We start from the raw sequence: 57,671 nt of genomic DNA on the forward strand, positions 1-57,671 counted from the left end.
AGCAAACATTTGAATGAATACTTGGAAAGAATATATAGAATCGAAGTTTAGTCCTATTTCCGACTTCCAAATTGAGGATAAAACTCAAAAAGGAGAAATCGGAATTTATAGTTTGACTCATAATTTGACCGAAACAAGATTTGACTTTATCTATCCTGATGAAGATTGGAAAAAAATTGGAGATGTACAATTCTACAACCCAAAAACGAAAGGTTGGTCTGGAGAATTTTGGGAAGCGGAATTTAACGAAACTGAAAAAAAACGACTGAATGAATTTCTGGAACCTGCATTTGAAAATGGATGGTCGAGTAAAGACTTTTATTTTTTCGGAAAACATTACCAATCAAAAGTCTATTGGAATAAAAATTTTGATGGACAAAAGTTCGGATATTATACTGGATTTGGTTGCTTATGGATTATTTTATTTCCAATATTTTGGATTACTACTAAACTAATGGAACTGAATTTAATAATCGGAATGAAAAAGATTATAATAGAACCGATAAATAAAAACGTTTGATAACACCGTATATAAAAAATTGCTGGTGTTAGGCTTAAACAAAGGTCGTTGCACGTTTACTACGTCTGATTTTCCTTCGGAAAATCCTCGCACGCAAACACGCAACTTTCCATATACAAACACGTTGCCAGCAAGCTAAAGAAACAGTATAACACAAAAAATGACTACATTAGAATCAATATCACAGCTGAATAAAGTATTTAAAAGTAAAAATTGGTCTGAAAGAGACATTGACGAATACGTATTTGACAATTTTTGTAAACTTTTAAACAACGTAAAAGAAAGTGAGCGGGAATTGATAATTGAATTAGTAGAAAAATACCAATGGGTTTCTTTTGCAGATTATCCTCAAAAAATACTAGCGACTTTAGAAAGCATTGAAGATGAAAAGATTGAAAAATTAAAAACAATATATTTCTTCCCTGTAATTAAACCAGAAGATGAAGGCGGTTTTAAAAGTGGACAATTTCTCATTTATCAAATAAAAGCATTTAGTAAACATTTAAAAAAATACTCTAATGTTAAATTAAAATATGTTTCAAAATTTGAAACTTTAACTGATTCGGAATTTAAACTTAAAGAAAATGAAGCTATTTTCTTAATTGATGATTATATTGGTTCAGGAGAAACTTTAAATGCTTGTTTGGACGTTTTAAGAAGTAATAAAAACATTACAAATAATAAATTAAATATAATTACAATAGCTGTTCAGAATGAAACTTCAACTAACATTACTGAAGAAGGTATTTCAATTTATTCAGATTATTTTTCACCTAAAGGCTTGAGTGATTTTAATGACTCACCAATTCTTGATGAAAAAATTAAAATTATGCTAGAAATTGAAAAACTAATTCCTGGAGGTAGCCATTTTAGTTTAGGTTATAATGGATGTGAGGGATTAATAACTCTTGCAAGAACACCCGATAATACTTTTCCGATTTTTTGGATGAAACACAGAATTGGTAAAGAGAAATTTGATGCACCTTTTTCAAGAGACGAAACATTTGAATTATGATAAAAAGAGAAGAAATATTAATGCTCAACTTAATTGAGGATTCAGGTAACGTTAAGAGGTTATTAAGAGAAAATTTATCTTATAAAGAAATTTCAGAACTTATATCCAAATTAGTACAAGATGAATTATTAACTTATGTTGATAAGAAAATAATTTTAACTGATAAAGGGGAAAAAAAATTAAACGAAAGTAAACACTTAATCAAAGAAACTAATAAAGAATTATGGATAAAACCCGAAAACAAAAGTAGAGTTAAAAAAATAGAAAGAAATTTTATATATTTACCAAATCAAACAGAGCTTGATTTTTAAAACTTCAAAAAAAATGGTCGGTGGTGTCACCTTTCCAAATAGTGAATATTCTTTCAAGCAAGCGAATTTTGTAAAGACAAAATCAGAGATATTTGCCTTTACAAAATTCTTATTCCGAACGGGGGCTCTGGGTAGTCCCCTGTTCATAAGGACAAAATTATACTTTGAACTATGAACGACCAACAAATTTATACCAAAAAGTTTACCGAAAAAGCATTAGAAAATGGATTCTCTTCTGATTACATAAAAAAATGTTTAAATTATGCTAAACCAATATTAGCTAATAATCTTCCTGTAATATATAACATTGACCATTTTAGTAATCTAGTGGGCTATAATGTTTCTTATTTAAAACGAGCAGTAAAGTTTCAAAAATTTTTCTATCGTAAGTTTGAAATTGATAAACGTAATGGAAAGAAAAGAATATTAAATGAACCGCTTCCTAGTCTTAAAGAAATCCAACTGTGGATTTTAAATGAAATTCTTTATAAAAACAAAGTTAGTAGATATGCAAAAGCATATGTGCCAAACCGAAGTATTAAAGAACATACTATCTATCATACTGATGAAAAATTTGTTTTAACATTAGACATAAAGGAATTTTTTAAAAACATAAAATTTGAGTTTGTGGAAAGTCTTTTCAAGAGTATGGGTTATTCAAGAAAAGTATCGAATCTACTTACAAAACTCTGTTATTTGGAAAAAGAATTACCTCAAGGAGCGTCAACTAGTCCTTATATTTCAAATCTAATTTTAAAAGACTTTGATAATGTAATCTCTAACTATTGTATATCTAATAAAATTAAATATACAAGATATGCAGATGACTTGGCTTTTTCTGGAAATTTAAATACAGATGAAATTGGAATATTAGTTAATAAAGAATTATCAAAAATAGGCCTAGAATTAAATGATGAGAAAACAAAATTAATGAAGCCCAATCAGCCACAATTAATTTCTGGAATTATCGTAAATAAAAAAGCTCAATTACCAAAAAAGATTCGTAATTCTTTAAGAAATGATATGTTTTTTATCAAAAAATTCGGATTAGTTAATCATATGGAACGAACTAATCAAACAAAATCGAATTACTTAAAACATCTTATAGGTAGAATTAATTATGTTTTGCAAATTAACCCTAGAGATAAAGAATTTATCGAATATAGAAAATATTTATACGATTTGAAATAAAGCCGGCTGGCAACACCGTATATAATTTATTGCTGGCTTCTCGCCTACTTACGAAAGTCCTCGCGGACTTTCTTTGTCCGTAATTATTTACTAAATTAGTTGCTTAAAACACGCAACAAACCATATACGTATTCCAAGATCAAATCCTAATAAATTATCTAGCTTTTTTATTATGCTACATGCTGCTGAAGAACAACGTAAGGCGTTCCTCTCTTCACTACTGCAAAAGCTCGTGCTATTAGTTTATTTCTAACATTATTTATAGCAAGCATTTTATCTTTTCCCTCTGCTAACTTTCGCTTATAATATAAACGGAGCTCACTATCGTGCTGTATGGCTGAAACACTAGCCATACTCAACAAACTTTTCATTTTCCTATCACCTAGATAGTGGCACTGTTTTCTGCGATGAATACTAGTACCTGATTGATAATCGAAAGGTGCTGTTCCGCAATAGCTTGAAAAGGCCCTCCAACTTGCAAAGCGCGTAAAGTTACCTGTATGATATATAAGCTGACAAGCGACCACAAAACCGACTCCTTTGAGACTTGTTAAGAGCTCATAATTTTTACTCATTGAAGCATCTTGTAATAGGATCTCATTTATTCTAGACTCGATTCCTTTGACTTGCTTTTCTAAATAATCAATGCTGCGTTTTAGACTTAAACATCCAGCATCCGTGCTAGGACTTGACAAAAGCACTTTAAGCTCTTTTAAAGTGCCTTTTAGGCCTGCATTATTCCTTACCAATTGATCTCTTAATGCTAGTAATCTACCCAGTTCTAAATGAGACATACTCTTAACTGCACTCGGCTCTAACTCCTCTCTATAAAGCCATGCATAACGTGCTATTAAAACAGCATCTATGAGATCCGTCTTCTCTTTCACTATTCCTGATGAGCGTTTTATTTTTAAAGGACTCTCTTCTACATAAACAATAGTTTGACTATGTAGATAAAGCGCCAATTTTAATGAGTAATAACCTGTATTCTCAAAACAGTAAAAAACAGAGCTAGTTTTAGTTACTTTTAAAACCCATTTTATTAGGCTTTTATAACCAACTACATCATTGACAAACACTTTGTGAACTTGGGCGTGGTAACAATAGGCCTCTATTGTCTTTTTTGAGACATCAATTCCAACTACTTCTTCGTAATTTTTCATATTTTTACAATTAGAGTTATTAAATATGTTGCGTTAACTACTTCCTTTATCGGGAGATAATACTCCTGGTATTCCAAATGGTTCTTGGCAACTTTATAGAAAGAGAGGACTCGTACGTGTCATGGATCACTATTCTAAAACACGTTATAGTTCTCCTCTTTTTCTATCTAAAGATATTTATTACAAACTAAAGAAACACGTTACCTACAATTATGAAAATCAACATTCTACTAATAATTATACTCCTTTCCAATATTTGCTATGGACAAGAAAAATGGTTAATTAAAAGCCCTAATAGTTTTGACTATTATATTACGACAGAAATTAAAAATGGAGAAATTATCGGACAAACTAGAAATAATGCTCTGAAGGATATTGTTGGTGGATTCAAATTTACAATGGCAAAAATGGCTACTTCTGTGAAGTATCCTGAAATTGTATATTTTAAAGGACATATAAACGCAAATGTATTTGACGGTAACTTTCAAATGATATTTAGTCAAAAAAAGTTTAAAGGATTAATTAAAAATGATTCTATACTAATTACTTTAATAGAAAAAGACAGTTCAGAAACTAAAATAAGCGGAATTAGAATTAAAGAAATTAAACCGATAAGAGATTATAAAAAAACCTTTAATCAAATATTCACATTAACAGAAAACAATATTTATAATCAATCCTTCTTAAAATCAAAAGATTGGAGGAAGTTTAAAAAAAGAATGTTAAAATTGAGTGGCGATATTAATGACGATTTGGAACTTCAAATTGCTTTTTCTGCTTTTGCTAGAGATTTTCCATTTTCACATTATTATCTTTATAAATCACAACCCGAAAATGATAAAGGAAGTTCTAATCCTAATTTTGCAAATATAAGTGAGATAAATAGTGAAACCTGTGTTTTAAAAGTGAAAAGTTTTTCTGGTTCTAAAGGACAGATGGATAGTTTAATATCTGTTATTGAAAATAAAAAATACCGAAATTTAATTATTGACCTACGTGATAATCCTGGTGGAAATCATTTGTCTGCTTTTCCATTAGCCGAATATATAATTGACAAACCTATTATTGCAGGAGTATTTCCTAATAAAAATTGGTATAAAGAATTTGACAGAATACCAAATAAGGTGGATTATTCAAAATTTACAGAATTTAGCGGAGGAACTATGAATGAATGGTTTGATAAAGCAAATCAAAATTATGGAGCATATTTCAAAGTAATTCCATCTAACAAACATTTTAATGGTAAAGTTTTTATTTTAACAAATAATCGGACAGGAAGCACTTGTGAGCCATTCGTTTACGGATTAAAGTTTCACAACTACGCAACAATAATCGGAGAACATACAGCTGGAGCAATGCTATCATCAAATGAATTTAATTTGGACAATGGTATTACATTGAGAATACCATTAAATGATTACATTACATATTCGGGCGAACGAATAGACAAAAATGGAATTGAACCAAATATAAAAGTAGAATCTGAAAAGGCATTAGAATATACATTGAACAAAATAACTGTAGGTAACAACGTATATAAAAAATAGCGAGAGTCGTTGCTAACACAAAGGTTCGGGCATTTTCAGGAAGTCGCCAAATTTTTAAATTTGACAATTCCCAAAAATAAAATAATTAGTAAAATATAAAATTGACGACTAAAAAAAACATAAGTGAATACCATCAACTACCAATACTTGACGGATTAGAACTACTAAATGCTAAATCTCACACTTTAGATTTTCCATTTCATACACACAACACTTTTAATATAGCTTTAATTTTAGAAAACACTTTTAATATTAGACTTTATGATAAAGATATAATGGTACCAAAAGGAGTTCTGTCAATAGTTCATCCAAATGAAGTACACGCCACACCTTGTGACAAAGATTTAGGAAATTCATTTTTTACATTTTATGTTTCACCAGAAGCTATTAAAGATTTTAATAGTGGGGAGCCTGTATTTTTTGAAGATAAGATTATCTATGACCAATATATTTTTAATGAACTCTACTCGTTGTCTTTGCATTTTAAGAATAATGTAATCGATTTCGAAAATCGACTGATTGCAGTCTTAAAATTACTTGTTACGAATTATACCTCCATTAAACCTATAAAATTCACCACGAGTAAATTATTTCAATCTTTCATCGCTACGACAAACTTTGAATCTTTTTCATTAGATAAAACTGCAAGCCAATTTGGTTTAAATAAGTATAAATTCATAAGACTTTTTAAGCAGGAAATAGGTTTAACACCAAATAATTATGTATTGCTAAAGAAAATTGAAAAAAGTAAAAAAATGCTTAAAAATGGAAAGCCCATATTTGATGTGGCAATTGACTGTGGATTTTATGATACTTCACATTTTTACAAAAACTTCAAACGCTTTACAGGTGTAAATCCACTAGATTTTCAAAATGCGTTATTTATTAGTTAGTGCAATATTTTACAATAATATTTATTAAAGTAGTTCTAACTTTGCTATAAAATTAAAATAATGCTCTTATGAAACAAACTTTAATATTACTATGCATCCTATCTGCTAACATTTCAAATGCTCAAGAAACTATTCCTTTTAAATTAGGAGATGATAATCGAATATATATGAAAGGGATTGTCAATCAATCTGACACATTGGATTTAGTATTTGATTTAGGCGCCAACATAACCGTTATTAATAAAACGAGAATGAAAAAAAACAATGTCAATATAAAATTTGATACACTCGTCTCTAATAGTGGAACCAATGGTTCTAGTGAAGAAGAAAAAAGTTTTAATAATCAAGTTGTTCTTGGGAAACAAAAGTATAAAAATATAGATATTCTTGGGATTTCGTATCCTGAAGATGATTTAATGGATGGAATAATTGGGTGGAATTTTTTTAAAGACAAAATAGTTCAAATCAATTATGAAAGTAAAGAATTGTTGATATATGACAAACTACCTGAACTTTCAAAAGGATATAATAAATGTAAATTGAAGCTTGTAGATGATGATGGTCTACCATATGTAGAAGTCATTGTTTATAAGGGAAAGAAAAAAGTAAAAATTTGGGCTATGCTAGATACTGGATATAATTCGGAGCTACTCGTATATTTCAAAGAAGTTAAAAAAAATGATCTATTAAATAAATTTCAAGTAATAGGAGAGGCTACATCTTATGGAACAGATGGGAGTATATCAAAACAAGATAAAATTTTATTACCAAAATTTAGCATTAGTGGATTTGAGATATACAATATGCCCTCATACCTGAATAAGACGGAATTTGAGACCGATATTCCAGCGATACTAGGTGGGAATTTACTTAAGCGTTTTCATATTGTTTTAGACTTTGAAAAAAAACTTATTTACCTTAAACCTAATATTAACATCAATAGTAGATTTTAGTATATATAAAATACATGTGGCAATACCTTATATAATTAATTTCCTAGTTATAGTCTACTTACGAAAATACTCACGGATTTTCTATTCAGTTTTTATTTGCTAACTTTCGTACTTACCCACACAGCTAATCATGCTCAAGATGTCTCTTTCTGATTTTTCTTTCGATGATTTTAACAATTTGTTCTTCAGGTATGCACTCTGCTATGTTTCTGTTGACCATTTGTTCAGAATATGAAGTTGTTTCAGATTTTGATTTTTCAATAATTTTCACAAAAACATCTTTGTTTAGATTTGTTTCTGGATGAAACACAATGCCATTTACAAATCTATTTTCTTGTGTGGAATTATATATTTCCAATTCCTTCTTGTCATTTTTAATCGCTTCTTCAAGTTCTTCTTTTAGCTCATTTTCAGAGTAGTTGTAGTGTTGGTATTCACCCTTAATTGTTTCATTTAAGCTCAATTGAATCTTCTATCGGCTCAACATCATCTAGAAAATAGACTTTCACCCCCCTTTTTTCAACTGAAATATAACGAGTTTATCTTTGCACTAATATTGGTATAGATATCCCCCTATTTTTTTTGCGGACGTAATTTCAAAGTTATATATTTATTGGGAGTAAAGCGTTCCTGCTTATTTCCGATGGATGAAGTAAAATGGAAATCATAATTTTTGATCTTACGATTTATATACTGACCTACATCATTTCACAAAGTTATATAATAGATTAATTTTGCAGCTCAATCATATTAAGAGATAAGTATAAATTTTAGCTTATTGCATTTAATAAAGAATAATAGTACACTAATACAAATTAAAATGAGCGTTAAATTATCAAGAACGAGTATCATTATTAGAGCGTTGGCGTGGTTTATACCATTTATGTCTTTAGCGCAACAACCTGACCCTGTTTTAAAAGAACTTATAAATAAAGCTTTAGAAAAAAGTCATAGCCTTAATATTAATAATTTAAGTTCAGAACAAGTGCGAAAAGATCAACAATTAGCTAAAGCTGTTTTTATACCTAAAGTTACCTTTAGTGGAAGTTTCACTAGACTGGACGACGATATCACTTTTGATGAAAACACCCAAAATCTACTCATAGGAGCTCAACAACTTCTTATCAAAGAAGCTATTGGTCTTCCTTTTAATAGCCCTTTCCCATCAAATATTCCTTTAACTGAAGTACCTAATTTACAAGACAAAAATATTTTGAGATCTGCTGTCGATTTAGATTGGATTCTTTTTAGTGGTTTTGAAGCTCGTAATGCCATTAAAGCCAGTAAACATAAAGAGGCATCACTCAATTATTTGGGCATTGCTGAAAGAGATAAAATTGCTTTAAAAATTATTGAGACTTATGATAAGCTAGCTTTAGTACATGCCTCAAAAAAAGTGCTTAACACAACCGATAAATACTTGAAAGAGCAAGAAAATTACGTGAAAAAAGCTATTGAAAATGGTTTAGCAACACCTATCAGTCGTAAAAAAATTGAACTTGCACAACAACAGTTAGCGTCCAAAGAACTAGAGTTCAACCAAAATATCACTTTGCTAATTGAAGTATTGCATCAACTTACAGATGAGAGCAGAAAAGATTTAGCGCTACTTAATCCGCAATTGCAATCTTTTTCAAACATAACGGATTCTGTTGAAAAACGTAATGAAATAAAAGCTTTAGAAGAAGCCGAGCAAGCAACAATATATTTATCTAAAATGGAAAAAAGCAGCTTTATTCCAAAGATTGCTTTAAAAGGGCATTACGAATTTATAGAAGACGACCTGTCCTTATTAGACCCAAAATGGTTTATAGGAGTTGGCATTAGATGGAATGTGTTTGATGGATTTGAGTCGAAATTAAAAAGTGAAAAATCAATTCTTGAAAGTCAAAAGTATAGAGCGCAGATAGAAGAGGCCGAAGAAATGATTGCGCTGAGTATAGTTAAAGCACAGTTAGAATATGAATCCTCACTTCAAAACACCAAAATGATTGAAAAGGAAATTGATTTAGCAAGCGCTACCTATACGATGGTTAATAAGCAATATAAAAATAATCTGGCTGCTATAAATGACGTCCTGGACGCACTAACCGATTTAGAAAAAGCCAATTTTAAATTACAGCAATCTTATTTCAATCAACGCAGTGCTCTTACAGCAATGCTTCATGCAAAAGGAGTACTTAAATCTTTTTACAATTAATACCTAAGAAACAATGAATACTATAAAAACTATATTTTTCGGAGCCATAGCAATATTAGCTTTACATTCTTGTGGAAATAAGGAGGAAATCACCTCTTACAGAGGAAAGGTGAAATTTGAAACCATAGCTATAAGCAATAAAGTGCCTGGCAGAATTAGTAAAATGTACATTCAAGAAGGTCAGGTAGTAAAAAAAGGAGACACACTTGCCTTGATTGATATTCCCGAAGTTAGTGCAAAAATGGCACAAGCCGATGGTGCAATTAGAGCAGCGCAAGGCCAATTAGATATGGCTTATAATGGCGCTACAAATGACCAGTTAGGTCAAATAGATGGTAAATTAAATGCAGGTAAGGCTCAATTAAATTTTGCTAACGAATCTTTTAAAAGAATGCAGGCTATGTATCAAGATTCTTTAATAACAAAGCAACAATTTGATGAGGTTAAAATGAATGTAGAAATGGCACAAGCTCAAGTAGAAGCACTTGAAGCAGTGAAAAATGAAGCTAAGAATAGTGCCAGAATAGAGCAAGTTAATCAAGCCAAAGGACAATTAGACCGAGCTATAGGAGCTAAAGATGAAGTACGAAGTGCTGCAAACGAAAAATACGTGATTGCTCCTGCAGATATGACAGTAGAAACCATTAGCCTTAAAGAAGGTGAATTACTCTCACCTGGTTATACCCTCTTCAATGGGTATAAACAAAATAGTGTGTATTTCCGTTTTACGGTACCAGAATCTAAGGTGTATAATTTTAAAGTAGGAGACCCATTACGACTTATAAATCCTTATACTAAAGAAGAACTTGACGCAAAAATTGTAGCTATAAAGCAACTGGCACAGTACGCAGATATTACAAGCACAGCACCTTTATACCAGCTGTCTGAAACTATTTTTGAGCTCAAAGTAGTGCCTGTAAAAGTAGATCCTTCACAGACTTTTTATGCAAATGCCACCATATTAATTAAGGAATAACTGAAAAGCATTAATCAGACTAAAACGAACCAAATGAAAAAGTTTTTAAGATTACTACGAGTAGAATTTAAGCGGATATTCTCTAATTCTGTGCTACTCGCTATCTTTTTTGGAGCGCCTATTCTCTATGGCGTGTTATTTGGTAATGTTTATAAACAAGGAAAGGTGGTGGACTTACCCATAATTATTGTAGATCAGGATAATAGTCCAACAACAGACAAAATTATAGATGCCTTTGACGATAACGAAACATTGTTAGTTAAAGACCTACGGTTCACTACTGGAAACATTATGGCAGAAATGCCTATAGAACAATACGCAGCAGTGATTACTTTTCCTACCAATTTTGAAGCAGACATCTTTCAGAAAAGACATCCCGAAATACGAGTGGATCTGAATATGGCTAACATATTAAATGCTAACACCGCAAGTTTAAATATCCAGTCGGTTTTGATGACCCTAAATGCAGGAATGGAAATAGAAGGACTTAAAAAACAAGGCATGCATCCAGACCAAGCGTTAGCCTCATTTGAGAGTTTTAAAATTAATTTTAATAAGCTCTATAATTCTACAGGAAACTATGTAACGTTTATGCTTCCTGGAATACTTGCTGCTATTATGCAGCAAATAATATTTCTGGCTATGGCATTGGTTTTTGCTAGAGATTTTGAAGATGGCTACTTTAGTATATTAATAAAAGAAAGCAACTGGTCGTTGTATCATATCCTATTAAAATCTACACCGTTTTTACTAATGATTCCTATTATGTGGGCTATCGTTAGCTTTTTTGTACCTTATTTTAAAATCGAAATTGCAGTTTTCAATTTCCCTATGTTCGTTCTCACTACTTTATTAACTTTGGCGTCTATGTGTATAGGTATGTTATTTTCGATTGCGATTCCTAATCAATTAAAAGCCACAGAACTCTTAATGGTTATTTCCACACCTGCTTTTATATTGAGTGGTTTTACGTGGCCAACGCTGGCGATACCAGATTTCATTACAAACATTGCGCAGTATATACCAGTTACCCAATACTTGGTTGGCTTTAGAAAAATAGCATTTTATGGAGGAGACATTGCATCCATTATGCCAGAAATTTATATGCTACTACTTATAATTTTCGTTTCATTTTTAGGGATGGTTTCACTGCTTCAGTTTAAGATATATTCTGTTAGCAAAAAACAAAAAGCTTTGGTGCAAGTAGATTAATAATTAACTATTTCCGAAGAAAATTAAAGCCTATTACTGAAATATTCTTTTATTTTGAATATTAATCGTTCAAATAATCGCTTATAAATAATGAAAAATTAATGTCTAATAAACTCATAAACCTCTTTCTGATATTTTTTTGTATCTCATTTATGCAATCAACTTTTGCACAAGATAAAAAACCAAAAGTAGCACTGGTCTTAAGTGGTGGTGGTGCAAAAGGTGTTGCCCATATTCGTACACTTCAATTATTAGATTCTTTACATATTGTGCCAGATTTAATTGTTGGCAACAGTATGGGAAGTATTGTTGGTGGACTTTATGCTATGGGTTATTCCGGTGATAGTATTGCCAATCTTACAAAAAATGCCAATTGGGAGAAATTATTGGGAGGACGAGTTTCGCTTAATAAAGTTGGTGCAGAAGAAAAAAATGAGTATGATAAATACTTAATTGAATTAGATTTTAAGAAAGGAAATATTAGTACAGGTGCTTACCTTCTTAATGATCAAAAATTGAGAGAATTTATTGCTTTACTTGCAATCCCAGTTTACGGAATTAATCATTTTGATGATTTGCCAATACCCTTTAGAGCAGTTACTACAGATATATTAAATGGTAAAGAAATAATTTTAGACCGAGGTTCTCTTGCTACTGCAATGCGAGCTAGTATGTCTATTCCTGGTGTTTTTTCACCAGTTCGTTATAAAAACACGCTCTTGGTAGATGGCGGATTGCTGAATAATTTCCCTGTTGATGTTGCTGAAAATTGGGGAGCAGACTTTATAATTGGAAGTGATGTAGGCGACAACCCAAAAACTATTGAAAGTTTAAATAGTATAAGTTCTTTACTTTTTCAAGGAAGTATGATGAATAGTAATAAAAAACGACCAGCAAACCGACTGCTTTGTGATATACTTATTGATCATGCGCCATACTTAACATATTCCACTTCCGATTTTTTTAATGCAAGTGAAATATATGAAGAAGGAAAAATAGCTGCCAATCAACAAATTGATGCATTGGTTAATTTATCACTAAGGCTGAAAAAATTTGAACAAAGAAAACATGAACTACCTCCTACACAAACCGAATTCGTATTCAACAGTATTGAATATCAAGATATTAGCAAATCAAACCTAGCGCTTGTAAAAGCAAGAACTTCAATGAAAGCTAATGTAACATATACTACAAAAGAAATTGAAGAAGGTTTAGGTAGAGCTATGGGAACAACAATTTTTAAGGATATTGATTTTGCACCTAATAGAAATAATGGAAATTTTGGACTCATTTTAAAAGGCGTCGAAAAATCAAAGCATCAGGTTAAAGGATCATTGCATTTTGATGGCTATCGAGGAGCTGGACTTATAGTAAATTATACAGGTAGAAATATTCTTGCAGATGCATCACGATTACTTGTGACTTTAGATATTGCCGAACAACCAAAAGCAAGATTACAATATCAGAAAAATTTTGGTGGAGATCGAGATTGGTGGTGGAAAACAGAAGGTTTAGGCCAACTACTTCAGCAAGAATTATTTATTGAAGGAAAAAATGTAGATGAGGCTAGATTCTCTTATTTTGAATTTGACAATCAAATTAATAGAAATATAAGCTCTTTAAAAAGTTATGCTGGTTTAGGTCTAAAATATGAAACCACCAAATTAAAGCCCAAAATAGACCCGAACATTAATAACAATATTTTAAGTTTAGAACAGTATAATTTTACAATTTACGAGTTATATGCTCAGTTTAAATACAGTAGTTTAAACGGTGTGCTATATCCTACTAGTGGCACTCAAATACAAGCAATGCTTTCAAGGTCTATTTATAATAATATTCGAACTTCCTACATAGATCCTAATATTAATAATATTGATGCTTTTGCAAATAATTATACTAAATTAAGTCTGGGCTTGGAAGAAAGAATTTTGTTTACACCAAATTCAACTGGAATTATAAGTTTGAATTCTGGTTTTATGTTTGGAGATAATAGTAAAGATAATGACTATCTTTTTTCTACGCTTGGTTATGGTGCAAAATATTTTTTAGGAGGAAATATTATAGATCCAAGGAATGATAATTATACATTTTCAGGTTTAACTGAAAGTGCATTAGCGGTAAGTCAATTTATAAAAGTTGGTCTTGGTGTACAATTAAAAACTATCCGTAATTTATACCTTATACCTCATTTAGACTTGGCGTCTGTAGGTTATGGAAACTTTAATGATTATCTACCCAAAGCCTTTTCGCCAAAAGATGAATGGAGAAATTACGAAGATCCAAGTTTTTTAGCTTCTGTTGGAACAACGGTTTCATACAAATCTCTACTTGGACCTATTAATTTTGACGTATCGTGGGTTAATAATACTAATGATGTTCGTTTTTTTATAGGAATTGGCTTTCCTTTAAATCGGTCCAATTAATAAAGTAATAAATTATTTTAGAATCAAAAACTAATAAAAAAGACTGCTTTCAATTCGAAAACAGTCTTTTTCATTAAAAGGCGATAGTTATTCCAAGCATTAACTCAATGTCTTTTTCGAGAGAAAGGCGATGAACATTCCTGGAATTGATAAAGCTATTGCAAAGTACACAAGGCTCATTGGCGAATATATTCCGAGTAACAATCCCGCTACTGAAGATGCAATCATTATGGATAAATTAAATACTGAAGACTGAACCGAAGTAGCCACATCTTTTGCAGTTTCTACTTGGCGACTCACGCCAGCCTGTAACAGGGTTACTAATGGTCCAAATGAAAGTCCCCATAAAAAGAAGGCAAAGTGTCCTATCCCTTTTGTTCCACCGTACATTAGAAAAATAACCATAGAGATAATTAGTAGGGCAAACATTAATATGGTTAACAATCTTAAATATTTATCAGTAAATTTTATGGCTAACAATACCGAAATTAAAGATCCTATTCCAAAAAACAATAAGGCACTTTCTACACCTCCTGCCAACTGGATTTCATCAACAAGACTTGTGATATATACATAAACGCCATAATGAGCAACCACGCCAAGTAGTGTAAGCAATAAAATAAGTAAAACTGCTGGTATTTTTAATAGTGCAAGAGGTGAAGAACCTTTAGTCAGTTTTTCTCCTGGTGCAGAAGGCAAAGCAAAGAAACTAACTAAGGCGATAACAAAAATAAAAGCACCTAAACCAATAAATTCTATTCTCCAGCCATAATCATTACCAATGGAAGTCATTATAGGCATTCCGATACTAATTCCCAATGTGGTTCCAGCCATAATTACTGCAATGGCTTTTCCGTGATCCTTTTCATCTACCAATCGCATACCATAAGCGGCAATCATTGGCCACATAACACCAGCACAAATACCACCAATAACCCTTAACGCAATTATTGCAGTATAGTCGTGAACTAGTCCTGCAATGATATTAGAAATAGCAAATCCACCTAGCAAAATCAACAATAAATATTTTCGGTTATATTGCATCGTCATTGATATAAGTGGGATTGCAAAAATAGCAGAAGCAATCGCATAGTAACCTACCAAATTACCAGTTTGCACTTCGCTAATATTCAAATCGGCCATCACTAATGGGAGTACACCCGAAGGCATTAACTCAGATAGTATTCCGACAAAGGTTACGGACGACATTAATATCATTATCAGCCACGGAAAAGCGCTTTTTGCTTGAGCCGTAATTTGTTGTTTAGTCATGTTTTTATTATTTAAATGCATTAAAATTGCCAACCCTCTTAATGTTTTATTTTAATAATTTTAGAGGCATCGGCAAGATTTTTTTAATTTCAATATTACTTATTTTATAAGACAGATTTAGATGAGGTTGCATACTCTTTTGTAAATACACAATTGGTTGTTGTATAAACGGTAAACATGCATTTGTTACAGTGAATACATCTTCCCTCCGTTTGTGATTCATCCTTTAGTTTATTTATTAAATCCGGTTCGCGTAATAAAGCTCTTCCCATTGCTACAAAAGAAAAGCCGCTCTCCATAGCCTTTTTTATATGTTGATAGTCATTAATACCACCGAGTAAAATTAACTGAGCATTTTTCACAATAGGTTGAAATTGTCTGGCTGACTTTAACATGTATAGATCTTCGTATGGATACTCACCCAGCATTTTTTTTCCGAATAGCTTTACGCCTAACTTGAAGATTCCTTTTTGAGTTGCTGCCATACCATCAATATCCGTGTCTCCACGGAAAAGGTACATTTGATTATACACGGATGAACCCATCGTTAATTCAAAAGCATCAACAGTGCCCGTCTCATCAAGAATTTTTACAGTTTCTGTTGACTCATCAAGCCAGATGGAACCTTTAATACCATCATCCATTGATATTTTAACAATAATTGCAACGCGATCTTTAATGCGTTCTTTTACGGCAAGAAGAATTTCCTTTGCAAATCGGGTTCGGTTTTCAATAGATCCTCCATACTCATCTTTTCGCTTGTTAATCCATGGACTAAAAAATGCAGAGACAATATATAAATGACCAAAGTGCAGTTCTATAGCATCAAATCCAGCATCGGCGGCCACCTCAGCGGAATCAGCAAATTGCTGAATAAGTTTCGAAATTTCTTCTTTCTTAATTTCTCGACAAAATTGAAAACTTGTCGGATTCAGAAAACGAGAAGGTGCTATAGGTCGCACACCTGTGATATTCTTGTGTGCAACTGGGCCTGCATGACCAAGCTGTGCAGAAACTAATCCCCCAGCATCATGCATGGCCTGAGTAAATTTCTTAAGACCTAGAAGGTTTTCACGAATCATTAATATTTCTCCAGGGGCCGCAAAACCTTCAGGAGATATGGCGCAATACGCTAAAGTGGTCATGCCGGTTCCTCCTTCGATAAAACCACGATGAAAATCAATGAGAGCTTGTGTTACTTTTCCTTCAGGGCTTCTACCTTCACTTGTTGCTGCCTTTATGATCCGATTTGGTAATGTTATAGGTCCAAGTTTTACAGGTGAGAAAACATCTGGAACTTCTTTTGATTGTGATAAATTATTCATATAAAATTTTTAAGTTAATTTCTGAGCATAAATACAGCTTTAGAAACAATACATTTTAAAGACTCAACGCAACATCAAAAGCCTCTTCTTTTTTTCGGAATAAGAACTCACCATTACGTACAGACGCCAACACATCTACTCTTTTTCTAATAGCTTCATAAACGGTAGATTCATTTAAAACGATAAAGTTTGCTGCTTTACCAACGTCTAAACCGTAACTACCTTGAATGTTTAAACATTGTGCTCCATTATAAGTTATTAAATCGAAATTTGTCTTTACATCTTCCGAAGACATTATTTGAGCTAAATGAATTCCGTTATCTAAAATATTCATCATATTACCATTACCCATTGGATACCAAGGGTCGTTAATGGAATCTTGTGCAAAAGCCACGTTAATTCCGTACTCGATAAACTCTTTTACTCTGGTCAATCCACGACGCTTAGGATAGGTATCTTGACGACCTTGTAAATAGGCGTTTTCCGTAGGACAAGCAATAAAGTTCATCTTAGTCTTTTGGAATATGTCGAGCATTCTAAACGCATAGGAGTCATCTGCCGAACCAAACGAACAGGTATGACTTGCTGTAGTTCTACTGCCATAATCTTCCATATAAACAAGTCCATTTAATAACTCTACAAAGCGTGAATGTGGATCATCAGTTTCGTCACAATGCACGTCTATCATCTTGTCATATTTTAGCGCCAGTTTAACGATATCATGAACAGATTTTTCTCCAAATTCTCTTGCAGGTTCGTAATGTGGAATGCCTCCTACAACATCTGCTCCCATTTTAAGTGCCTCTTCAACTAACTCAAGACCTCCTTTATACATGTACATGCCCTCTTGTGGGAAAGCCACAATTTGAATATCAACTTTATCCTTTAAATCTTCTTTCATTTCCAGCATCGCTTTTAATGCTGTAAAGTTTGGGTCGGTAACATCTATATGTGTTCTAATGTGCTGTACACCTTGCGAAACCTCATCTTGAATTCCCTTCATAGCCAATCTTTTTACACTTTCTACTGTTAGTGTTTTTTTGAATTGTGGCCATAACTCAATAGCTTCGAACAAGGTACCGGATCCTGCACCTTCCTGTCCAAGTTCAGACAACGTATATACGTAGTCTAAATGTAAGTGTGGATCTACATAAGGCGGCAAAACGAGTTTTCCGTTAAGATCTATTTCTTCATCACATTTTGGTAAATTTGTTCCAATATGCGTGATTTTTCCATTTTCTACAATCATTTCTGTTGCAGCTTCGTTGCGATAAATTTTCGCATTAAAAAACTTTTTTTTCATTGTTCGTTTATTTTATGTTACTATTTTACTTGTTTAAGTTTCTAAACCTTAATTAATTCTAAAAAAATAAAGTGTCTAAATGTTTTCATTTAAGTTTAAAGATACTTTTAAAGCTTGTGTTTTGAAATGACATAGGTCAGTTGAACATTAATTTATGAAAAAAAATGTTCTTAAAAAGCATAAAAAAATGGATAATTGATTTTTAAATCAATTATCCATTTTTTTTAAAATTAGTGAAAATTCGAAGTTTATTTCAAATACGAATTTAACATCCAAAGGGTTTTTTCCGTTTCTGTAATGTAGTCACTCATTAAACTTACTGTACCTTCATCATTTGTATCGGCAGCAATAGTAAGAATATGACGCTCTTTTTCAACTAAAGTTCTAAAATTATTAACTACAACCTCTACGCCTTTTGTACCGTCTGATACATTTTTTTCTTCTTTAATTTGTGTTGTTGCAAGATAATCTGTATAAGTGTGTAAAGGCTCGCCTTCTAATGTAAGAATACGCTCTGCAATTTCATCAATTTTTTCAAAAGCATCTTTATAAAGCTCTTCAAACTTATCGTGTAATTCAAAAAACTTTCTACCTTTAATGTTCCAATGTAAACCTCTTAAGTTTTGATAAAAGATTTCATAATCTGCCAATAAGATGTTTAATTCAACAACTAATGCTTCAGCTTTTTCACTATCTAATCCTACTAAGTTTTTCATGTTATGTGTGTTTTTTAATTATTACTTCAAAGATATGATAATTGTCAAGTATTGGCAATGACCTTGGTCAGTTGCAGGTTGATTTTTGTCCCTGATTTGGATAAAAAAATCTTATTTATTGCTTCATAACTACAGTTCTATGTGGAAATGGTATTTCAATTCCCTCATTATCGAAACGTTTTTTTACTGTTTCAAAAACATCTCTTTTTATAGCAATAGATTTTGAATAGTTTTCAGCCCAAGCCCAAGCTCTTAAAACAACAGCAGAGTCACCTAAGTCTATAACCGCAGTTCTAATCATTGGTGCTCCATCTTGTTTTTGCTCTTCAGTTCGATTGTCTAAAATAAATGGATGCTTCTCACATTCTTCTCTTAGAATCTGTTTTGCAAGGTCAACATCACTATCATATGAAATACCGACGACTATATACTCACAGCATTTTTGTTCATCTAAATCAAAATTTTCTATATTGGCTTTATTAATTACCGCATTAGGTATGATAACTCTTCTGTTCTGCCATGTACGTATTATAGTATGTCTCAAGGTAATATCTGTAACGCTGCCTGTTACAGAACCTCCAATAGAAACTATATCACCAACTCTAAACGGTTTAAAAGCTATAAGAAATAAGCCACCAATTACGTTAGACAAAGCTTCTTGAGAAGCAAGACCTACAATAAGTGCTGCAACACCTGCGCCGCCTAAAGCGGTCTGTGCAACACCTTTGAGCGAAGGAAAGGCTAAAAGACACATCATAATACCAATAAAGTAAATGGAAACTAGAACTAAGTATCGTAAAAATTTAAAACTAGTTGGGTCTTGTTGTGTTGCTATCTTTTTTTTTATATCATTTTGAAACCACATATTTGCCGTAGTAGCAGCAATAATGGTGAGTGATAACACGACACCCAGATACAATGCTAATTTAAAATTATCTACCAAGACGCTCTGTTTGCTCTCGTCAACAACTAAATAGATTAATGCTAATAAACCTAGTACAAGCCATAATGTATTAAGAATGCGTTTTAATAAACTTAATGGCTTTGATACTTCTCCAGGAAAACGTGCCTGTTGCTCTTTTTTGAGCCAACGATGTAGTTTTTTTGTCAAAAATCGTAATGTAAAGATTATTAAAATGACAATGACACCAAAGATGATATCAAATTTGTGAGCGTTTAAAAATTCTATCATAGCCTTTGGTTTTTTTAATTTTATAATAAACGTTAGTTATTTATCTTAACAAAAACACGCTTTAATTCCTGCAATAATATTTGCAACAGGAAAAGCAGGTAAAATCAATCCGATTAACCTAATAATAATAATAATAATAATGCTGACACGTGCTTCTCCAATTATTTTTTGCACTCTTGCACACCTCCGAGACATTTAGCAATCCTTCATTAATCCATGATTTTAATCAATGTCATAAAAATGGCGATAATAATCTCACTAACCTTTCCCATAAATGAATATATTTTGGTCTGCTTAACCAAGATTCGACATCAATTAGTTCAGATACTTTTAAGTCGTCGTTAAATGCCTTGGTAAGCTGTGCTGCAATATTTTTACTATACACTATGGCATTGACTTCAAAATTGAGGTCAAAACTTCTGTAGTCCATATTTGCGGAACCCACAATAGCTACATCATCATCAATTACCATTGTTTTTGCGTGAACAAATCCTTTGTTATACTTATAAATCTTCGCTCCAACTTGAAGTAATTCTGTATAATAAGCGCTTGCAGCTGCGTTTACTATTTTAGAATCTGAAATGCCTGGAATTAATATCTTAACATCCAATCCGCCTTTAATGGCAATAATTAAAGCGTCCATTAAACTTTCATCTGGAATAAAATACGGACTTGTAATATATATGCTTTCTTTGGCTGAATTAATAGCTTCTAAAAGTGAATAGAAAATAACTGGCTGCTTACTGTCTGGTCCTGAAGCTGCAATTTGTACCACTTCATTTATAATATGCTCTTGTTCTGTTTTGTCAATAAAATAAGATTCAGAATAGGCAAAAGGTGTAGCACTACAAAAATTCCAATCTCCCATAAATAGGTATTGTAAATAAGCTGTGGCCTGACCTTTGATCATTAAATGCGTGTCTCGCCAATACAAATGATTTTCTTTATGTAAATCGTTACGGTATTTATCGCTCATATTAATACCACCTACAAAACCAACTTTACCGTCAATAACTATAATTTTTCTATGATTTCTGTAATTAAGTCGGTTAGCAAATGCATACCATCTTATTTTATAGAAAGGTGCCGTTTGGATTCCTGCATCTTCTAATTTATTAATGAAAGATTTTCCTAGATCATGACTTCCAAAATCGTCATACATAAAACGGACTTCAACACCTTCTTTTGATTTTTTAATAAGAATATCAGCCACTTGATTTCCTGTAATATCATCTTCATAAATATAATATTCAATATGAATGTGTGATGTTGCATTTTCAAGTTCTTTTAGTAATACGGCAAATTTTTCGTCTCCATTTATTAGCAGTTTTACCTCATTATTTGCTGTTAAAGGACTATAACCAGCACGACGAATAAACTCTATTAAAGTTTTACTTTTTTGCGGAATTAATCCGGAATTGCTTACAGCTTCAGAATACAAATTCACTTTGGTTGTAATGCGTTCTCGAAGTTGTTCATCTTCAACTATCTTTTTAGAATATAGTTTTCGTTTTCGATAATTTACTCCAAAGGAAAAATAAAAAATCATACCAACAATAGGTAGAAAAACAATGAAAAGAATATATGCCAAAGCTTTGGTGCTACTGCGTGTATCGTGCAACACTCTAGAGATAACTAAAATGATAATGAGGACGTAAAATGCTTCAGCTATTAAAACCCAATTCATGCAATGCTTTTATGGTCGTATTAAATTACTAGATTCACTTCCTTTTAAATGTTGGATAAGGAATGTATTCATCATCACCTTCTATTTTATCAAATGATTGTGATACCCATTTTTGTTTCGCTTCGGCTATTAATTCTTTATCTGAAGACACAAAATTCCAATCAATAAATCGTTCTTCGGGAAAAGGTTCGCCTCCAAAAATATAAATGGTACTGTTTTCTTGAATTGTAAATTCACATAGTGAGCTGTCTTTTGCTACTAATAGTTGTTTAGGTTCGTATACATTTCCTTCACTTTCGATGGCGCCTTTAAGAATATATAAACCAGCTTCACCATAAAGGGCATCACCAATATTTACCACCTGTTTTGATGTGCTTTTAATTTCCAGCATAAATAGCTTACTAAAAACTGGGACTGCTGATTTTTTACCAAAGGCTTCTCCTGCTATTAACTTAAATTGTAAATCGCCTTCTGTCCAACTTGGAATTTGGTTTTCTTCAATATGAAAAAATTGCGGTTCCATTTGCTCTAAATGTTTTGGCAAAGCCACCCAAATTTGCAAACCATGCATAAATAATGGCGAGTCTCGCAAATGCTCTGGTGTACGTTCAGAATGTACAATTCCTTTTCCTGCTGTCATCCAATTGACTGCTCCCGGCTTTATTTCTACTTCGTTACCAAGCGTATCGCGATGCATAATGCTGCCTTCAAATAAAAACGTAAGGGTTGAAAGTCCTATATGTGGATGCGGCATTACATCAAAATTTTCTCGCTCGCTTAACTTAACAGGACCCATGTGGTCTATGTAAATAAAAGGACCTACCATTCGTTTTTGACGAAATGGTAATAATCGTCCTACCATAAACTTCCCAATATTGGCAGCTCTCTCTTCAATAATTAGTTTGATGTTTGACATGATAACGATTAAGTTAATTATAGATTATGTAATTTTTTAACCAATTCTCGAGAAACAGATGTTGAATACGCACTATAAGAATTTACTAACAATCCTTTTATATCGTCTTTTTTTGAAGAAATTGCGTATAGAATACTTTCATTATCTACATCAGACATTTCTTGAAAACGGAATACGTCATCAACATCAAATTCATCTACTTGTAGCTCTATATCGTGATTTTTACACTCAATCGTATCATTATCATTGTTAGTGCTAAAGTTATGCGTGTAGCCTTTTTTTGTTAAGTCATTGATGGCTACTGATAAGCTTGTGTATTTTCCCATTGTGTTATAGTTTTATATGTGTTATTCAGTTTTTATTTTAATTAGCTATTTTAATTCTTAAATATGATACTTTCATTTTTTGATAAGGTATAAGAGTTTCCTTAACCTCTAAGTTCGTAATTTTCATTTTTATACCAAATACCAGAGGCTGCTTTTTCTTCAACTAAGCCTATCTACTTGCCATCATTTAAATAGGCTTTAACAGTTCCTTCCGTATTATTAAAGGTAATATTTAATACATCGTCAATATCATTTTTTGCTTGTAAATTAGCGATATCATCAGACGTTCAAAAATTATTTCTCCATCTTTTCTTAGGGTTATATCGTTACCTTTTCCTCTAAATTCATGTTGGTTGATTTTGTACCAAATTCCAGCAGCTGTTTTCTCTTCAACTAAATCTATCTGTTCGCCACCATCTAAATAAGCTTTAACAGTTCCTTTTGTATTATTAAATACCAAGTCTAATTTTTTGCCATCTTTGTTAGTGGATGTGATTTTAGTAATAGCATCTGAAACATTCTAAACTGTTTCTGTGTTTGTCTTTTCTGCATCTTCTTTTTTTGTGGATTCTTTACAAAAACCTAAAATCAATACAGTTAATAATTAAAGTTTTTTTATCGTTTTATTTTTTATTATATATTAAATTATCAATCGAAAATTTACCAGCACCTGCAATTAGAATAACCAAATAAATTGAAGCATAAAGCAATGGTAATTCCTGTTTTGCAAATGGATCAGGTACATGAATTATTAATACTGCAACTAACATTGTAATTAGCAAAGGAATTGCCGCAAAACGTGTAGCTAAACCTAAAATTAAGAGTGCGGCACAGACCACTTCTGCAAATACAGCAAGCGCTAAAGATGTTGTTGCGCCAAATCCTATTGGATCTGGAAATTGAATTGGGTCGCTTCCAAACAATGGTGCGATTTTACCTATGCCATGTGTTAACATTAAAGCACCACCCGCCATACGAAGTATTAGTAACGAAAGGTTGATGTTTTTAGCATAAAAACCAGGGTTTAGCATTTTTTTTATCATAAGTTTATTATTATTTATTAGTCCTTGTAGAACTATTTTATGCTGTTAATTTTTCATGTAAAAACTAATTCTAATTAGCCATTCTAAAGCGTTAAAAAAATAAATTTTTTTAACTCTTTCTTCTATAATTTCGCTTGTTGTTTTACATACTATTTTTTCTGTACTAAATCATTGTGATGCTGACTTTTCGGTTTTCCAAATCCTTGGCAAATGCCAGTTGAATTTTACGGATAATAATCGAAATACAACTATAGTAGCCAGACAAATAATTTCGACAGGCATTATGGGTACATTCAACTTTAGTAAAAGGAAAAAAACGGCACCTCCTAAAATGCATGTGGTTGCATATATTTCCTTCTGAAAAATAAGCGGAATGTTACTTAAAGAAATATCTCTAATTACACCTCCAAAACAAGCAGTAATTGTTCCAAGAGCAATGCAACTTATAGGATGCATATCTAGCGAAATTCCGGTTTGAATTCCAACTACGGTAAAAAAACCCAGCCCTATAGAATCGAAAAACAACAACACATTATGGAAGTTTTTAATAGCCGATTTAAATAGTAATCCTACGATGGTACTCATTAGAACTACGAATCCTGCGCTAAATTCCAACAACCATTTAACAGGAACTTCTCCAATTAAAACATCGCGTAAAGTTCCGCCACCCAAAGCCGTAATAAAAGCAATAATAAATGTACCAAAAACATCTAACTTTTTTTCCATTGCGGCAAATGTACCTGCAATGCCAAATGCTGCTGTTCCTATTATCTCAATGGTTTTAAGGGATTCCATAATTGGGTTGTTTTATATAATTATGTAGTACAATATACATAAATGTGAATACTTCAAAACCAATAAAACAAATTTAATTAATGTTGTAGTGTTGTATTCAATGTTTGTATTTTACATATAAAAATGCCATCATCTATAATTTCATAAGACAATGGCATTTTCAATGCGAATGATATTGGTGTTTTGATAATTAGTTAGTGTTCAAAAACAACTTATATTTCCATTTAACCCTTCTTTAATTGGCATTAATATCAACCAAAATTTTAACTTCCGAAGGGTCATTTACTAAAGCTTCAAACCCTTTATCTACAATATCATCTAAAGGAATAACACTTGTCACTAATTTTTCTACTGGTAATCTTCCACTACTGATTAAGGCAATAACTTCTGGAAAAATATTACGATATGCTGCTGTACCAATTATAGTAAGCTCTCTTAGAGTTTGGTTTAAAGCATCGTGATTTATTTTTTCTCCAAATAGCGCTACTAAAACAGCTGTTCCACCGTTTCTTAAACTATCAATACCAGTATCAAATGACGCTTGAGCGCCTGCTGCATCAATAAAAATGTCTACACCATAACCCGTCATTTCTTTTATTTTCTTCGGAATATCCTTAGATCTGGCATCAAACGTATGTGTAGCACCGATTTCTTTCGCTTTTTTCAATCTATCTTCAGATAAATCTGAAACAAAAATATTTGAAGCTCCACTTGCTAATGCCACTTGGATGGTGAGCATACCAATTGGACCTGCTCCTGCAATTAAAACTGTATCACCTAATTTCATACCACTACGTTTTATGGCATAGGCAGCAACTGCTGCAGGTTCTACGATGGCTCCTTGTTCAAACGTCATGTTATCTGGCATTTTATGTACCATATAATCTTCAACCACCACATATTTTGCAAAACCACCGTTTGCTGTAAGTCCTACAAACCCTAAAGGTTCCGATAGGTTGTACTCACCTGTAACGATGAATGGACTTTCGGGATTTCTAAAAATCGGCTCTACAGTAACGCGATCACCTTTTTTAATATGCGATACGTTTTTGCCTACCTCTTCTACTATACCAGAAAATTCGTGACCTAACGTTGTGGTTCCTTGATGTCCGTTTAACGAAAAAGGTTCATCTACAGGAATCAATTGTGGTCCGTGGGTATATTCGTGCAGATCGGATCCGCAGATTCCTGTAAATTTTACTGCAATTTTCACCTGATTCTCTTTAGGTGTTGGTATATCTGTATCTTCTACTCTAATATCTTTCGCTGCGTGCCAGCGTGCTGCTTTCATTGTTTCCATAATTCACTTTCATTTAATTAATAGTTAATACTTCGCTCTTTTCAGAATTGAAATAACACGTTTAAAATATTAATCTGTTTAATTTTTAAACACAGTCTCTCCGTCTTTTGTCAACTCCAAATGTTCTCCTTTCCCTCTTAATTCATAGGTCTCATTTTTATACCAAATGCCAGATGCTGCGCGTTGGGCTTCTAAATCAATTTGTTCGCCACCATTTAAATACACTTTTACAGTGCCTTCGGTATTATTAAACGTCATGTTTAATGTTTGGCCAACTTTGTCTTTTACAGAACTCATAACAATATCATCTGTGTGTTCAAATACAACGTTTCCATCTTTTTTCAACTCTAGATTGTTACCTTTTCCTCGTAATTCGTAAGTCTCATTTTTATACCAAATTCCCGAAGCTACTTTTTCAGCCTTCAAATCAATTTGCTCACCATCATTTAAATATACTTTGGCTGTACCTTCGGTATTATTAAATGTTACATCTAGGGTTTTACCATCCTTATTCTTTAACGAACTGGTAACAATATCATCGGTATGATAAAAAACAACTTCTCCATTCTTTTTCAATTCCAGATTATTGCCTTTACCACGCAATTCGAAATTTTCATTTTTGTACCAAATTCCAGAAGCTGCCTTTTGTGCTTCTAGCGTAATGGTTTCTCCATTAAAATTAAGTGTCGTGGTATTTTCGGTATTATTAAATACAAGCTCTAATGTTTTTCCATCCTTATCGGTAGAAACCGTTTTTACGATGTCGTCGTTATTTTGCATCGCTTCTTCTGTGGTAGTAATTGCTTCATCTTGCTTTGAATTCTCTTTACAAGCAGTAAAAATAAGTGCTGTAAGAAGTGTGATTGTTAAAATTATTTTCTTCATAATTATTGTCTTTTTTAATTGTTTTTAGTAAACTTAAATAACGGCAAAAAGCCTACCACGATTAGGTAAATGCCATATATTATCTAATTTTTTTTATTTTCTTCTAAAACTCTAAAACTCTAAAATTCTCTCCATTTTAAGACGGAACTTGCAAATCTTCCACATCCCAACCTGACAATTTTGCACCTGCTTGGTAACTACTTTCCAAGAAATCCAAGATTTGTTTTTTAGGATTTTCACTTTCAATAATATCTTTATAAAGTAATAATGCCATTGGGCTGCCATTAGAGTCTTGCCATTTTGCTGCTTTAGGCTGTAATGGCTCTTTATCAATGCCATTTGGTGAAGGATAGGTATACGAATAGAAAGCTGGCTCCTTAATGGTATCATCACCAAACCAAAAACCAAAACTTATAACTTCGTGTGAATAGGCCTCTTTTTCTACTTGCGAAACATCTCCCATATCTGGACCTCTTTCGCCTGAAAAACGTGTGACCACTAAATCAAAATGATGCCAGTAAATGTGTACAGGACAGGTTTTGCTGTAAGATCTTCCGCTAAATTCTTGAAACACCATATCTATATGTAATAAAATTTTCCAAGCGTTGTGAACGGCATCCTTATCATATGTATGATGTTCTATACATGTATCAAAAGGAATGTCATCTGAAAGATCAAAAGGCTTTTTCAGGATATCAAATTCAATTTGAAGGTCGTTCAATATACTTTCTAATTTTTTATAAAAATCAGCTACAGATAATCCGTCTTCTAACTTAAAGAAACGCTCATCTCCTTTACTTGTAGAAACATTTAAGGTATGTTTTATAAAGTCGAATAAAATCTCAAATGAGAAGTCGTTGTGCGGAATGGCTCGCGTAGTCACACCTTTTGTCGTGGTATAAAGCGTAATGTGCCACCAGTGATTTTTCTTCGGATTTAAAGTAAGTCGCAATTTTCCAACAATTTGAAAATAGCGATGCAAGGTTTCTTTGGTATCTATCCATTCGTTTAATGGAAATTCTGGAAATAATTTAGTATTGCTCATAGTGGTATGTTTTATTACAAGGTAATATTAGCTTAAAGCTTATCATATCCTTTAAATTTTGGACTCACGATACGTTTCCATTCTGGATGCTTTTTAATGTACGCAAAAACATATGGACAAAACGGAAGCACTTCAACGTTGTGCTTATCTAGAAAATGTAAGGTCTTTTCCACAACAGCTTTTGCAGCTCCTTGGCCTGCTATATCGGGTTCCGTTTCTGTATGCACCAAAGCTATTTGGCTGCCAAATTCTTTATAATTAATAAATGCATAGTGCCCATCAATTTCAATTTCGAAGCGTTCTTTATCCTCGCTTTTTTCTAGTGGAATGTCCTTGTAGTCTATTTTCATAACGTATGGTTCTTATTTGTTTCTGTTTTTAAATGCTTTCCATGCTCCTGTAGACCATAATGCCCAAACAATAAGAACCGGTTGAAAAAACAATCTTACAAGTCTGGCTGTATCGGAATCCAATCCAAAAGCATCTACTTCATTCATATATTGCGAAATATTACCAGGAAATATTAATACAAAGAAAGTAGCTGCAGCCCAACCTACCAACGCTTTATATTTGTATAAAACTACTAACGATAGGCCCAGAATAATTTCTACAATCCCTGAAAGCACTACGACTGAATCTGTCGCCAATGGCACCCAATATGGTACTTGCGCCACAAACTCTGCTCTATTAAAAGTTAAGTGGCTGATGCCCGCAAATAAAAGAGCTGCTCCAAGTAAAATCCTGAATATGGTTTGCAACCAACTGGTTTGTGTAGCAAAAGCCCATTTTAAATTTTCGGGTAAACTCATTATATCTTAAATTAAAAATTGGGAATGCATTCATTGGGAATGCAATCCCAATTATGGTTTATAAATTACTGCTTAATAAATTGTAAATCAATTGCCATGTTAATGGTATCGCTCACAACAATGCTACCTGCTTCGGTAACCGCGTTCCAAGTAAGTCCAAAATCTTTACGACTAATTTTCCCAGAAATCTCAAACCCTGCTTTGGTTTGATCGTAAGGATCTACTGCCACACCATTAAAATCCATATCTAATTTTACTTCTTTAGTAACGCCTGCAATTGTAAGGTCTCCAACAACTTTATCGCCATCATAAGATTTCGATTTGAAAGTTAATTCTGGATGTTTAGCTGCGTTGAAAAAATCTTCCGATTTGAGATGTTTATCTCGATCGTCATTTTTAGTGTTAATTGAATCTGTTTTTGCAGTAAAGCTGAAATTAGCATTTTTAAAATCCTCATTCTCCGTTTCTACAGTCGCATTAAAATCTTCAAATGCTCCTTTTACTGTTGAAATCATCATGTGTTTTACTTTGAATCCGACTTCAGAATGTGATTCATCTACTTTCCATTTTGTTTTATTTTTCATGATATTTATAGTTTGTGTCTAAACGACAATTAGAATTATTTCTTATTTATGATTTGAATTGCATTGGCACTTCCATTAAAAGCACGCGCGCATCTTCGGTTGCCTTAAGTGTAAAGCCATCTGTATTCCAAATACCCATGCCATCTCTTTTTGAAAGTTTTTCACCATCAATTTCTATATCACCTTCTAGAATAAATGCATAGACGCCATTTCCTTCTTTTTTTATTTTGTAATCATCAGAATTTCCTTTGGTAAACTCCCCGATATGAAACCAAGCATCTTGGTGTGCCCAAACACCTTGATCGTCTTTATTTGGAGAAAGTACTTGATAGAATTCGTTCTCTTTTGCGATATCCTTTAATGAAATTTGGTCGTAACGTGGTTCTACATTTTGTTTGTTCGGAATGATCCAAATTTGTAAAAATTTTACAGGTTGATCAGGGTTGTTGTTAAATTCAGAATGTACCACACCTGTCCCAGCGCTCATAACTTGAATATCGCCTTCTCTGATAATGGTTTTATTTCCCATATTATCTTCGTGCTTCAAATCGCCTTCCAACGGAATGGAAACAATCTCCATATCTCTGTGTGGATGTGAGCCAAAACCTCTACTTTCCGAAACGGTATCGTCATTTAATACTCTCAATACCCCAAAGTTCATGCGCTCTGGATTGTGGTAATTGGCGAAACTAAACGTGTGTTTTGAATGTAACCAACCGTGATTGGCATCGCCTCTTGTGTCTGATCTGTGAATTATTGTGTTCATAGTTTTTATTTCTTTATTGGGTAGATGGTTATACCCGACAGTTTGTTTTAATGAAACGTTACTCGATTTAAGTGGTTGATTATGTTTAGCTCCAAGAATTTGAGGAGAGATGGCACCAACAACACCAGTTAAAAAAGCGTTTCTAATAAATTTTTTAAGATCCATGTCCTTTATTATAAAGGCTAATACAAAGGTATAACATGGTAACAATCTGTGAAATATGAAAAAATGAGAGAATATTATGAAAATCCGATATAAGGACTCCTATTAAGCTCGAATCTCACTTTTCTTGAATTTTGAAGGCGATATGTTTGTATGTTTTTTGAAGAATGCACTAAAGTTGGCAGGTTCATTAAAACCCAACTCATAAGCGATTTCTTTATTGGTCTCATCAGTAAAATAGAGAAGACGCTTGGCTTCAGTTGTAATTCTTGCTTGAATATACTCTTTCGCAGTTTTACCAATTTTCGATTTAACGATTCTAGTAAGATGGTCTGGTGTTATGTGAAGTTGTTTAGCGTAATATGTGGTGGAATGTTCTTTCCTATAATTAACATCTACGGCTTTTTTAAAGTTTTTTATAATATTATTTCTAGAGGCATCATTATCAGTATTTGCCGGGTTTACAGCGCAAATATTATTACATTCAATAAGCAAGAGTTTTAGAAATGCTCCAATTGACAAGAATTTCATTGCTGCATTGCCATGGTACAACTCGTAAATCTTATTAGCAAAATTTACAATCGTATCAAATTGTTCTGGCTCTGGCATCAATGGCGGACTTTGTCCATAATTTTGAAATAGGTTCAAACCGTCAATAAAGGATAATGGAATAGAATTTTTAATTAAAAATTGATTGGAAAATGTCATCGCAAATCCTATAGATTTTTCATTTTCAATTACTTGATGAACTTGACCTGGTGCCACAAAGTAAATTTGGTTATTTGATAACTCATAAGAGTTGAAGTCAATTTTATGTTGTCCTTTTGCTTTATTGACAATTAAAACCGTATAATAGTTATGTTTGTGTGGCTCGTCAACTCTTCCATTTCGTTTTGTGTATATATCTTCCATTTTAGATATACCAAAACTTATAGAGTCTATTTCATTATTTACATTTTGATATGTTTTAACTATATCCATTGATTTTTAAATTCTAACATTAGATTATAACTTTTCTTCTATTCGCTTATCTGGAATTAGCCACATAATGGCTACAATAACATAAAGTGCGATTCCGAACCAAGTATTTAAAAATGAGCAACCAATTCCAAGTATATAACAACCAATTGATATTTTTCCTTTTCTGTCTGAACCAATCACTTTTCTTAATGGGAATTCATTATCGTGGGAGTTTATAATTATTGATTGCAAAATAAAATAAGCAATTGCACAAAATAATAATACAACTCCATAAGCAATTACAGGTAATCTTGCATCATAATTCTCGCCAATCCAAGCTGTAGTAAATGGAATTAAAGATAACCAAAAAAGCAAATGTAAATTCGCCCAAAGTATTTTTCCGTTTACTTTTTGTGTAATCTGAAATAAGTGATGATGGTTGTTCCAATAAATTCCTACATATATAAAACTGAAAATATAACTTAAAAATATAGGTGTTTTAGCAAGTAGAGAATATATATCTGTTTCAGTTGGTGCTGTTAATTCTAAAACCATTATGGTTATAATTATGGCTAAAACTCCATCGCTAAATGCTTCTAATCTACTTGTCTTCATTTGTCTATTTGGGTGTTTGTTTTAATTACCTACAACGAGTTTGTATATCTTAAGTTAGCCTTTTGTAAAAATAGTTAACTTTAAGATATAATCAGAAAGAACAAAAGAGAGGAGTAAGGTCATTTATTGCCTCTTATAATGTTGCATATTTTTCCATTTTATTTAAGTTTTAATAGTCCAAATAGATCCATTTTTGGTTGTCAATTTCTCCAAAACTCCTTTATCTGAAAGTTCATTTAAAACCGCTTCACTTTCTGTTCTCGGTGTTCCTGAAAGTTCCGCATATTCTTTTGCTGTTAGTGAAGGGTATATTGAAAAAAGTGATTCCCAATTTTTACTGTATTCGCTTTTAATTGCATTGGGATTCAACTTTAGAATTGCCATTTCATAAAAAGCATAAGGTCTTGTTCCATATACTGTTTCTTTATTGCCAGCTTCGTCAATGAAGAATATTGTTGGAAAACCTCGAACACCGAGTTCTTTTCCTAATTTTAAATCTTCTTCAAACAAGGTTTTTGCTTTGCCTTCAAAATCGGTTTTTAATTGTTCTACATTTAGTCCAACAGTTTTAGCTGCAACTTTTAAATGTTCCCATCTTTCAATATTTTTCTTTTTTAGAAAAACCATTTCCCTAATTTCTCGCATAAACAAATGGGCTTTTTCTTCATCTTGTAATTGTGCCGCTTTAAATGCTATGGATGGCGGATAAGATGAATCTAATGGGTCTTCTAGCCATAAATCGCCATCAATAGGCATATCGTAATGCACACTTACTTCGTCCCAATGTGAAGCGACGTCAGATGGTTTTCCAATACCACCACTATTGTAATTCCAATCTGGTAATAAACCTCCCATTCTATAGTCGATTTCAACGGTATTGCCATATTCAAGTTTCAGTTTACGCAGTTGTGGTTCAATTCCCCAACAAGACGAACAAATTGGATCTGTATAATAAATTAGTTTTACGGATTTCTCTGTAGCTTGCTGATTGGATTTAGATGAATAATTCGTGTTCTCATCTGTTGTTTCGCACATTCCAGTTTCTATATCGCATAAAAGTGGATTGTTAATTGATTTATCCTCATTCATAATTCTTTTCTTTTTAATGATTTTAATACTATCGAAAAACGTAAGAAAAACTTACTTTTTCACTTCTTCGGAAGTTGCAAATTCTTCCATTTTAGTAATCAAATCGTTTTCAACTGTATAGATTTGAACCCAATCTTGTTTTAGTTCTCTTCCAGATCGTTTTACTTTTTGATGCTCTCTTCCTAAAACCACAACCATATTACCTTCAACGATATATTGAAGCGGTTCAAAGTTGATGATTTCGGTTCGTTCCATTATATTTTCATAAAAACTCGAACACCGTCCTTCTTTTCAAACCGTCCTTTTGGGATTATTTGTGTACCATGATAAATCCAAACGGTATCGTCTGAAACTGTTGCCACAAATTTATCTGCATCGCCACTACTAAAGGCAGCGAACATATTTTCTACTACTTCTTTTGCTGGATTTTTCATTTTCTATTGATTTTTTATTGTTTTGCAAATTGTAAGTGAACCACTATGATTACGTCTTTTCCAACACCAGTAGCGGCTGGGTCGTAATTAATATTATAATCAAATCTATTAATAGTCGTTTCGGCTTTCATTCCTAATTTTTCACCTTGTTCGCTCTTGGCTGTTCCACCATAGTGCACATCAAAAACCACCTCTTTTGTGACATCTTTTATAGTTAATTGACCGTGTAATTGATAGTGGTCAGATTTATCTGTAGAAGATATTTTCGTGCTTTTAAACGTCATTTCAGGATATCTTTCAACTTCAAAAAAATCAGCACTTCTTAAATGGTTATCTCTATCTTCTACATTGGTATTAATACTTTCAATCTTAACCGTAAAATCGAAATTTGCATCGTTAAGCGCATCACCATCTGTTGTCAAGTTCCCTGTGTATTCTAAAAATTTCCCATTCACTATACTAATTCCAGAATGTGATATATTGAAGTTTAAGGACGAGTGGAACGGATCTACTTTCCATTGTGTTTGTGCAAATGAGCTTACCGTAAGGAATACCAATGCAACTAATGATATAATATTTTTCATTGTCTTTATTTTTTAAAGGTTAATAATTATAATAGTTTATGCTATAAATTGCTATTACTTCGCAATCGTATCTACCCATTTCTCAAAAGCATTCATAAAGCTCTTTAAGAAGTCTTTGGTAGAGTCATTCTTCAACTTACCATTATCGTCAAAAAGTTCTGCCGCTCCGCCAAGATAAGCTTCTGGCTGTGCCATTGTTGGTACATTTATAAAAGTTAGCGATTGTCTTAAATGGTGATTGGCACCAAAACCGCTAATAGCTCCAATAGAAACACTAACAATAGCTGCGGGTTTTCCATCCCACGAATTTTTTCCATAAGGACGAGAACCAACATCAATAGCGTTTTTTAAAACTGCTGGTACAGAACGGTTGTATTCTGGTGTAAAGAATAGTAGTCCATCTGCGTCTTTAATATTCTTGCGTAACTTTTCCCATTCTTTTGGTGGATTATCTTCAAGGTCTTCATTAAACATTGGAAGCCCAGAGATATCCAATAATTCCATATCAAATGATTCTGGTGCCATTGCCATCATAGCTTTTGCTGTTTTTAAATTGAAGGATTCTTTACGAAGACTTCCTACGATTACTGCGATTTTGTATTTTTTCATACTATTTTGTATTTAAGTTATTAAAAATTAAAATGAATTTCCAATTAATCAATTTTAGATAAAAGAATGATTGGTCAGTACCTGGTTGTAAATTTTACACAGTACACTTGTAATCTGTAAGCGGTAATGGGTCTTAAACAATACATTTTTGCCACAACCCAAGTAGCTTGCCGTTGGTAGTGTTTTCAGTTTGCCCAGAAAACTACCAAGAAAAAGGGCTGGTACTCACCCCAATCATTCCGCCTTTCGGCTTAATCTTTTAACTCTGTAAGCCAATTTAATTCCTGAATTTTACTATCTATCTCTCTAAAAGCTCTTCCTGTTTGATCCATTTCAGTTTGTAACTTCTTAATATCAATGGTTGTTTTAAGATTGGCATCACCACTATTATTTATTTGAGCAGCGTACCTAATATTTCTTAATTTTTCAGAAAGCATTTTTAATGAATCTCTTTTAGCAAGTGCCTCCATTAGCGAACCTTCTCCTTTAATATTATTTTCATTATTGGTCTTATTGATTCTAATAACCAAGCTTTCTAAATCTTGAATTGCGGTTCTCAATTGCGCCAATAGCTTTGCTGGATCTTCTTGTGGTTTTTTGTCATCTGATACAATAAGAACAGGCCTTATTCTATTTTGAATATGTTCAATTTTCTTCATCAAATCTGATCGTAACAAAAGTGCCTCTGCAAGTTTCATTTTTTTAATTTTTTCTGACATACTGTAGCTTTAAAAAATTAACTAATTATTACCTTGGACATTTAGAAATTGGATTATTATCTGGTTTCGGTGCCCATTTATTATAAGGTGTCAAATCAAAGTTATTTACCTCATCCATAGTTAAACCTAATGCTTTTGCAACACCTTGACCATATTCTGGATCGGCTTTAAAGCAGTTTCTTATATGGCGAACTTGAATGAATTTTTCTGCGCCACCTACTTGCGCTGCTGTATTATTAAATAACAAATCTGCTTTTCCGTCGGCTTTAATAATGCGGAACAAATCGCCTGGTTGCGTGTAATAATCTTCATCATCATCCCTAAAATTGTGCGCATAAGCGTCACCATTTAATTCTAAAGGGGGATCTTTAAATTCTGGCTGCTCTTGCCATTCACCATAACTGTTAGGCTCATAATGCAATGTGCCGCCATGATTTCCATCTACACGCATAGTTCCATCTCTATGGTTAGAATGATACGGACAGGTTGGTTTATTAACCGGAATTTGATAATGATTTACACCTAATCGATAACGTTGTGCATCTCCATAAGAAAATAGTCGCCCTTGCAACATTTTATCTGGTGAAAAACCAATTCCAGGAACCACATTCAATGGATTGAAAGCAGCTTGCTCTACGTCTTGAAAATAGTTTTCTGGGTTTCTATTTAATTCAAATTCTCCAACAGGTATTAAAGGAAAATCTTTTTTAGACCAAACTTTAGTTAAATCGAAGGGATGAAAACGATATGTTTTTGCTTCTTCTTCTGTCATAACTTGTACAAACATTTTCCATTTCGGAAAATCCTTTTTATCAATAGCATCAAAAAGATCTCTTTGTGATGATTCCCGATCCATTCCTACCACTTTCTTCGCCTCTTCATCAGATAGGTTTTCTATTCCTTGCTGACTTACAAAATGAAACTTCACCCAATGTCTTGCGTTGTCTTTGTTTAAAAAACTATAGGTATGGCTACCAAAACCGTGCATATGTCTGTAGCCTTTTGGAATGCCACGATCACTCATAGTTATGGTAACTTGGTGTAAAGATTCTGGAAGTAAAGTCCAAAAATCCCAGTTATTATTAGCACTTCTTAAATTAGTTTTTGGATCACGTTTTACAGCACGATTTAAGTCTGGAAACTTCATTGGATCACGAAAGAAAAACACAGGTGTATTATTTCCTACTAAATCCCAGATACCTTCATCGGTATAAAACTTAAGTGCAAAACCTCTAATATCTCTTTCGGCATCTGCAGCGCCTCTTTCTCCTGCAACTGTAGAAAATCTGCTGAACATTTCTGTTTTTTTACCAACTTCGCTAAAAATTTTCGCTTTGGTATATTTTGAAATATCGTGAGTTAACGTAAATGTTCCAAACGCTCCAGAACCTTTAGCGTGCATTCGCCTTTCTGGAATGACTTCGCGATCAAAGTTTGCCATTTTTTCAAGAAACCAAGCATCTTGCATTAGCATTGGCCCTCTTGGTCCTGCAGTTTGTACATTTTGGTTGTCTCCAACTGGTGCTCCAGTTTGTCTTGTGAGTTTTGGTTTATTATCTTCCATTTTTAGTTTATTTTTTAGTGATTTATCTTAATATTTAAATTTACAAAAAAAACAATCTTCTGCAAGTGTTTCTTTTATACACGATGCCTCAATACAAGTACCGGAACATGTGATTGGTATCCTAAATCTTTGACCAATGGTTTAGACACTAATCTACTGAAAAAATTGCTTTTTTGATTTATAAAAGCAACCATATCGCTTTCATGTCTTTCTATAAAAGCGTTAATTCCTTCAAGAACCGTCATACCATTTAATTCATGGAAACTATGGTCAACATCTTTAAAAAGCGTTACTAACAATTTTTTGTTATCCTGTTGTTCCTTTGTTAGCTTATCCGATTCTTTGATATGAATCACCTGTATATCTGTGCCATGCGTACCGGCAATATTAATCAGGTATTTGAGCTCTCTTCGTTTAAAAGGTGTTTTATAATCCGTAGGAAAAACTATTTTTCTTGGTGTTTTAAAAACGACATCTTCAGGTATCGCCAAAACAGGGCAAGCTTTACTATTTTCCATCACATTAATGGTATTCATACCAAAAGCAACTGGTCTTGAACTGGTCATACCTTTTGCTCCCATAATGATGATATCTATATCGTGTTTTGCTACAACATCATCTACAGCTTCAAGCAAGGCATTGTTTGCAAAAATTGTATTATATGTATGTATTGGATCGTTACTTTGCAGATTAAGTACTTCTATTAAACTTTTAAATTGTTCTTCCGTTTTAGGCTCTTGATTGTCAAAAGTTCGCCGACCAAAATCCGTGTAATTGTGGCTATCTATAGAGTAACCATCTGCATAATAGGTGTTCAAAAAGTAAAACGTGCATTTACGGTCTGCATAGAGGTCTAAAGCATAGCGTGCTGCATTAAGAGCTTCTTTTGAAAAATCAGTAAGTATTAAGATTCTTTTGTCCATAATGATAGCTTTTCACAATTGTTAAAATTAGTCAACTACCATGACTATTGAAATGACCTCGGTCAGTCACTATCTGAAAATTAAAGCAAAAGTTGAAAACTCTAAAAACAGCAAATGCAATCATCGATCCTTGGCACAAACAACAACTGTTTATTAACACTATTTCTCTTTGTGCGGAATAACCCTAAATGGAATATTAATTTGAAGGCCTAATCTTTTGACTATCGACTTTGCTTATGATATTTTCTTTCAATTTAGCGAATTAAAAAAGTCCCATTGTTACGGTGGTGTGCCTTCTCCATTTGAAACAACTGCATCAATTTGTACCAAAGCGTTCATAGGCAAAGCTGAAACACCAATTATTGTTCTTGCAGGAAGATCGCTTTTGAAAAATGTGGTAAATACTTCATTCAAAACATCGATATCCTTGATGTTTTTAAGTTGTATGTTTACTTTAACCACATCATCCATAACGTGATCTATACTTTCCACGATAGCCTTAATGTTTTTTAAGCTTTGATTTACCTGTTCTTTTATTCCACCAGCAATCATTTTATCGGTTTTTGGTTCTAGTGGTAACTGGCCTGAAATATGGTTGTAGTGCGAAAAAGCTACAGTTTGGGTAGAGAACGTGTTTTTAGGTGCGTCCTGCGTATTGTTTGCGCGGATGACAATCCCATGTCTGTCTGCAACGGCTTGTGGTGGTGTGCCATCTCCGTGAGAGATCACGGCATCAATTTGAATTAAGGCGTCCATAGGCAAACCTGAAGCTATGACCACGGTACGTGCAGGTACATAAGCCGCTGTTCTGGCAATTGCAGAGTCTGGAAAAAATGAGGAATACACTTCATTTACAGCGTCTATATCCGAGGGGTTTTTAAGAAAAATTGTTGTTTTAACAATATCGTCAAAAGGAACGTCTATGCTTTGTAAAATTGCCTTGATATTTTTTAGGCACTGTTCAGCTTGCTTCTTCACACCACCAATTACAATTTTATCCGATTTTGGATCGATAGGTAACTGCGCCGAAATATTGTTGTAATGGGAAAATGCTACCGTTTGAGCAGATACTTTACTAATTGGCGCATTTTGAGTATTCTTCACAACTTTCTTAAGCGCTGTTGGTTGTTGCGGATGCGTACCAACACCGTTTGAAATTACAGCATCCATTTGTATCAATGCGCCGTCCATCGGTAAAGCATCGACCGCCATGATTGTTCGTGTAGGAAAATAGTTTTGAAAGACCGACGTATAAACTTCATCTAAGGCATCAATATCTGATATGTTTTTAATGTATATCGTAATTTTAATGACATCGTTCATACTTTGATCGATACCTTCTACAATTGCTCTCAAGTTATTTAAGCATTGCTTAGCTTGTTCCGCTATGGTATTTCCTGCAATTTCACCTGTTCTTGGATTGATAGGTAATTGAGCTGAAATATTATTGTAATGCGAAAAGGCTACAGATTGTGTTGCAAAAGAACTTTTTGGCGCATTTTCAGTGTTTCTTGAAACTTTAATGATATCATTACCCATATCGATATTTATTTTTAGATTTTATTATTAAAATAATTTACTAATTGCATAGGTTTATTTAAGAGACTCCTATAATAAATCATGAATCAAAGTTAACATGCTTATTCAACTCTTGCTATGATCCAGATCAGTTTGAATAAGGAATGACCATAAGGCGTATATTCTTTAAAGACCTACTATTTTGAATATTAATTTAGCTCATAGTTAAGTCTTTAAAAACAGCGAATAAAATATCTCGATATTAGCGAAGTATTGGTTGACCGTTGAGAACATAGGTTTTAATTTATATAATAGTGTCTATCTAATAAATTAAAATCAGCTACGAGGCACTAACTTTGCGTCTGTCTTTTTTCTCTAATCAAATAAATAACAATTAAAATCAAAACACCACTAACGCATACCAAATTGTAAATTTTTCTCCATCAATAATACCCCAAATTACAGCAACAATTGGTAATAAACAACTTGCTGTACTTGCAAAAACAGCTAATGTTTTTTGAATTAATTTATAATACAATAGCATTGCAATCGCTGTTCCGAATAGGGTTAAAAACGATAAATACCCTAATGGTTTCAGAACGTCTGGTGTTAATTCAAAATTTTGAACAAAACCAGTAAAATATAATACCACAAGTGCAGGAACTGCCCAAATGGTATAAACAGCAGCAGTTAATTCAACAGCTTTAACTTTTGATGTTCGCTCTGCAACAACCACAGCATTATCACCATAAGACGCTCCTGCTAAAACAATTAGCGATGCATACCCAAACTGTGACCCTTCCGTATTTGCATCTGAAAAATAAATTAAGCTTGCAGCACCTAAAAACCCTATTACAGCACCAATGACTTGTGAAAATTGACTCTTAATTCCGAAAAGAAAAAATCCAAATACCAACACAAAAACGGGCATTAAAGAATCTAAAAGTCCCGCCAAAGAACTACTTATCTCTGTTTGCGCAATGGGAAACAAAAACATGGGTGAAAAATTCCCAGAAAAACCTACGACAGTTACCCCAGAATAAGGTTTTTTTTAGACATTTTTTTAATTGCTGGAATACCAATAATAGCTAGTAACAATCCAGAACCAACTATACAAATAGCTCCTATTTCATAAGGTGTAAAGGCAACCAATGATTTTTTGATTAACATAAACGAGCTTCCCCAAGTTAATGTTATGACTATTAATAAAACCCAGCGGTTATTGAACAATGTTCCCATGTTATTAAACATCAAAGAAGTTCCTCTTCTTCCGAACTAGTACTATTCATTATGTTTCTTCTATTAAACTAATTATCTTAATTTTATATCCCCACCATCTGCCATAAGTGTTTGACCCGTCATATACTGACTGTCTTCACTCAATAAAAAGGCTACTATAGGTGCAACGTCTTTTTGTGGGTCTCCAAAACGATGCATTGGGTTTTTACTAATAATTTCTTCATATTGTTCTGGGAAATTTTCTTTCCATTGTTTTACACCTTCGGTAAATGCAAGCGGACAAACTATGTTTACTCTAATGCCATCTTCTGCCCATTCATTAGCTGCTACACGGGACAAACCTCGAATCGCTTCTTTGGCTGCTGCATAGCTTCCTTGATTTTTTTGACCTAGTAACCCTGCACCAGAACCAAAATTTACGATGGACCCGTTAGTTTTCTTTAATTCTTTATAGGCAGCTTTCATAAAATTTAAGGTACCTTTTAAACCTGTGTTCATAGACAAAGCCCAATCGTCTTCAGTAAGTTCTAGTATTGGTTTTTGACGAGATGCGTGTGCATTATTAACCAGACTTGTTAATTTTCCGAATTTAGAAATAGCAAGTTTAACCGCTTCTTTTGCAACTGTTTCTTTAGAAATATCTCCTTTTAAGAATGCAATTTGCTCTGGATTGGATGCTACTTTTTGCTTACCTGCTTCTTCGTTTAGGTCAACAGCAACAACACAAGCTCCTCTTTCCGTTAATTCAGTAGTCATGGCTCCACCAATTCCTGCCGCCTCCTGTTATTATTGTTATTTTATCTTTTAAATTTTTCATAGTATTTATTGTATTAAAATTCCAAATATGCATTTCACCTATTTATTTGATTGGTAAAGCCATAACTATTCGGTCTTCATTATCTAAAAAATAGTTATCTAAAATTTCCTCTCCTTCAAAACCCAAATCTTTATATATTTTTATAGCAGAAACATTATCAGAATAGACTGTTAAGGCAATTTCTTTAGGGTTTTTAGCTTTTAGAACTTCAATCAAACCTTCTGTTAGTTTTTTTCCTAAACCTTTCCCTCTACCTTTTTGATGAACACCTAAAGATAATATCCAGCCTTTTTGCTCATTTGTACTTAAACCACCTATAATATAGCCAAAAATTTTGTCATTTTCTTTTGCTACCAAAAAGTAATCTCTAGAAATATCGAATAATTGACGTATTACAAAAGCTGGGTAACTGTCTGTATTGAATACGTGTTGCTCAATGGCAATAATAGTTTCTAAATCTTCTAATTTTACTTTATGTATTGTTATCATTATGTTTTTTTAATCATCCCATTCGTTACGTATTTCTAACATAAGGTCGTCATAACGTTTTACTAATTCTGCTGATATCTTTTTTGAGGATTTATGCAACTTTCGCAATTGAAATGAAAGAAAAACACTGAAAAGCCCAGCGAAAAGGAAATTTATAGCCACTAATACTACCAGACTCAATCCTGCAAAAAGCGGATTCCAAATAAGTATGAATGATACGATGGTACCAATTGTACCTAAAATTAAAAGTCCTCCCCAGTTTTTGCTTCCATATTTTTTAACATCCATTGCAAAACCAATGGTAGATATAGAACGAAACATAATTACAAAACCAATATAAAAAGCTAATGCTGTAATGGACAATTCAGGTTTAAGTAATAATAAAACCCCAACTATTAACGTAAGAATACCGAAGCCTAAAGACCAACCCCAATTATCCAGGCGATCTCTATTTATCAGCGCAAAAACACTTTCTGAAATGCCACTTAATAAAAATGATAATGCAAAGAGTAAGGACAGTGTTAACAACGAGCCTACTGGCGAAGAAAAGGCTACAATGCTTACGATTATAAAAAATATACCTACAAGTAAAGGAATGTACCAATGTTTAACGGTGCTTTTAATCGTTTTTAAAAATGATGTTTCCATAGTTTTGTTTTTTACAGGTTAATAATTATAATTTAAAGGTCATTACTGGTCGTCTTGAATGGTTTGCAAGATCTTCTGAGATACTTCCTTTAATTAAATGATTTAATCCTTTTCTCGCATTAGTAATCACTACAATTGCATCAGCGTTTGTTTCATCTGCATATTGAATGATTCCGTCCTCAATAGTATAACCCGCAATAAATTCTACTTTATTTGATCCGCCTGCATCAGCAAATTCTTTTACCTTTTTATTGAAGGTTTTAGAGTTTATAAATCCGTTATTAGGTCTATTCACATAAACCAAGTCCACTTTGCTTCCTAGTTTTGAAAGTTTGTTTTCTGCTCTCTTATAGGCATCTACACTTTCTATACTCATATCTGTTGCTAAAACCACTTGGTTTAGGCTAAAGTTTTCTGGTTTATTTTTAACAATTAATACAGGTGTGCTACTATTTCGTACCATTTTTTCTGCATTAGATCCAGCAAATATGCCATCTTGAAGCGTGATGCCTTGAGAACCCATAATTATCAAATCTGCATCTAACTCTTTAGCAACAGCATCTACCTCTTGATATACCTTGTGCTTTTTAATCACTGGAATCACGGTAACGCCTTCTAAATAGTCTTTGTTCAAAAACTCTTCAAATCGTTTTTTTGCAAGCGACAACATAAAAAACATTTCGTTTTTACTGTCATTTTGCGAGATAGAGAACAATGCATCAGAAACCTCTAACATATGTAGCACGTGTAAGGTGGCGTTATGCTTTTTGGCAAGTATAGCTCCTGTTTCTAGAGCAAATTCTGATTGTTCTGAAAAATCAATAGGTATAATTATATCTTTCATAATTTATAAATTAACAAGGTTAGTTTTTATCTTTTATTTGTTTTACTATTTACTAAGATCAACCAGTATTTTTACTTCCGACGGATCTTTTATTAATGCTTCGAAGCCTTCATATACAATATTTTCTAACGGTATTAAGTTTGTGATTAATTTTTCTACTGGTAATCTTCCACTATTAATCAAAGCAATAACTTCAGGAAAAATATTTCGATATCCAATAATTCCTTTAATTGTTAATTATCTTAAAGCTTGGTCTAAAGCATCGTGCGACACATTTTTAGAAAACAGCGCTACTAATACTGCTATACCACCATTACGCAAACTCTGTATTCCTGTATCAAAGGAAGATTGCACACCTGCCGCATCTATAAATACATCAACACCATTTTCTGTCATTTCCTTTATTTTTTTAGGAATGTCTTTTTCACGGGCGTCAAAAGTTTTTGTTGCTCCAATTTCTTTTGCTTTTGCCAATCTACTTTCAGAAATATCTGTAATAAAAACTTGAGAAGCACCACTCGCTAAAGCCACTTGAAGTGTAAGCAATCCAATAGGGCCAGCTCCTGTAATTAAAACTGTGTCTCCCATTTTCATTCCTCTTTGCTGTAAGCCATAAGCAGCTACCGCATCAGGTTCAACAATTACACCTTGCTCAAACGTCATATTATCTGGCTTTTTACGGGTCATATATTCTTCAACAACCCCATATTTGGCAAAAGCACCATTGGCAGTAAGACCAACAAAACCTAATGGCTCTGAAAAGTTATATTCTCCTTTTGGTACAAATGGGCTTTCTGGATTTCTAAGAATAGGCTCCACAGTAACGCGGTCTCCTTTTTTTACATTTGTAACATTTTTCCTGTATTAACCACAACTCCTGAAAATTCGTGACCAAGTGTAGTTACTCCTTTATAACCATTTAATGGATACGGCTCACCTCCATGAATTAATTGTGGGCAGTGATTATACTCATGTAGATCTGAACCACAAACACCTGTAAACTTAACTTCTATTTTTACCTGATTATCATTTGGTGTTGGAACATTAGTTTCCTATACTCTTATATCTTTCGCTGCATAACAGCGCGCTGCTTTCATCTTTTCCATAATCCTTCTATTTAATATGTTATTATTTTATTTTTGAGATTTAATCCGTGATTTATCCCATTTTTTTGATATTATGAATAACTCCGCCATCTATCAAAATATCTGTACTGTTAATAAAACGTGCTGCATCACTTGCTAAAAAATGGATGACATCTACAACATCTTTAGGTTGACCATTACGTTTTAAAGGCGTAGCTTGTTTAATCATTTCCATGCGTTCCGGATGTTCTTCTGCAGCTTTTAATGCCATTGGTGTTTCAATAACTCCTGGTGAAACAGATACGATTCTTGCGCCTTTTTCTCCCCATTTATTAGCATTTTTTATCGTTAACAATTGCACACCTCGTTTTGCGAAATTGTACATTAAGTCTGAATCGTTATTTACAAATTTGCTCACAATATCAAAAGATTCTTGTGCTTGTGGATTTATAAGTGCCTCATCATAATCTTTATTTGCAGGAACTGTATGAGCCATCATAGACGATAATAAAATTGCTACTGAATCTTTTTCTGCTAGCTCATAAAATGCATCAACTAAAAGATCGGTTGCAACTAAGTCTATGTTGAATACTTTTTTCAAGTCTTTCACAGTTCCGCTAACTCCAGCTGTGTGAATGAATGCTTTTAAGGACCCATTATCTGCTACAAATTTTGTTAGTTTATCTATACCTTTTTTATCTGTGATATCACAAGCAATTCCTGCAACGTCAAAACCTTCTTTTGAAAATTTTGCTACGGTTTCATCCACTTTGTCTTGCGAATAATCTGTAAGTATTATAGGTTGGTTTTTAAAAGCTCTCGCACAAGCCTGACCTATGCCTCCTGCTCCTCCTGTAATAACTATTAGGTTTTTTTGTACTTTCATTTTACGTATCTTTAAATTAATTTTTTAATATCTCGTTATGGCTCCAAAGCCATTAAATTTTGACAATTCTCCTTTAGGAAGAAAGACTACATCGCCACCAAAACTCATATTTAAATCAATAAGTTCATCATAGATATCATCAATGACATCGGTTTTTGTTCGGTCTTCTTCTTTAACATACCTAATTTCATCATCTTCCATAACTGCTGGCTGAAATAAACCTTTTTCTATAAAAAGCGTTTGTATTCTGCCTTCTGTAATGGCTCTCCGGATTTCGTTAGTATCACTTAAAAATTTGTTTTCGGTTACTGCTTTGAGCAATTCTGCCTTACGTGCTACATTTTTTGCTATATTATGTGCTTCTACAATCCCCCAGGCCTCAGTAACAATAACGTGGTCTATTTCTTCGATTCTGCTATTGTTTAAAAAGGATGTAAAAATGCTCTCTTTTTCATCAGCTATTTTTAAATACTCATGATAGTTTTCTTCAACCGTAACAATTAATACTGGCAAAGGATTTTCTTTTCTAATGGCATTAACTTCTTTATCTACTTGATTAAAAAATTCTGCCATTAAGCTTCTCTTTTTTGAAGCCACATCAAATTGTGTCTTATTTTTACCGAAAAACAACGTGTTCTCGATAGGGAATGGTGATTTAAATTCCGTAACCAATCTATCATTTAAAGCTTCGACTAATCGAACTTTATCTTGGTTTAGAACCAGTATATAATAATTAGACTCACTATGCATCGCTCTTACTAAATCTCTTGTAGAAAAGGAAGAATCAATCATTACACGATCTGAAACTTGAATAGGTAGTCGTGTAAATTTAGCAATGTCTTCGTTCACAAAAAGGATTAAGCTCTCTAAATTATGAGCGTGATCTATTTGGTCCGCGAGAGATTCTAATTTTTCTAACAAGGCTGTCGCCTCACGTTTAGTAGTATCTGCCAGAAGCCTTGTTTCAACCTCTTTGATATGGTTTTTAAGTGTTATTTCATCTTTTAAGCGTTCTGGAAGTGTTCTGTGTGTATTCATTATTATTGTGATACAGTTATCAGAACTTATATTCTTTAATTTTTTTAATGTGGTGTTCATAATCTATGATTTTAAATTTACAATAAAAAGTTGGACGATTTATTTAGAATGGATTGGAATAGAGGCCAATGCTTTTAACTTTTCTTAATAAAGAATACGTAAAATTAACCCCTATCGATATCTAAAACTGTACCTGCTTCGCTATAAGTCAATTCTATTTCTTCTGTCCAACCAGATTTTGAAACTTCAACTTCATAGGTGGTTACTCCATTTTGAAACATAGATTTAGCTGAATCAATTCTATAATCGGAATAATCTCTTTTAAGAGCCTCGACTAGGGGCTTTGGTAAATTTGCTTTAACAATTTCGGCTTCTACTTTTACACGGTCTCCCTGTTTATTGAAGTAAATTTTATGCTCCAGTAAATTGTTTTTGAACTTTACTTTATAATCTTCGTTACTTCTTTCCCATATTATATCTTTAGCTTCAGGGTAAACTTCTAAAAGACTTTTAGTAAAACTTTGTGGAACATCTGTCTTTTTTAAATCTTGGGCATTCATTGTTCCGGTAAAAAGTAAAATTATTCCTACTGTAATCGCTTTGAGTGTTTTCATTGAATTATAATTTTATGTTGTTCATATTAATAACACATCAAAGATACCTATGATATAAAGTCTACCAAATGACCTAAGTCAGTTCGCCTACTCATTAATTAAAAGACTATGGATTAGAACGTTATATTTGATAAAAAAGTAAAGGCTACATCATACTAATAAGAAAAATGAGTCTTTAAAATAATAAATAGGCTAATAGTAAAAAAATTAATTTGCTTCTACCAAGGCATTCACCGTTTCTAAGTTACGCAACTCTACTCGTATGATAAGGCAAAATTTCCCATCTTTTACCGTCGTTAAATAGTTTTTAGTTTCTCTTTCATTGAACCCTAATTCTCTAAAAATACCTAAAAGACCAGCAGGTAATGCAGCGAGTTTTCTGTTGTCCACTTCGGTAAGAAATATTGATGTTAAATGACCTGCTATAAATAATTTACCGTATTCTGAATGGTTAAAAAAACCAAACTTAAAGGTGTTACTACTAAAGCCTCTTAATTCCTCTTTTATATTGGCAAAGATTGTTTTAAGTTCTATTTTAGTCCTTGAATTAAGTGAAGTGTATTGGCCTAATACGGACACCTGCGGTTTATCATTGCCTATTAATGCCATAGTATTTACTACAGTTTCTATTTGAGATATGCTTGAATAAACCCTTGTAATAAATATTTTTCGAAGGTTTTTATCTTCTATATATGGCATTCTGTAACTATTTAATTTAGTGTTGTGCCAAATTATCAAGACTGTACGTTTTTGGCAATGATCGAAGTCAATCGCTTTATTTATTATTCAAAAAGTTTTGTTAAAATAGAATGCGCTTTTTTGTAGACAGCTTGCTTTAAAAGCCTAAATCACAAAAAAATCAATAAGTCAGTTTAAATTTTTATTCAGACTAATTTTATAGCGATGAGAAGTGTTTTTTTTTAAAGATTTCGCAAAAGCGTATCAGCATAATTAAAGCGTTTTACTATAAGACAATGGGTTAGGAAACAGGCTTGAAATACTATTCAAACTCCGCCATATCTTCTAAGCGTCTTACGTCTTCAATGATAATTTCTTTGTGAGCACCAATAGTTACTACGTTTTCATCTTTAAATTTAGTGAGCATTCTAATGGCAGTCTCGGTAGCAGTACCGATAAGATTGGCTAAATCATCTCGTGTTATATTGATACCTTTATTTGTGGTATTATTAAGTATTTCTGTATTTGAAAGGTTTAATAATACTTTTGCTAACCGCTGTCTTACCGTATCAAAAGCCATACTTATAAGCTGTTCTTGCAGGTTGAGCATATCGTTAGATAGCATTGTGATGAATTTATTAGCAATGTGTTTATCTCCAAAAAGTAGGGCTGTAAATTCTGATTTTGGGATTTTTACAAGTTCTGATTCTTCTATAACTGTAGCGGTATCTCTGTATTTACCTTGACCAGTAAGTAAGGATAGTTGACCTACAAATTGTCCTACACCAAATAAGCCCGTTACCAACGATTTCCCAGATTCAACTGTTTTATACGTTTTTACAGCTCCTTTTTGAATATAATAAAGTGTATGTGCAGCGTCTCCTTCCATAAAAACAAAGTCTTTTAGGTTAAAAACTACAGCATCTCTATGTTCTGAAAGACTTTTTAAATCGTCTTGTATTGCCGTATCATCAAAAAACAGGTTGACACTTTCAATGTCTTTGCTAAATTCCTTCTTTAAAGCGTCGTGTTTTTCCAGCCTAGATGCAATGGCTTCCAATAGCTCGTTTTCGTCAAAAGGCTTTGTTAGGTAATCATCTGCGCCAATGTTCATCCCTTTTCTTATGTCTGTTCGTTCTGTTTTGGCAGTTAAAAATATAAAAGGTGTGCTGGCTGTTTGTTCTTCTTTTCTTAAGTGTCGCAACACTTCATAGCCATCCATTACAGGCATCATAATATCGCATATAATAATATCTGGGTTTTCTATTTTTGCTACTTCAACACCATTCTTACCATCCACTGCGGTACAGACTTCATAGTTTGATAACTCTAATATCTCTGCGGTATTTTCTCGCACATCTTGGTGGTCTTCTATTAATAAAATCTTTATTTTCATGTGTTTCTATTTATTGTTTTTTTGGACACATGTTGTTCGCTATTAAACATTTACTTAAGCGATAAAATTCTGAACATGCGCGTTTCATGTGTTTCTATTTATCGTTTTTTTTGGACGCATATTGTCCGCAATTAAACATTTACTTAAGTGATAAAATTTTGAACATGCTCGTTTCATCTGTTTCTATTATTAGTTTTCAATGGTCAGATGGAACATCCAAATACCTATTTTGCATTCGAGCAAAATTTTAGTGAGGAATGTTTCATAATACAACAGCTTTTGGCCACTTTATAAACAAAGTGGTGCCGTTATTAATTTCGCTCCTTAACTCAATGGTGCCATCCAACAATTCTACATATTGTTTTACAATATGAAGCCCTAATCCAGTACCCTGAATATTTTGCGCATTTTTTGCTCTGAAAAACCGCTCAAAAAGTCTGTTTTGTTCCTCTTTTGCAATACCTATGCCTTCATCTTTAATAATAAGTGTCACCCAATGAGCGCTTTCTTTAATGTTGAAATAAATAGTTGTGTTTTCTGCAGAATACTTAATAGCGTTAGATAACACATTCATTAAAATATGCCGTACTAATTTTCTATCCAGTTGAAGTAATGCAACGTTTTTTGAGGTATTTAATACAATATATTGCCCTATCTTTTTTATTTCTGAAAACTCTTCGATAATAACCTTTGAAAAAGCTACTACATCCAGCAATTCTTTATTTATCGATACCTTTCCTTCTTCTAATTTACTAAGTGATAAAAAATCGTTTAAAATAACTTCTAAATTTTTTACATTTCGTTTTATTTGAGATATGTATTTGTCTAGTTTAGATATATTTCCTGCATCGTTTTGTTTTTTAATAAGAATGGCAGAGGTTTGTATGGCACTTAACGGCGTTCTAAACTCGTGCGATGCCATTGCGACAAAGCGTGATTTTAACTCGTTAAGTTCTTGTTCTTTTTTTAAGGCATTTAACGCAATGTTCTCACTTTCCTTTTGCACAGTTATATCATTATAAATAAACAAGGCGTTATAGCAGTTTACTTTATCATCCATTAAAGGTGCAGTATTTACAGCATAGTGGCGATTTTTGTAAGTAGTTTCAAAGTCGAGATGCTCGCCTTTTAAGGTATTTATAATGTTTTGCTTTAGCTTTTCTCTTTGTGCATCAGAAATGGTTTTGATATCATCGACTTTATTCCCTTTTATTGCTTGTCGGTCTATTTCAAATTTTTTAAGCGCTTCTCCAACCAAAAGTAATATTTCAAAATCGCTATTAAAAACTATGATAAATCCATTAGGAAAATTTTTTGCAATTGCCGAAGATAAAGATTTGTTAGCAATCGCTTTTTTATTAGCTTCTTGACTTTCGATTATTTTGTCTTCCAAAAGTAGATTAGAAGCTACCAATTGTTGAACAGTAGTAGTTAACTCGCTTGTTCTATTAGTAATTTCTTTTTCTAATCTTTTAGTATAGGCTTTTAGTTGGGATTCAGAAATCCTTAATTTTTCTACAGCCATTTTTTGGCTGAAACTTTTTAGCTCTGTAACATCTCTTACAATATTTAACAGTTTATCATTATTTAAAAGTACTACACGCGCTTCAAAATGGATTAAGGTGTCATTAACTTTTTCACTGTACTCTATAATGTCTATTTTGCCAGAGGCTATTGCCCGTTGATGTGATGCTTTTACTTTTTTATAAATGTGAGTAGGTAATGTTTCCTTCATATTAACACCCATAAACGCTTCGGGTTGTACAAATAATTTGTCCTTATTATTAGCATACCATTCTGTGTAAATACCATTATAGTTCTGAATAAACATCATATCTGGTATGGCTTGTAGTATGGCATTTATTTTAGCTTCCTTATTACGCAATTGTAGTTCTGCTTCTTTTTTTGCAGTAATGTCTGTAATAAAGCCTTCTATAAATGTGGTTGTGTTTTGTTTGTTATAAACAAATTCACTTTGTTCCCAAACATATTTTATACTACCGTTTTTATGCCTAATACGATACTCACACTCAAAAGCTGTAAGCTGTTTTATAGAAGTTTGTATCGTTTGCCAAACCCTATCACGGTCTTCTTCTACAATGAGTTGACCAACGGTTATTGTTCCATCTTTAAAGCTCTCAAATGAGTAGCCTGTAATTTCTAAACAGCCCTCGCTGATATAATGCACTGTGTATTCTCTATTGTTTTCACAGCGAAATAAAATACCTTTTACATTATTAATTAAGGTATTAAACTTATAATTGCTTGCTAAAAGCTTTTGATTTGTTTCTTTTATTTCTTGAAGATTTTGATGATGTTCATTTGTGTCTCTTAAATATACAATCGCAATCTCTTTACCATTAAGAACCGCAGAACTACACCTCATTTCTACTCTAAATGGTGTGGTGGTGTTTTTTATGGCGAGGATATCTAAAGTCACACAAGTAGTATTGCTTGCGAGGTTGAGAAGACAATTTTTAAGTTGTGTTCTGTGTTTTTCTGGAATAAAAAGAGCTAAATCTTTTTGTAACAACGCATCATTTTCACAATCAAATATTTGATTACAAGTAGGATTTGCCATTAAAATAGTTCCCCCTTTATCTACTATTAGAATAGCTTCTGTAGAAAGTTGAAATATCTTTTTGTAAAGATTTACGTCTTGTAAGTATTCATTCACTATTTATAAAAAAGCTATTGGTTAGTTGGTTCGACAAGATACTATTTTTTGAATAATAAAAATTAATTTATTGAAATTTCAGAAATAGTAGTGACTCTACTTCTTATAGACTAACAACTAAATAACCTTAGAAGAACTAGTAATATTAAAATGAAGTAAGGTGTTAATTTGCCAATCTAAATCTGTGGATTTTTCAATACATTTATTAACTATCAGAGATTTTTCGGTTTTTATATCAAACCAATACATCGACTAACTTGTTCAAATTGTATATTTGGTGTAAATAACTAAATTAAAATCACAATTTCAAATTTTGTAAAAAACAACGTCAAGGATTTATTAGAGTTCTTAAAAAGCACAAGCTTTTCTAAAGCTGTTTTAATTGGTGTAGCTATTACTGTGCCTATTGTTTTTGGTTTGATTACTGATTATTTTGAAATAGGCATTGCTTTAGGTTTTGGTGCATTTTGGGCTTCACCAAGTGATGTAAATGGTAATTTGAAGCACAAACAAATCGGAATCATTTTTTCTACTCTTTTAATAGTTGTAATTAGTTTTATTGGTGGCTACTTTCATATATCAAATATATTTCTTTTTCCTTTATTAGGTGTTTTAACCTTTAGTATTGCTTTTATTTCTATTTATGGATTTAGAGCTTCAATGGTTAGTTTTTCTGGGTTACTGGCTTTAGTATTGAGTTTTGCTAATATTTCTGAAACTTTAGAAATATATCAATACTCCCTATGGCTTGGTGTGGGTGGTTTGTGGTATTTAGGACTATCAACGCTATGGTTTTACCTAAACCCAAAAACCTATACCGAAGAAACGCTTAACGAAATTTTTATACTTACCGCAGATTTTTTAGATATTCGAAAAAAGCTTATTGGCGAACATCCAGATAGAGACGCCTTACAAACACAACTCATCAACTTAAAGATTGAGCTAACCGAACTGCACGACAGCTTTCGCGAGGTTTTAATTTCTTATCGCAAAAGTTCTGGTAAGTCCAGTTACCAAGGTAAACGCTTATTAGTATTTGTAGAGTTGGTAGAGCTTTTAGAAACTGCCATTGCAAATCCTGTAAACTATAATAAAATGGATGAACTTTTTAAAATTCATCCTGAGTTTGAGATTAATTTTCAAAAATTGATTTCTGAATTTTCATACCAATTACGAGCTATTGCAAACCAGATTAACAACTCGAAAAAATTTCCTGAAAACAATGTACTTAACGACTCTTTTAAACATCTTGAAAGGGATATTCTAAATTTAAGAGATGAAACTAAACCTGAAGGTTATGAACGTTATTTAATACTTCAGAACTTCTTGGATTACCAGAAAAAGCAATTTGAGAAGCTCAAAAGAATTAAAAGAATATTGGGTAATTATTTATTAACAACAGACGATATAATATCATCAAAAGACCTTAAGAATTTTATAAAAACCCAAGATTATAACCCAAAATTAATTCTTAGAAACCTGAGTTTTAAATCGACCATTTTTAGACATTCCTTACGTATGGCAATTACAGTTATGTTGGGTTATGGCATTGGTTTATATTTTAATTTACAAAATCCGTATTGGATTATACTAACCATAATTATAATTATGCGTCCAAGTTATGGACTTACAAAAACACGCTCAAAAGACCGTGTTATTGGAACATTAATTGGCGCAGTTTTGGCAACTAGTTTGGTGTTTTTTATAAGTAACACTTATGTCTTTGGTGCTTTAGGTGTGTTATCTTTAGTGATTGCGTTTTCTATGGTTCAGAAAAACCACAAAGCGTCCTCAACATTTGTAACCTTAAGTATTATTCTTATTTATGCCATTACAGAGCCTGATATTTCATCGGTTATTCAGTTTAGAATTATTGACACCGTAATTGGTGCACTGTTATCTTATGCAGCAATGCGTTGGTTATTGCCAGCTTGGTCGTTTATGGAAATTGGCGATACCATTAAAGATGCTTTAAAGGCAAATACCGAATTTTATAAATCTATAAGCACTTATTATCAAGAAAAAGGTAAGGTCCCAACCAGTTTAAAAGTAAACCGAAAGGAAGCCTTTTTGCAACTATCTAACTTAAGTGCTGCTTTTCAGAGAATGGTTCAAGAACCAAAATCGAAGCAAAACCATATAGACGATATTTATGAGCTTGTTGAAATTAATCATAGTTTTTTAGCATCCTTAGCATCGTTGAGTTCTTATATCCAAAGTCATAAAACGACGGAAGCTTCAGAGGAATTTAAAATGATTTCAGAAAAAATTCAAAACAATTTGGATGCCGTTTGTTCTCAATTAAAAACTATAGATTTTGAATCTAAAATAATAAATCCTAATCCTTTAGCCATAAAAAACGAATCTAAACGCATTAAAGTTTCAATAGACCGTTTTACAAATGAAACTATTTTAAATACAGAAAACTTACGTAGTCATAAGGAAGCTCATTTAATTTGGGAACAGCTATATTGGTTGTTTTCTTTAAGTGAAAAAATGCTGAAATTAACACTAAAATTTAAGATGAATTAAATTTTTAAAATTCCGAAGCGTACTATCTAAACGCTATCATTTACCATCCTAAAAAAACCATACCTATACCACATATTGCAATGGATAGTCCTGAAATTGGCACAACGTATTTTTCCAACCATTCGGTTTTTATAAAGTTAAAACCATGGTATAAGAGTGATACTACAATTATCATAGTTGAAACTGTTGTTAATAAAAAAACACCTATCAATACTAACATATTAAACGTAGATTGTTCAACTGCTGGATAGGTTAGTAATGGAAATAGGACCTCGCAAGGACCAAGAAGAAAGATTAAAAATAGAATCCACGGTGTTACTTTTCTTCGTTTGGAAACATAGGTCATTTGTTTATGGTCGTGCTCAAACACATAGACTGAACCATCATCGTACACATCAAAATGTTTGTGTCTTTTTTCTTTATAAACGCCATACATACCATATATAAAATACAAAACTCCAAAGATGAATATAGCCCAACTTGCAAGACCACCTCTCACTTCGTTTAAGCCATCAATTTTACTTAATGAAAATCCAATTGCTGCACCACCTAAAGCTAATAAAACAGAAGCCAATACGTGTGCAGAACCACAGATGGCTGTCCACATTACAATTTTGGGTAATCTCCATCCTTTAGATTTTCCAATCGCTATAAAAGGAATATAATGGTCTGGACCCGAAACGGTGTGCAGTACACTGACTGAAATAGCCGTAATTAATAAGATGCTTAATTCTGTTTCCATTTTAGTTTTTTCGACCTTGTAGGTTAATTAATAAATCTTCGTCTTTACGTATTTGGGTAAACAACTTGTAGAGTTGTTGCGCTTCGTTGCCTAAAACTCTGATTGAATAAGCATTCTCCATCATTTTAGATATTCCAAAACTGATGCCTTTTTCTTTTGAGAAAACTTCAGAAATCCGTTCCATTCGTTCTGTAATATCCGTTTCTGGTGCTATAAAAAACAAACTTCCTTGATGTGTATACTCTTCATATAAACCGAATTGTTTCAGGTTTATTTCTTCTGGAACGATATATAAATTGTCTTTAAAAATCATCACATCGTCTTGATATATCTCCGTAACAGTGTGGTGTTTTTTAAACTGAAACTCCTCTCCTTCTGCCATATATTTGCGTCCACAGGTTAGTATTTCTCCCCACAATAGCGTACTGCTACCTTTAATATGAATGGCGTTTTTTGCTTTGTACTTTGCACCTTTGTGAGGCACAGTAGGATGCGGAACGTGGCTGAAATAAGCGTCATCGCCAACGGAAATAGCCATATTTTGTTGTGTGCCTTTTTCAGAAACAAAAATGCGTTGGTAGGATTGGGTTTGTAAGTTTAAGGCAGACCCATCAATCACTTCAATAGTGATATCGTAAAAATCATTATTTAAAAGTCCAGGTGATGATGACATTAGCATCATTTCTAACAGCTGATTTTTTTTATTTTCTCTTACTTCAACTAAATTAAATGGCGACGTAAAATAAACATCCTTTAATATCGTTTGCTCGCGTAACCCAGTTTTAAGACTGTATCTTTCCATTATCTAAGCAATTGAGGTTCTTCTGTATTTTCTTCTACCAAAGCGTAACGTTTTATCCAGTTTATAACACCATCTAAACCTTCATCTGTCATAAGATTTGTAAAAATAAAAGGTTGTCCGTTGCGCATTCTGCGAGCATCCTCTTCCATTGCGTCTAAACTGGCGTTTACATAAGGTGCCAAATCCATTTTATTTATAACTAATAAATCTGAACGTGTAATACCAGGACCACCTTTGCGAGGAATATCTGCGCCACCAGCAACAGAGATTACAAAAATGGTAACATCTGCAAGGTCTGGACTAAATGTGGCAGATAGGTTATCGCCACCACTTTCTATAAAAATAATTTCTATGTCTTTGTGTCTATTTACCAATTCATCTACTGCTTCAAGATTCATACTTGCGTCTTCGCGTATGGCAGTATGAGGACATCCACCTGTTTCTACACCTATAATTCTATCTGCGGCTAAAGTTGAGTTCTTTTCCAGATATTTTGCATCTTCTTTTGTATAGATATCATTAGTAACCACACCAATTTTATAGTCCTTGGTTATTTTTTTAGTTAACTTTTCTATTAAGGCTGTTTTTCCAGTCCCTACGGGTCCTGCAACGCCTATTTTTATGTATTTTCTTTCCTCCATTTTTGTTTTTAATGTGTTGATTCTACTCGATAATCGAGATTAAAATGCTCCTAGGCTTGTCTCGAAATTATAAGGTTTCTTCTCCTACTATTGCCTCGGGACTTGACCAAAGGCAGTTTACTAATTTAAGACATATACAATCTAGAGTATAGATGTTCGTGTTGCATGCACTTAATATCTAATGCGGTATTACAAACACCATACATATCCCTTTCTAATTTCATTATTTCTAATGTTTGGTCTTCAATGAGCTGTTGTACATCATAGATGATTTGTTGACCATCGGTTTGACCAAGCGGAACCAATTTTACCGCATTAGTAACTATAGAAACTGCAGCGTTATATAAAAATGCGCAAATGGCTTTTTCCTTATCTATTTTTAATAGTGCAGTGACGATTCCATAAATAATCGCATAGTGACCCACCATTTTCTTTTCTGAAATGTTCTTGTTTATAGTATTTAGAAAAGGATGATTTAACAATTTGCCATAAATTTTTATGAGTCGCGTGCCTAATTTCTGGCTACCATCCCGTATTTCAAAAGGGGCTTTTAATGCTTGCGTTTCTATATCTAATTTGAGTAGTGCTTCTATATTATTATCTAAAGTAAATTCATAAGCCAACTTAACCGCTAACCCATCGTTGTAGGTATAATTATTTGTAATCATACTCGCTACAAAATCTTGGGTAGTTGCTACGTTTTTTACTAGGTTTTGTTGCACATAAGTCTCTAAACCATTAGAGTGCGAAAACCCACCAATAGGAAGCGTAGGGTCTGTAATGTGTAGTATTTCTATAAGCGAACTTAACGTTGTATTTCCACTTGTTTTTTTGGTCATCTATGTTATTTTTAATTTGTACTGCTGCTCGAAAAATAAATCTCGAGCAGCAGTACATTCTCTTAATTAATACTATTCTTTAGTGGTTAATTCAAGAATTTTAGAAAAAAGTGATCCGCCAGTTCTCCCGTGCTGATGAGGCGCCACGTTTGCCTT

General features: G+C 32.8%; 60 protein-coding genes and 2 pseudogenes (1 of these 62 running past the window's edge). 12 read left to right on the plus strand and 50 right to left on the minus strand.

What is annotated here, in order from left to right:
- The first annotated feature begins 13 nt into the window (after positions 1-13).
- From BZARG_RS12515 to BZARG_RS12535, 4 genes are all read left to right on the plus strand, one after another.
- On the plus strand, positions 14-520 hold the full coding sequence (locus tag BZARG_RS12515; protein ID WP_008639013.1) for a hypothetical protein: 507 nt from the start codon (positions 14-16) through the stop codon (positions 518-520).
- 160 nt (positions 521-680) lie between these two features.
- Positions 681-1,535 carry a phosphoribosyltransferase-like protein gene (locus BZARG_RS12520; RefSeq protein WP_008638995.1) on the plus strand — a complete coding sequence of 285 codons (855 nt, stop codon included), beginning with the start codon at positions 681-683 and terminating at the stop codon, positions 1,533-1,535.
- Positions 1,532-1,846 (plus strand): winged helix-turn-helix domain-containing protein, encoded by a 315-nt coding sequence (locus BZARG_RS12525; RefSeq protein ID WP_008638974.1) that lies wholly within the window; start codon positions 1,532-1,534, stop codon positions 1,844-1,846. The genes BZARG_RS12520 and BZARG_RS12525 overlap by 4 nt, the downstream gene beginning before the upstream one ends.
- 171 nt (positions 1,847-2,017) lie before the next feature.
- The gene (locus BZARG_RS12535) at positions 2,018-3,037 is read left to right on the plus strand and encodes a reverse transcriptase family protein (RefSeq protein ID WP_008639031.1); all 1,020 of its coding nucleotides are present in this window, start codon (positions 2,018-2,020) and stop codon (positions 3,035-3,037) included.
- Between the two features lie 170 nt (positions 3,038-3,207).
- Here BZARG_RS12535 and BZARG_RS12540 read toward each other — a convergent pair whose 3' ends face one another.
- The gene (locus BZARG_RS12540) at positions 3,208-4,200 is read right to left on the minus strand and encodes an IS110 family RNA-guided transposase (protein ID WP_008639021.1); all 993 of its coding nucleotides are present in this window, start codon (positions 4,198-4,200) and stop codon (positions 3,208-3,210) included.
- A 212-nt stretch (positions 4,201-4,412) separates the two neighbouring features.
- Between BZARG_RS12540 and BZARG_RS12545 the strand changes: the two genes are divergently transcribed.
- The 3 genes from BZARG_RS12545 (at position 4,413) to BZARG_RS12555 (ending at position 7,593) form a co-directional block, all read left to right on the plus strand.
- Positions 4,413-5,747 carry a S41 family peptidase gene (locus tag BZARG_RS12545; protein ID WP_008638994.1) on the plus strand — a complete coding sequence of 445 codons (1,335 nt, stop codon included), beginning with the start codon at positions 4,413-4,415 and terminating at the stop codon, positions 5,745-5,747.
- Between the two features lie 101 nt (positions 5,748-5,848).
- Entirely contained in the window at positions 5,849-6,640 is a 792-nt protein-coding gene (locus BZARG_RS12550) for a helix-turn-helix domain-containing protein (RefSeq protein ID WP_040288701.1), read from the plus strand.
- Positions 6,641-6,708: 68 nt separating this feature from the next.
- A complete protein-coding gene (locus BZARG_RS12555) occupies positions 6,709-7,593 on the plus strand; it encodes an aspartyl protease family protein (protein ID WP_008638988.1) in 885 nt (294 codons plus the stop codon).
- Between the two features lie 124 nt (positions 7,594-7,717).
- On the opposite strand, the gene BZARG_RS12560 is transcribed toward BZARG_RS12555, so the two are convergent.
- On the minus strand, positions 7,718-8,056 hold the full coding sequence (locus BZARG_RS12560) for a hypothetical protein (protein WP_008639034.1): 339 nt from the start codon (positions 8,054-8,056) through the stop codon (positions 7,718-7,720).
- A gap of 357 nt (positions 8,057-8,413) precedes the next feature.
- Here BZARG_RS12560 and BZARG_RS12565 point away from each other — a divergent pair, with 357 nt between their 5' ends.
- The 4 genes from BZARG_RS12565 (at position 8,414) to BZARG_RS12580 (ending at position 14,407) form a co-directional block, all read left to right on the plus strand.
- A complete protein-coding gene (locus tag BZARG_RS12565; protein ID WP_040288703.1) occupies positions 8,414-9,793 on the plus strand; it encodes a TolC family protein in 1,380 nt (459 codons plus the stop codon).
- A 13-nt stretch (positions 9,794-9,806) separates the two neighbouring features.
- Positions 9,807-10,769 carry an HlyD family secretion protein gene (locus tag BZARG_RS12570; RefSeq protein WP_008638963.1) on the plus strand — a complete coding sequence of 321 codons (963 nt, stop codon included), beginning with the start codon at positions 9,807-9,809 and terminating at the stop codon, positions 10,767-10,769.
- Positions 10,770-10,802: 33 nt separating this feature from the next.
- Positions 10,803-11,981 (plus strand): ABC transporter permease, encoded by a 1,179-nt coding sequence (locus tag BZARG_RS12575; protein ID WP_008638985.1) that lies wholly within the window; start codon positions 10,803-10,805, stop codon positions 11,979-11,981.
- Positions 11,982-12,133: 152 nt separating this feature from the next.
- Positions 12,134-14,407, plus strand: a complete 2,274-nt coding sequence (locus BZARG_RS12580; protein WP_008639035.1) for a patatin-like phospholipase family protein — start codon at positions 12,134-12,136, stop codon at positions 14,405-14,407.
- 99 nt (positions 14,408-14,506) lie between these two features.
- Here the strand turns inward: BZARG_RS12580 and BZARG_RS12585 are convergent, their stop codons facing one another.
- The 43 genes and pseudogenes from BZARG_RS12585 to BZARG_RS15340 all read right to left on the minus strand — a co-directional run bounded on the left by BZARG_RS12585 (position 14,507) and on the right by BZARG_RS15340 (position 51,959).
- Positions 14,507-15,679: an MFS transporter gene (locus tag BZARG_RS12585; RefSeq protein WP_040288705.1), complete on the minus strand. Its 1,173-nt coding sequence runs from the start codon at positions 15,677-15,679 to the stop codon at positions 14,507-14,509.
- Positions 15,680-15,783: 104 nt separating this feature from the next.
- Positions 15,784-17,004 (minus strand): NADH:flavin oxidoreductase, encoded by a 1,221-nt coding sequence (locus BZARG_RS12590; RefSeq protein ID WP_008638969.1) that lies wholly within the window; start codon positions 17,002-17,004, stop codon positions 15,784-15,786.
- A gap of 55 nt (positions 17,005-17,059) precedes the next feature.
- On the minus strand, positions 17,060-18,307 hold the full coding sequence (locus tag BZARG_RS12595) for an amidohydrolase family protein (protein WP_008639017.1): 1,248 nt from the start codon (positions 18,305-18,307) through the stop codon (positions 17,060-17,062).
- A gap of 248 nt (positions 18,308-18,555) precedes the next feature.
- Entirely contained in the window at positions 18,556-19,023 is a 468-nt protein-coding gene (locus tag BZARG_RS12600) for a Dps family protein (protein ID WP_008638977.1), read from the minus strand.
- Positions 19,024-19,138: 115 nt separating this feature from the next.
- Positions 19,139-20,215, minus strand: coding sequence for a mechanosensitive ion channel family protein (locus BZARG_RS12605; protein ID WP_008638965.1), 1,077 nt, complete (start codon positions 20,213-20,215; stop codon positions 19,139-19,141).
- A 232-nt stretch (positions 20,216-20,447) separates the two neighbouring features.
- Entirely contained in the window at positions 20,448-21,902 is a 1,455-nt protein-coding gene (gene cls, locus BZARG_RS12610) for a cardiolipin synthase (RefSeq protein WP_008639000.1), read from the minus strand.
- A 34-nt stretch (positions 21,903-21,936) separates the two neighbouring features.
- Positions 21,937-22,818, minus strand: coding sequence for a pirin family protein (locus BZARG_RS12615; protein WP_008639009.1), 882 nt, complete (start codon positions 22,816-22,818; stop codon positions 21,937-21,939).
- 17 nt (positions 22,819-22,835) lie between these two features.
- The gene (locus tag BZARG_RS12620; RefSeq protein WP_008639002.1) at positions 22,836-23,144 is read right to left on the minus strand and encodes a hypothetical protein; all 309 of its coding nucleotides are present in this window, start codon (positions 23,142-23,144) and stop codon (positions 22,836-22,838) included.
- A 232-nt stretch (positions 23,145-23,376) separates the two neighbouring features.
- Positions 23,377-23,604: a hypothetical protein gene (locus BZARG_RS12625; protein ID WP_008639004.1), complete on the minus strand. Its 228-nt coding sequence runs from the start codon at positions 23,602-23,604 to the stop codon at positions 23,377-23,379.
- 163 nt (positions 23,605-23,767) lie between these two features.
- Entirely contained in the window at positions 23,768-24,187 is a 420-nt protein-coding gene (locus tag BZARG_RS12630) for a DoxX family protein (RefSeq protein ID WP_008639006.1), read from the minus strand.
- A gap of 168 nt (positions 24,188-24,355) precedes the next feature.
- A complete protein-coding gene (locus BZARG_RS12635) occupies positions 24,356-24,982 on the minus strand; it encodes a trimeric intracellular cation channel family protein (RefSeq protein ID WP_008639005.1) in 627 nt (208 codons plus the stop codon).
- A gap of 235 nt (positions 24,983-25,217) precedes the next feature.
- Positions 25,218-26,282 (minus strand): 2,3-butanediol dehydrogenase, encoded by a 1,065-nt coding sequence (locus tag BZARG_RS12640; RefSeq protein WP_008639044.1) that lies wholly within the window; start codon positions 26,280-26,282, stop codon positions 25,218-25,220.
- Between the two features lie 78 nt (positions 26,283-26,360).
- The gene (locus BZARG_RS12645; RefSeq protein WP_008638961.1) at positions 26,361-27,167 is read right to left on the minus strand and encodes an MliC family protein; all 807 of its coding nucleotides are present in this window, start codon (positions 27,165-27,167) and stop codon (positions 26,361-26,363) included.
- Positions 27,168-27,303: 136 nt separating this feature from the next.
- Complete coding sequence (locus tag BZARG_RS12650; RefSeq protein WP_008638949.1) at positions 27,304-28,212, minus strand: DUF5996 family protein; 909 nt, start codon at positions 28,210-28,212, stop codon at positions 27,304-27,306.
- Positions 28,213-28,244: 32 nt separating this feature from the next.
- Positions 28,245-28,562: a GNAT family N-acetyltransferase gene (locus BZARG_RS12655; RefSeq protein WP_008639041.1), complete on the minus strand. Its 318-nt coding sequence runs from the start codon at positions 28,560-28,562 to the stop codon at positions 28,245-28,247.
- Between the two features lie 12 nt (positions 28,563-28,574).
- Positions 28,575-29,021, minus strand: coding sequence for a DoxX family protein (locus BZARG_RS12660; protein ID WP_040288708.1), 447 nt, complete (start codon positions 29,019-29,021; stop codon positions 28,575-28,577).
- Between the two features lie 65 nt (positions 29,022-29,086).
- Positions 29,087-29,605, minus strand: a complete 519-nt coding sequence (locus BZARG_RS12665; RefSeq protein WP_008639039.1) for a YceI family protein — start codon at positions 29,603-29,605, stop codon at positions 29,087-29,089.
- A 46-nt stretch (positions 29,606-29,651) separates the two neighbouring features.
- On the minus strand, positions 29,652-30,371 hold the full coding sequence (locus BZARG_RS12670) for a pirin family protein (protein WP_008639048.1): 720 nt from the start codon (positions 30,369-30,371) through the stop codon (positions 29,652-29,654).
- 267 nt (positions 30,372-30,638) lie between these two features.
- A complete protein-coding gene (locus BZARG_RS12675) occupies positions 30,639-31,514 on the minus strand; it encodes an AraC family transcriptional regulator (RefSeq protein WP_008638966.1) in 876 nt (291 codons plus the stop codon).
- Positions 31,515-31,538: 24 nt separating this feature from the next.
- Entirely contained in the window at positions 31,539-32,108 is a 570-nt protein-coding gene (locus tag BZARG_RS12680) for a TMEM175 family protein (RefSeq protein ID WP_040288710.1), read from the minus strand.
- A 162-nt stretch (positions 32,109-32,270) separates the two neighbouring features.
- Positions 32,271-33,197 carry a ClpXP adapter SpxH family protein gene (locus BZARG_RS12685; protein ID WP_008638960.1) on the minus strand — a complete coding sequence of 309 codons (927 nt, stop codon included), beginning with the start codon at positions 33,195-33,197 and terminating at the stop codon, positions 32,271-32,273.
- A gap of 51 nt (positions 33,198-33,248) precedes the next feature.
- On the minus strand, positions 33,249-33,452 hold the full coding sequence (locus BZARG_RS15330) for a nuclear transport factor 2 family protein (RefSeq protein WP_008638948.1): 204 nt from the start codon (positions 33,450-33,452) through the stop codon (positions 33,249-33,251).
- Positions 33,452-33,631 (minus strand): nuclear transport factor 2 family protein, encoded by a 180-nt coding sequence (locus BZARG_RS15335; protein ID WP_008639037.1) that lies wholly within the window; start codon positions 33,629-33,631, stop codon positions 33,452-33,454. The genes BZARG_RS15330 and BZARG_RS15335 overlap by 1 nt, the downstream gene beginning before the upstream one ends.
- Before the next feature lie 14 nt (positions 33,632-33,645).
- Positions 33,646-34,215, minus strand: a complete 570-nt coding sequence (locus BZARG_RS12695) for a YceI family protein (protein WP_008638958.1) — start codon at positions 34,213-34,215, stop codon at positions 33,646-33,648.
- Between the two features lie 54 nt (positions 34,216-34,269).
- Positions 34,270-34,824 (minus strand): NADPH-dependent FMN reductase, encoded by a 555-nt coding sequence (locus BZARG_RS12700; RefSeq protein ID WP_008638998.1) that lies wholly within the window; start codon positions 34,822-34,824, stop codon positions 34,270-34,272.
- Positions 34,825-35,075: 251 nt separating this feature from the next.
- On the minus strand, positions 35,076-35,543 hold the full coding sequence (locus BZARG_RS12705; protein ID WP_008639026.1) for a DIP1984 family protein: 468 nt from the start codon (positions 35,541-35,543) through the stop codon (positions 35,076-35,078).
- Between the two features lie 28 nt (positions 35,544-35,571).
- Positions 35,572-37,107 (minus strand): catalase, encoded by a 1,536-nt coding sequence (locus BZARG_RS12710; protein ID WP_008639015.1) that lies wholly within the window; start codon positions 37,105-37,107, stop codon positions 35,572-35,574.
- Between the two features lie 491 nt (positions 37,108-37,598).
- Positions 37,599-38,030: pseudogene (locus tag BZARG_RS16195) on the minus strand (universal stress protein); the annotation flags it as partial.
- 279 nt (positions 38,031-38,309) lie between these two features.
- Positions 38,310-39,569 carry a RidA family protein gene (locus BZARG_RS12720; protein WP_008638964.1) on the minus strand — a complete coding sequence of 420 codons (1,260 nt, stop codon included), beginning with the start codon at positions 39,567-39,569 and terminating at the stop codon, positions 38,310-38,312.
- Between the two features lie 379 nt (positions 39,570-39,948).
- Positions 39,949-40,545: an EamA family transporter gene (locus BZARG_RS12725; RefSeq protein ID WP_008638976.1), complete on the minus strand. Its 597-nt coding sequence runs from the start codon at positions 40,543-40,545 to the stop codon at positions 39,949-39,951.
- 32 nt (positions 40,546-40,577) lie between these two features.
- Entirely contained in the window at positions 40,578-40,787 is a 210-nt protein-coding gene (locus tag BZARG_RS16055) for a hypothetical protein (RefSeq protein WP_237702596.1), read from the minus strand.
- Positions 40,788-40,859: 72 nt separating this feature from the next.
- Complete coding sequence (locus BZARG_RS12730) at positions 40,860-41,555, minus strand: SDR family NAD(P)-dependent oxidoreductase (protein ID WP_262483637.1); 696 nt, start codon at positions 41,553-41,555, stop codon at positions 40,860-40,862.
- A gap of 91 nt (positions 41,556-41,646) precedes the next feature.
- Positions 41,647-42,093: a GNAT family N-acetyltransferase gene (locus BZARG_RS12735; RefSeq protein ID WP_008638992.1), complete on the minus strand. Its 447-nt coding sequence runs from the start codon at positions 42,091-42,093 to the stop codon at positions 41,647-41,649.
- 9 nt (positions 42,094-42,102) lie between these two features.
- Entirely contained in the window at positions 42,103-42,741 is a 639-nt protein-coding gene (locus BZARG_RS12740) for an HdeD family acid-resistance protein (protein ID WP_008638972.1), read from the minus strand.
- 25 nt (positions 42,742-42,766) lie between these two features.
- The gene (locus BZARG_RS12745; protein WP_008638990.1) at positions 42,767-43,585 is read right to left on the minus strand and encodes a universal stress protein; all 819 of its coding nucleotides are present in this window, start codon (positions 43,583-43,585) and stop codon (positions 42,767-42,769) included.
- A gap of 237 nt (positions 43,586-43,822) precedes the next feature.
- Positions 43,823-44,272 (minus strand): zinc-binding dehydrogenase, encoded by a 450-nt coding sequence (locus BZARG_RS16060; RefSeq protein ID WP_394330521.1) that lies wholly within the window; start codon positions 44,270-44,272, stop codon positions 43,823-43,825.
- Positions 44,273-44,311: 39 nt separating this feature from the next.
- Positions 44,312-44,598, minus strand: a pseudogene (locus BZARG_RS16200) (alcohol dehydrogenase catalytic domain-containing protein); the annotation flags it as partial.
- A 145-nt stretch (positions 44,599-44,743) separates the two neighbouring features.
- Positions 44,744-45,556 (minus strand): SDR family oxidoreductase, encoded by an 813-nt coding sequence (locus tag BZARG_RS12755; RefSeq protein ID WP_008639008.1) that lies wholly within the window; start codon positions 45,554-45,556, stop codon positions 44,744-44,746.
- Positions 45,557-45,580: 24 nt separating this feature from the next.
- Positions 45,581-46,654 carry an AOC03_06830 family ribosome hibernation factor gene (locus BZARG_RS12760; RefSeq protein ID WP_237702597.1) on the minus strand — a complete coding sequence of 358 codons (1,074 nt, stop codon included), beginning with the start codon at positions 46,652-46,654 and terminating at the stop codon, positions 45,581-45,583.
- A 104-nt stretch (positions 46,655-46,758) separates the two neighbouring features.
- The gene (locus tag BZARG_RS12765; RefSeq protein ID WP_008638967.1) at positions 46,759-47,208 is read right to left on the minus strand and encodes a PepSY-like domain-containing protein; all 450 of its coding nucleotides are present in this window, start codon (positions 47,206-47,208) and stop codon (positions 46,759-46,761) included.
- Positions 47,209-47,415: 207 nt separating this feature from the next.
- Positions 47,416-47,907, minus strand: a complete 492-nt coding sequence (locus BZARG_RS12770) for a hypothetical protein (RefSeq protein WP_040288713.1) — start codon at positions 47,905-47,907, stop codon at positions 47,416-47,418.
- Positions 47,908-48,208: 301 nt separating this feature from the next.
- Positions 48,209-49,282 carry a response regulator gene (locus BZARG_RS12775; RefSeq protein ID WP_008639003.1) on the minus strand — a complete coding sequence of 358 codons (1,074 nt, stop codon included), beginning with the start codon at positions 49,280-49,282 and terminating at the stop codon, positions 48,209-48,211.
- Between the two features lie 262 nt (positions 49,283-49,544).
- Positions 49,545-51,959, minus strand: a complete 2,415-nt coding sequence (locus tag BZARG_RS15340) for an ATP-binding protein (protein ID WP_008638962.1) — start codon at positions 51,957-51,959, stop codon at positions 49,545-49,547.
- A 399-nt stretch (positions 51,960-52,358) separates the two neighbouring features.
- Here BZARG_RS15340 and BZARG_RS12785 point away from each other — a divergent pair, with 399 nt between their 5' ends.
- Positions 52,359-54,491: an FUSC family protein gene (locus BZARG_RS12785; RefSeq protein ID WP_008639027.1), complete on the plus strand. Its 2,133-nt coding sequence runs from the start codon at positions 52,359-52,361 to the stop codon at positions 54,489-54,491.
- A gap of 40 nt (positions 54,492-54,531) precedes the next feature.
- Here the strand turns inward: BZARG_RS12785 and BZARG_RS12790 are convergent, their stop codons facing one another.
- The 5 genes from BZARG_RS12790 to ureE form a co-directional block, all read right to left on the minus strand.
- Positions 54,532-55,233, minus strand: coding sequence for a membrane protein (locus tag BZARG_RS12790; protein WP_008639012.1), 702 nt, complete (start codon positions 55,231-55,233; stop codon positions 54,532-54,534).
- Position 55,234: 1 nt separating this feature from the next.
- The gene (locus BZARG_RS12795; RefSeq protein ID WP_008639001.1) at positions 55,235-56,035 is read right to left on the minus strand and encodes an urease accessory protein UreD; all 801 of its coding nucleotides are present in this window, start codon (positions 56,033-56,035) and stop codon (positions 55,235-55,237) included.
- The gene (gene ureG / locus BZARG_RS12800) at positions 56,035-56,676 is read right to left on the minus strand and encodes an urease accessory protein UreG (protein WP_008639019.1); all 642 of its coding nucleotides are present in this window, start codon (positions 56,674-56,676) and stop codon (positions 56,035-56,037) included. Before ureG ends, BZARG_RS12795 begins: the two co-directional genes overlap by 1 nt.
- 125 nt (positions 56,677-56,801) lie before the next feature.
- Positions 56,802-57,515, minus strand: a complete 714-nt coding sequence (locus BZARG_RS12805) for an urease accessory protein UreF (RefSeq protein WP_008638957.1) — start codon at positions 57,513-57,515, stop codon at positions 56,802-56,804.
- A 72-nt stretch (positions 57,516-57,587) separates the two neighbouring features.
- Positions 57,588-57,671 carry the end of an urease accessory protein UreE gene (gene ureE, locus BZARG_RS12810; RefSeq protein WP_008639029.1) on the minus strand. Its footprint extends 423 nt past the window's final position, so the window shows 84 of its 507 coding nt (coding positions 424-507); its start codon lies beyond the right edge, outside the window; its stop codon occupies positions 57,588-57,590.

Origin of the sequence: Bizionia argentinensis JUB59 (assembly GCF_000224335.1) — a bacterium.
GTDB lineage: Bacteria > Bacteroidota > Bacteroidia > Flavobacteriales > Flavobacteriaceae > Algorimicrobium > Algorimicrobium argentinense.

Coding starts and splice junctions, on each gene's coding strand:
- BZARG_RS12515 (WP_008639013.1), top strand. CDS start 14: ATGAATACTTGGAAAGAATATATAGAATCGAAGTTTAGTCCTATTTCC.
- BZARG_RS12520 (WP_008638995.1), top strand. CDS start 681: ATGACTACATTAGAATCAATATCACAGCTGAATAAAGTATTTAAAAGT.
- BZARG_RS12525 (WP_008638974.1), top strand. CDS start 1,532: ATGATAAAAAGAGAAGAAATATTAATGCTCAACTTAATTGAGGATTCA.
- BZARG_RS12535 (WP_008639031.1), top strand. CDS start 2,018: ATGAACGACCAACAAATTTATACCAAAAAGTTTACCGAAAAAGCATTA.
- BZARG_RS12540 (WP_008639021.1), bottom strand. CDS start 4,200: ATGAAAAATTACGAAGAAGTAGTTGGAATTGATGTCTCAAAAAAGACA.
- BZARG_RS12545 (WP_008638994.1), top strand. CDS start 4,413: ATGAAAATCAACATTCTACTAATAATTATACTCCTTTCCAATATTTGC.
- BZARG_RS12555 (WP_008638988.1), top strand. CDS start 6,709: ATGAAACAAACTTTAATATTACTATGCATCCTATCTGCTAACATTTCA.
- BZARG_RS12565 (WP_040288703.1), top strand. CDS start 8,414: ATGAGCGTTAAATTATCAAGAACGAGTATCATTATTAGAGCGTTGGCG.
- BZARG_RS12570 (WP_008638963.1), top strand. CDS start 9,807: ATGAATACTATAAAAACTATATTTTTCGGAGCCATAGCAATATTAGCT.
- BZARG_RS12575 (WP_008638985.1), top strand. CDS start 10,803: ATGAAAAAGTTTTTAAGATTACTACGAGTAGAATTTAAGCGGATATTC.
- BZARG_RS12580 (WP_008639035.1), top strand. CDS start 12,134: ATGCAATCAACTTTTGCACAAGATAAAAAACCAAAAGTAGCACTGGTC.
- BZARG_RS12585 (WP_040288705.1), bottom strand. CDS start 15,679: ATGACTAAACAACAAATTACGGCTCAAGCAAAAAGCGCTTTTCCGTGG.
- BZARG_RS12590 (WP_008638969.1), bottom strand. CDS start 17,004: ATGAATAATTTATCACAATCAAAAGAAGTTCCAGATGTTTTCTCACCT.
- BZARG_RS12595 (WP_008639017.1), bottom strand. CDS start 18,307: ATGAAAAAAAAGTTTTTTAATGCGAAAATTTATCGCAACGAAGCTGCA.
- BZARG_RS12600 (WP_008638977.1), bottom strand. CDS start 19,023: ATGAAAAACTTAGTAGGATTAGATAGTGAAAAAGCTGAAGCATTAGTT.
- BZARG_RS12605 (WP_008638965.1), bottom strand. CDS start 20,215: ATGATAGAATTTTTAAACGCTCACAAATTTGATATCATCTTTGGTGTC.
- cls (WP_008639000.1), bottom strand. CDS start 21,902: ATGAATTGGGTTTTAATAGCTGAAGCATTTTACGTCCTCATTATCATT.
- BZARG_RS12615 (WP_008639009.1), bottom strand. CDS start 22,818: ATGTCAAACATCAAACTAATTATTGAAGAGAGAGCTGCCAATATTGGG.
- BZARG_RS12620 (WP_008639002.1), bottom strand. CDS start 23,144: ATGGGAAAATACACAAGCTTATCAGTAGCCATCAATGACTTAACAAAA.
- BZARG_RS12630 (WP_008639006.1), bottom strand. CDS start 24,187: ATGATAAAAAAAATGCTAAACCCTGGTTTTTATGCTAAAAACATCAAC.
- BZARG_RS12635 (WP_008639005.1), bottom strand. CDS start 24,982: ATGGAATCCCTTAAAACCATTGAGATAATAGGAACAGCAGCATTTGGC.
- BZARG_RS12640 (WP_008639044.1), bottom strand. CDS start 26,282: ATGGAAACAATGAAAGCAGCACGCTGGCACGCAGCGAAAGATATTAGA.
- BZARG_RS12645 (WP_008638961.1), bottom strand. CDS start 27,167: ATGAAGAAAATAATTTTAACAATCACACTTCTTACAGCACTTATTTTT.
- BZARG_RS12650 (WP_008638949.1), bottom strand. CDS start 28,212: ATGAGCAATACTAAATTATTTCCAGAATTTCCATTAAACGAATGGATA.
- BZARG_RS12655 (WP_008639041.1), bottom strand. CDS start 28,562: ATGAAAATAGACTACAAGGACATTCCACTAGAAAAAAGCGAGGATAAA.
- BZARG_RS12660 (WP_040288708.1), bottom strand. CDS start 29,021: ATGAGTTTACCCGAAAATTTAAAATGGGCTTTTGCTACACAAACCAGT.
- BZARG_RS12665 (WP_008639039.1), bottom strand. CDS start 29,605: ATGAAAAATAAAACAAAATGGAAAGTAGATGAATCACATTCTGAAGTC.
- BZARG_RS12670 (WP_008639048.1), bottom strand. CDS start 30,371: ATGAACACAATAATTCACAGATCAGACACAAGAGGCGATGCCAATCAC.
- BZARG_RS12675 (WP_008638966.1), bottom strand. CDS start 31,514: ATGGATATAGTTAAAACATATCAAAATGTAAATAATGAAATAGACTCT.
- BZARG_RS12680 (WP_040288710.1), bottom strand. CDS start 32,108: ATGAAGACAAGTAGATTAGAAGCATTTAGCGATGGAGTTTTAGCCATA.
- BZARG_RS12685 (WP_008638960.1), bottom strand. CDS start 33,197: ATGAATGAGGATAAATCAATTAACAATCCACTTTTATGCGATATAGAA.
- BZARG_RS15330 (WP_008638948.1), bottom strand. CDS start 33,452: ATGGAACGAACCGAAATCATCAACTTTGAACCGCTTCAATATATCGTT.
- BZARG_RS15335 (WP_008639037.1), bottom strand. CDS start 33,631: ATGAAAAATCCAGCAAAAGAAGTAGTAGAAAATATGTTCGCTGCCTTT.
- BZARG_RS12695 (WP_008638958.1), bottom strand. CDS start 34,215: ATGAAAAATATTATATCATTAGTTGCATTGGTATTCCTTACGGTAAGC.
- BZARG_RS12700 (WP_008638998.1), bottom strand. CDS start 34,824: ATGAAAAAATACAAAATCGCAGTAATCGTAGGAAGTCTTCGTAAAGAA.
- BZARG_RS12705 (WP_008639026.1), bottom strand. CDS start 35,543: ATGTCAGAAAAAATTAAAAAAATGAAACTTGCAGAGGCACTTTTGTTA.
- BZARG_RS12710 (WP_008639015.1), bottom strand. CDS start 37,107: ATGGAAGATAATAAACCAAAACTCACAAGACAAACTGGAGCACCAGTT.
- BZARG_RS12720 (WP_008638964.1), bottom strand. CDS start 39,569: ATGGGTAATGATATCATTAAAGTTTCAAGAAACACTGAAAATGCGCCA.
- BZARG_RS12725 (WP_008638976.1), bottom strand. CDS start 40,545: ATGTTTTTGTTTCCCATTGCGCAAACAGAGATAAGTAGTTCTTTGGCG.
- BZARG_RS16055 (WP_237702596.1), bottom strand. CDS start 40,787: ATGGGAACATTGTTCAATAACCGCTGGGTTTTATTAATAGTCATAACA.
- BZARG_RS12735 (WP_008638992.1), bottom strand. CDS start 42,093: ATGATAACAATACATAAAGTAAAATTAGAAGATTTAGAAACTATTATT.
- BZARG_RS12740 (WP_008638972.1), bottom strand. CDS start 42,741: ATGGAAACATCATTTTTAAAAACGATTAAAAGCACCGTTAAACATTGG.
- BZARG_RS12745 (WP_008638990.1), bottom strand. CDS start 43,585: ATGAAAGATATAATTATACCTATTGATTTTTCAGAACAATCAGAATTT.
- BZARG_RS16060 (WP_394330521.1), bottom strand. CDS start 44,272: ATGACCCGTAAAAAGCCAGATAATATGACGTTTGAGCAAGGTGTAATT.
- BZARG_RS12755 (WP_008639008.1), bottom strand. CDS start 45,556: ATGAAAGTACAAAAAAACCTAATAGTTATTACAGGAGGAGCAGGAGGC.
- BZARG_RS12760 (WP_237702597.1), bottom strand. CDS start 46,654: ATGAACACCACATTAAAAAAATTAAAGAATATAAGTTCTGATAACTGT.
- BZARG_RS12765 (WP_008638967.1), bottom strand. CDS start 47,208: ATGAAAACACTCAAAGCGATTACAGTAGGAATAATTTTACTTTTTACC.
- BZARG_RS12770 (WP_040288713.1), bottom strand. CDS start 47,907: ATGCCATATATAGAAGATAAAAACCTTCGAAAAATATTTATTACAAGG.
- BZARG_RS12775 (WP_008639003.1), bottom strand. CDS start 49,282: ATGAAAATAAAGATTTTATTAATAGAAGACCACCAAGATGTGCGAGAA.
- BZARG_RS12790 (WP_008639012.1), bottom strand. CDS start 55,233: ATGGAAACAGAATTAAGCATCTTATTAATTACGGCTATTTCAGTCAGT.
- BZARG_RS12795 (WP_008639001.1), bottom strand. CDS start 56,035: ATGGAAAGATACAGTCTTAAAACTGGGTTACGCGAGCAAACGATATTA.
- ureG (WP_008639019.1), bottom strand. CDS start 56,676: ATGGAGGAAAGAAAATACATAAAAATAGGCGTTGCAGGACCCGTAGGG.
- BZARG_RS12805 (WP_008638957.1), bottom strand. CDS start 57,515: ATGACCAAAAAAACAAGTGGAAATACAACGTTAAGTTCGCTTATAGAA.